Here is a 56,137-nt window from a genome sequence, read left to right as displayed (position 1 = left end):
GACCCGCTTGCGGTAGTGGTGTGCGCCGCCCCGACGCTCGGGACCGGTGCCCGGTGCCGGTGCCCAGCGTCCTCGCGCGAACCACTGCGGACCTACGCGCGGCAGCGCGGCCGGGCGCATCCATACCCCGGCTGCCGGGAACCCGGTTGGTGTGGACTGGGGAGGTGGCTGTGGCCGGTGATGCGGGCTTGGGCCTGGACGAGGTGCTGCGGGCGGCGGAGGATGCCGCGCCGGTGGAGTCGGTGGACGTGGTCGCCCGGAACCTGGAGAAGCGGTTCTCGGCGGCGGAGGTGTCGTTTCTGTTCGTCGACATGCTCGGGCATGAAGCAGTACGGCTACCGAGGGCCGGCACAGCCGCCCAGGCGCGAGGCGAGGCGGAGCGGATCGCGCTGGCGGGCAGCGTCTACGACCGGGTGCTGCGGTCCCAGCGACTGCACCAGGAGGACGTCGAGGGCGGTTGCCGGCTGGTGGCGCCGGTGACGAACCGAGGTGACTGCATCGGCGTCCTGGAGCTGATCGTGCCGTACGCGGACGACGCGGTACATGAGGCGGTGGGCCGGGCGGCGCACGCGCTGGCCTACATAGTGGTGACCGACCGCCGCTTCACGGATCTCTACCACTGGGGCCGGCGCACCACCACGATGAGTCTGGCCGCGGAGATCCAGCACCAGCTGCTGCCGTCGGCGTCCTGCTGCGAGGCGGCCCACTTCACCCTGGCGGGCGGTCTGGCCCCGGCCGACGACATCGGCGGCGACACCTACGACTACGCCCTCGACCAGGACACCCTCCACCTGTCGATCACCGACGCGATGGGCCACGACACGGCCTCCGCGCTGCTGGCCACGCTGACCGTCAACGCCCTGCGCGGAGCCCGCCGCGCAGGGCACAGCATCCTCGATCAGGCCTACACCGCACACCGGGCGCTCTCCCGCCACGCCCGCGGCATGACCACCGGCCAGCTACTGCGAGTTCAGCTGGACACCGGAGCCTGCGAGCTGGTCAACGCCGGCCACCCCTGGCCCCTGCGGCTGCGCGAAGGCCGGGTGGAGGAACTGCCCCTCAAGGTCAACCTGCCATTCGGGGTGCCCGCCCCCGTCAGGTACGAGGTGCAGCGGCTGCGGCTGGAGCCGGACGACCGACTGGTGCTGCTCACCGACGGCATGCGGGAACGCCGCGCGGCCGCGGTCGACCTGCCGTCCCTGGTCCGCGACTCCCGCGACGAGCACCCACGCGAAGTGGTCAGAGCCCTGACCGCAGCGGTACTCGACGCGTGCGGGGGCTCCCTGGCGGACGACGCCACCACCCTGGTGCTGGACTGGCACGGCAGCCGCTCCGGACAACGCCACACCAGCGGCGGCTCCAACACCTGACCGTCGACTTCGAGATGGCCTGGCGACGCCCCCCTGAACTGAAAAGGCGACAGTAACTGGCTCTCGCCAAGCTGGTATTAACGGACCGTCTGTGAAGGAGGAACCTTCCCAGTCTGCTGGCCTCTATTTCAGGCCTTGCCGAAACTGCCGATCATTCACCTGGTCTGACGAATCGCCGGTTAGTTGCTGGAGGGCTGGGCAGAGAGCCCTGTGAAAGGCGGTGATTGTGGTGGACGAGAGGATTCGCAGGTACTTCATCCGTGCCTCGCTGGCGGGCTTGCTGACCGGAGCCGTGCTCGGCTTCGCCTCGGGAGGTGCCTTCGGTGCCTTGGTGGGCGCGGGAATCGGCTTTGCCCTGGCTGCCGGTAGCGTCCTGTACTGGGGTGAACATGGTGGTGCACGCCGCCGTCAGCCGGCGATCGAGGTACCGCCAGGTCGTTCGGACGGCCATCACCTCAGGACGGCGCGCGTCCCCCACCAGAGGGCGGGCAACTCGACCGGGTGGCCTCACCTGAATTACTGACTTCGCGGACGACTCGAGAGGACGTAGGGCGGCGTTCATGGGAACAACCGCCCTCACGTATCTCCCGGAGTAATCCCAGGACGACGCTTCTGACTGTCACGCGGGTGCTACATGTCGGGTCTGTCCGGCGGGCCCAGGGCCTCGCGGGTCGCTCGTGTGGGGTCCTGGACGGGAGCCTGTTCCTGGAGTGAACCGGGAGCGGCCCGTTCCGGGGCGGCGGGGCTGTGAGGGTCCTGCGGTGGGGGCGGCGGACTGTGGTCGTCGCGGGCGCCGGCTCCGGCCGGTGGGAGGCGCAGGGCCAGCAGGGCTGTGTCGTCGCCGTGAGGGGAGAGGCGCCGCAGGAGTTCATCGCAGAAGTCGTCGATGGTCCCGGCGTGCAGTCGCTTGGCCAGGAGGGAGGCGTGGTGGCGGAGTCTGGCCATGCCGGCGTCGATGGGTCGTTCCCGGCTCTCGACCAGACCGTCGGTGTAGAAGAGGACGGTGGCCTCCGCCGGTAGCTCCTCACGCGCGTCCGGCCAGGTCAGGCCCAGGTGCAAGGTGGTGTTCATGCCGATCAGCGGCCCGTGGCCGCCGCTGAGGAATCGTGTCCCTCCGTCGCGCGTGATCAGCAGCGGCGGAGGGTGACCGGCGTTGACCCAGTGCAGCCGCCAAGGCCCTCCTTCCGGGCCTTCGATCCGGGCGAAGATCAGCGTGGCCATGGGTGCGTCGCTGGTGTGGGTCACTGCCTCGTCCAGCCGCTGCATGATCATGCTGGGGGGTTCCACGTGGGTCCAGGCCAGAGCGCGCAGCATGTTCCGTACCTCGGCCATGTGGACCGCGGCCTGCAGATCGTGGCCCACCACGTCGCCGATCACCAGGGCCATGACGCCGTCGGAGAGCAGGAAGGCGTCGTACCAATCGCCGCCGATCTCCAGGGCGCGCTGCGCCGGCAGGTAGCGGGCGGCCATGCGCAGGTGGTCGACCTGCGGCAATGGGGCGAGCAGCTGGCGTTGCATGGTCTCTGCTACATTGCGCTGCTCGTCGTAGAGCTGATGGTTGTCCAGCACCAGCGCGAGACGGCGTCCGATGTCGGCGAGCAGCCGCATCTCGGCCTCGGCCGGCGGAGGGGATTCTTCGGCTCGTGCCACGGTCAGGACGCCGTAGTACCGCCGGCGGGACCGGACGGGTACGGCGGTGGCCCAATGGCCGCCGAGTCGTTCGAACAAGATCCGGTGGGTGGTCGCGAGCGGCACGTCCGCATCCAGCATGTCGGTCGCCTGCAACAGGACCGGACGGTCGCCGCGGATGATCTCCGGCTGATGCTGCGTCGCAGGCAGCGGAAGCGGGCCGGTCAGTTGCCCGGCGAGGCGTGGATCGGCCGGGCTGCGCACGGCGACGCGCTGCAAGGCGCCGGATCGCGCGTCGACGAGGTCGATAGCGGCCCAGTGACCGAGTACCGGTACCAGCAAGGGAAGCAGCTCGCGCACGGCGACGGTGGCGTCCATGTGGGACATGAGCACCGACGAAACCTCCGAGAGGAGATTCAGCCGGTCGGTGAGCGCTTCCAGAGCGGCGGTGTGGGCGGTCGCCCGGTCTTCGGCGTCCCGGTGCAGGCTGAAGTCGCTGAAGACGATCACCAGCCCGCTGGGCGCGCCACTGCGAAGCACCAGCGGCGTCGCCGACCAGATGATCGGCAGCAGGACCCCGTCCCCGCGCAGGAAGTACTCCTCGCTTCCTTCGACCGCGTCCGTGCCGCCCGCGAGCGGAGCCCGCAGCAGGCACCGCTCGGGCGGAACCCGACCGCCGTCCGGGCTGCGGTGGAGCAGATCATGCGCGTCACGCCCCAGCATCTGCGCCGCCGACCGGACCAGCAGACGCTCCGCCCATGGATTGACGTAGGTGATCAGCCCGGCCGCGTCGAGGGTGAAGACACCGGCACCCAGGTCACGCAGAACGGCGTCCCCGAAGCCAGGATTCAGCTCGCCGCACGAACCGGTCATGGGATACCACCCCTCGTCACCAGGTTCTCAGAAGCCGGCGGGGGCACGCACCCGACGCAGAAGCCCTAGCCCACCTGCCGCCTAGTCCGGGCGGACCTCCCGTACGGCCATGATCTCCACCCCGCCGGACAGCACGCAGACCATCGCCGTCAGCGGATACCGCTGCATCGACGAAAGGGAGAGCAGTGACCAGGTACAGACCACCTTCCGCTACCCGGACCGTCCGGCGGCGGTGCACCGATAGTGACCTGGAACTGCGGCGGGCGAGCGCGGACGACTCTGTCAGCCCTCGTAGTCGTCACGCCATTCACGTCATTCCGTTTCCCGGTCCGCAGCGCGCTCGCTCTGACGGGCTCTGCCCTCGTCGCGTGCCTGCTGGTAGGCGCCGAAGACGGTTTCGGCGGCGCCGGAGAGGGCTCCCTTGGTCTTGCCACGGGCGCCGGACTCGGTCAGCGTTTCCGTCAGTTCGGTGAGGCCGGCTGGTTTGCGGGGCCCGGATTCCAGGTCGAGGCGGTTGCATGCCTCGGCGAAGCGGAGGTAGGTGTCGATGCTGGCGACGACGATCCGTACGTCGATGGTGAGGATCTCGATGCCGATGACGGAGACGCGTATGAAAGCGTCGATGACGAGTCCGCGATCGAGGATGAGCTCCAGTACGTCGTACAGGCCGCTGGAGCCGCCCCCACTGCCCTGTTGCCGTGCCACGGTCATCGTGACCAACCCCTAGTCATCTGATTCGGCCTGGTCCCGTCCGCGGAACGTCGTGGGCAGCATGGTGCCGATACCCGCGTCGCCTCGATGCAGGCTGCGAATGCCCCCACCTCCCATGACAAAACACATGGAGGAGGTTGGCGAGGCGGGGAGCCTGTCAGGTGTCCGCTGCGAGGGGGTCGAATGCCATCGACGGAGAATGAGGGGGTTAGAGCACGGCGGCCGGCCCACACGGCGAAAGGTGAGCTGTCGGAGGCCGCACAGCCGATTGACCAGGTGTGCTGCCGGTGATCAGGAGGCTGCGGACACAAGCAGGTGACGGTATTCGGAGGGTCGGCTGTTCCGGAGCACACGAGAAAGAGGGGCCGCCCCAGTTCATCCCGGGACAGCCCCTCTCATGCGCTGAGGGCGGCTCAGTGCTTGAAGGCGTCCTTGGCCTTTTCCTTGGCTTCGCGGGCGTCACCCGTGTTCTTCTTGGCCTGCCCCTCGGCGGCCATGCGGTCGTTCCCCACGGCCTTTCCGACAGCCTGTTCGGCCTTTCCCTGAGCCTGCTCGGTCTTCGCCTTGGCCTTTTCGCCTGCGCTCATGAGGCACGCCTCCTCGTAGGGTCTTCGCCATTGTTGCGGTGAACAGCTCGTGCCCGCGTCCATCCATCACAAACGAGGGTCCTCGGCAAACGATGGTGGGGTCGAACAGGCCCTTGGGTGGCTTTCCGATCAGAGGCAAACGGATCAACAACTTCCGCATATGCAGGCCTACTTGGTGCGTGTGTGCGTAGGGCCCGGGTAGTCGGGAGACCCAGTCCGGCTGAGAGGAGTGACGTTTCGTGGAACCGCGCAAGAGGGCCGAGGTCACTGGACTCGGCACGTTGCAGTCCGGCACCCGTCAGCGCGCTCAACTACGCGTCCGGTTCGCCGACATCGCGTGGACCGCCCTCTGTTTCGTCCTGGCCGTGTGGGCGGTGGCGAGTTCGGTCGGTGCGGCAACGGGGACGACGGCTTGGGCGTACTGCGTGGTGGCCTGGATCCTCTTGGCCGTGGCGTGCGCCATGCGGCTCACGACCGTCCGGGCCAGGAAGCGGATCTAGGGAGGCCGGGCATGGAACGTATCAACGTGTTCCTCGCGAGGCACCTGTGGGCGCAGATCGCTCTGTCCGTCCTTGCTGCCAGTGTCCTGATCACGCTGCTGTACCCGGGGCGGTCGTTTCCCTCCGTGGTGGTGCGCACCGCGGTCATTTCCCTTGGCGGGATCTGCGTGGCGCTGGTCGCGCGCCGCAGGGAGAAGCGGGCCGCGGGCGGTACGACAAACGGCCTCGTGTCACTGGACCGGAAGCTGCGAACCGGTGAGGTGCCGTCGGATCCGCAAGAGCGGACCGCGATGCGCGACCTGGTCGGGCAGCGGCTGCACCGAAGCCGGCACCGCGTGGCGGCGCTGGTCTTCCTGGCGGTGCTCTTCAGTGCCATCACCATGCTGACCGCGCTCACCGCCGGACCACGGCAGACCATCGGCATGGCCGTGCTCACTGTGGTCTTCATCGGATGGATGATCTACAACGGCAACCTGCAGACCCGCCGGCTTCGCACGATGCGCGCGGCGCTGCAGAACGAGCCCCCGGGCGGCGCTACCGGCGATGAGTCCGAGGCGCGTCGTCCGTCGCGGTGACACCGTACGGCGGACCACCAGCGATGGCGGCAACGTCGGCCGCGCGTCAAAGCTGCACATGAGGCTCGACCGAGGGAATGGAAGGGTATGGCCGGCGGAGAGTGGGTCGTGACGGCGGTGGGCGGCCGGGCACCGGATTTCGTCCCTGCGTGGGTGGAGGTACTGATCGTCGTGCTGGGCTTCGTGTTGGCCGCGGTAGCGATTCGTCGGCGAAACAAGCCCTGACCGTCGTTGCGCGCATGAAAGACCGCACACGTCAAGGCGCGTATGTGACTGCACGTTTGCTGAGGAGACGTCAGAGGAGCGGGAAATCATGGAACACAGTGCGATAGTGCGTGTGGCCTCCGGCAGCGGCAGTTCCAGCCCCGCCTTCATCGTGTTCATGTGCCTGTTCCTGCTTCTGGGCCTGGTGCAGGTCATCCGTCCTCAGCTGTTGTGGCGGATGAACAGTCGAATGCAGCGGGGCTGGGTCAAGAATCCTGAGGGGACCGAACCCACGGGGAAGGGGTACGCCATGCAGCGGGTGACGGGGGTGGTCTTCCTGGTGTTCGCCACCTGGATGCTGATGCACAACATTTGACGGCAAGTCAGACTGCTCGGCCGGCCGGCCCCCGCCGGTGTGGACCGTGGCATCCCCGCCTGAGTCACTGCGCTACCAGGGTCGGCGAGCGGCCGTAGGCGGGAGACCAGGAAGCGTTGCAAAGGTCATCCGGGACGAGCTTCCCCTCGCGGTGGACCTCCTGATGTAATAATCACCTGAGGGGTGCACCTGTTACTGGCATGAGGGGGAAGCCTTGCCTTTCGCAAGCACGGACGAGGCTGTACGGGCATGGGTTCACGGTTGGTCAGCCTCGCGCGGTGCCGCCCAACCTGTGCCGTCGCCCTGGGGCTTCACCGTCGACGTGGGCCTACCCGGACATGTCATGCGCCACGTCCTGTCCTCCGCGGTCGAGGCGACCGTCCAAGAGATCACCCAGCGCACCACCACACCCGGCGTCTGGTTGAAGGCCTTCGTCCCACCCGAAACACTCGAACCCTGGCTGGCCCCGGGCTGGCAACTCGCCGGCGGATCCGGCTACCTGATGTCCGCCTCCCTACTCGTCGCCCCCACCCAGGTCCCCGGCCCCATCCCAGCCGGCTATCAGCTGACGACCTGGACACGTGCCGGCGTTACCCGCGCTCTGGTGCGGACGGCCGACGGCGCTTTCGCCGCGCGTGGACAGATCGCTGTCACCGGCCCCACCGCCGTCGTCGACCAGGTGGAGACAGATCCGGCCCACCAGCGCCGCGGCCTGGGCCGCGTGGTGATGCGCGGGCTCGCGGAAGCTGCCGCAGAGCAGGGGGCTACAGCAGGCGTGCTGGGCGCGACGCCAGATGGGCGGGCCCTGTACGAAACGATGGGATGGCGCGTACTGGCCCCACTCACCAGTGTCCTGCGCGTCCCAGGGCCAACAGGCCCATGAGCGAAGAGCAAATGCTTTCCCCAGTCGTACCGGTGGGGGCCCGCCCCGGGGCGGTGGCGTAGGCATGGAGCGGTGAGCTGCTGCACTCCTGTGCTGTCGGCGTTCATCACTGACCATCACGGCGATCCGCTCGACGCGGGATTCCGAGCGCGCCGCTGGTGTCCCAGACGATGCGCCGGACGATTCTGAACCGCAAACTGCATCGACCCAGGCCGCGGACACCTCAGGTGTGGGTCAAATCGCAGGCGTGGATCGCCGATCCAGGGCAAGAAAGCCAAGGGTGATACGCACTGTCTTCGTCGCTCTCACTCTGGCCGCCGGCATAGCGGCGGCCGTGGCCGCGGTCGGGTTCTCGCCCTGGTGGTGGGTGGCCGCTGTCCCACTCACGCTGCTGGGGCTGGTGGGTGGGGTCGACTTGCTGCAGCGCCGGCATTCGGTACTGCGCAACTATCCCGTGCTGGGGCATGCCCGGTTTCTTCTGGAGCGCATCCGCCCGGAACTGCAGCAGTACTTCATTGAGCGGAACTTCGATGGGCGCCCCTTCGACCGGGATGTCCGCACCCTCGTCTACGAGCGGGCAAAGGGTACCGACGCGGAGCAGCCGTACGGCACCGAACGGGACGTCTATCAGCCTGGCTACGAATTCCTCGTGCCGTCGATGGCTCCCTGCCCGGTGCCGGAGACGCCGCCGCGGGTGCGGGTCGGCGGGCCCGACTGCAAGCACCCCTACGACATGGCGCTGCTCAACGTGTCGGCGATGAGCTTCGGCTCGCTGTCGGCCAACGCCGTCCTGGCGCTCAACGGTGGGGCAGCTGCGGGGAATTTCGCGCAGGACACCGGTGAGGGCGGCCTGTCGGAGTACCACCTCAGGCCCGGCGGGGACCTGATCTGGGAGATAGGCACCGGGTACTTCGGATGCCGCACCGGCGACGGTGACTTCGATCCTGCCGAGTTCGCCGACAAGGCCGCGCACGATCACGTCAAGTGCGTCTCCCTGAAACTCTCTCAGGGGGCCAAGCCAGGCATTGGCGGCGTCCTGCCAGGTGCGAAGGTCAACGCCGAGATCGCGAAGGTACGGGACGTGCCCGAGGGTCGGACGGTCATCTCGCCGCCGTACCACAGAACGTTCTCCACCCCCAGGGAACTGGTCCGGTTCATCGCCAGGATGCGGGAGCTGTCCGGCGGCAAGCCGACAGGATTCAAACTGTGCGTGGGATCCCGCCGGCAGTTCCTCGCCGTGTGCAAGGCGATGCTGGCGGAAGGCACGACGCCCGACTTCATCGTCGTAGACGGAGGAGAGGGGGGCACCGGTGCCGCCCCCATGGAGTTCGCCGACCACGTGGGGGCACCGCTCACCGAGGGCCTGCTCACGGTGCACAACGCGCTTGTCGGTGCGGGCTTGCGCGACAGGATCAAAGTCGGGGCGAGTGGCAAGATCGCCACCGGTACTGATCTGGTCAAACGCTTGATACAGGGCGCTGACTACGGCAACGCGGCGCGGGCGATGATGTTCGCCGTCGGCTGCATCCAGGCCCAGCGGTGCCACACGAATACCTGCCCCACCGGTGTGACGACGCAGGATCCACGACGTGCCCGCGCTCTCGACGTCCGCGACAAGGCACCGCGTGTCCAGCGCTTCCAGGAAGCGACCGTATCCAGTGCGCTGCAGATCATGGCGTCCATGGGCGTCACCGATCCTGCCGAGTTGCGCCCGCACATGCTCCGCCGGCGTATAGCCCCCCACACCGAGCGCTCCTACGCAGATGTACACGAGTGGCTCGAGCCGGGACGGCTTCTCGCCGAGCCTCCGCAGTCCTGGGCGGCCGACTGGAAGGCCGCCGACCCCGACCGTTTCACTGTTTGATCTGGAGGACTCACGTGGCTCGTACTGTTGCGCACGTCATCGTGGACGCGCTCAGCGATCTTGGCGTACGCCAGGTCTTCGGCGTCGTGGGAGACGCGCTCAATCCTCTGACCGACGCCATCCGTACCACCGACGACGTGGAGTGGGTGGGATGTCGGCACGAGGAAGCTGCCGCATTCGCCGCGAGCGCCCAGTCGCAGCTCAGCGGCACCCTCGGAGTCTGCATGGGCACGGTCGGACCTGGTTCCGTCCACCTCCTCAACGGCCTGTACGACGCAGCCAAGAGCCATACCCCGGTCCTGGCGATCGCCGGCCAGGTGCCGCTTGCCGAGCTCGGCAGCGACTACTTCCAGGAAGTCGACAACGATGCCCTCTTCAGTGACGTGGCCGTTTTCCGGGCCACCATCACCTCTCCGGAACAACTCCCGCAGATGCTGGAGACCGCGGTTCGCACTGCTCTGGGCCGCAAGGGCGTAGCTGTTCTGACCGTGCCGGGTGACCTCGGGGAACAGGAACTGAGCGGGGACCATCCTGCCAGGTTCTCCTTGAACGCCCCACTCAGCCGACCGGACGAGTCGGCCGTGCGGCGAGCGGCCGAAACCCTCGACCGTGCCCAGCGCATCACGCTGCTTGTGGGAAGGGGCGCCCGGGCCGCTCGTGATGATGTGCTGACCCTGGCCGACCGCCTGGCCGCTCCCATGGTCCTCACCTTGAAGGCCAAGGAAGGCTTCGAGGGCGCAGCCAACCGGTTCCAGGTCGGCCAGACCGGTTTGATCGGCAACCCGGCTGCCGCAGCAGCCCTCGAAGACGCCGACACCCTCCTGCTCCTGGGCACCGACTTTCCTTACCGGGATTGGTATCCGCAGGGTAGGACCGTCATCCAAGTGGACAGCGAGGCAGCACACATCGGGCGGCGGGTACCTGTCGACATCGGCCTCGTCGGTGACACGGGCGCTACCGTTCGTGATCTCCTGCGCCACCTCTCCGCAGCGGCACCGGGGGCTCGGGGGGCACGGGACCGGTCGCACTTGGAAAAGGCGCGTGAGCGCTTCGACCGGTGGCACGAAGGTCAGCTCCGGCTCGCGGATCCCGCGTACGACAAGGGTCTGATCGGCCGTATTCGCTCCTCACTCGACAACCGCACTCAGGACATCCGTCCGGAGGCGCTGGCGGCCACCGTGAATCGGCTTGCGGCAGATGATGCCGTGTTCACGTCCGACACGGGCATGGCGACCGTATGGCTTTCCCGTTTCGTCGAAATGCGACACGAACGCCGCCTCATCGGCTCCTACAACCTCGGGTCGATGGCCAACGCCATGCCACAGGCACTGGGCGCCCAATGCCTGAACCGCGAACAGCAGGTCGTGGCCTTCTGCGGGGACGGTGGTCTGAGCATGCTCTTGGGCGACCTGATGACACTCAAGACCTATCAACTTCCTGTGAAGCTGATCGTCTTCAACAACCGTCGTCTGGGCATGGTGAAACTCGAACAGGAGCAGGCCGGCCTCCCGGAGTTCGGCACAGTACTGGACAACCCGGACTTCGCGGCGGTCGCCACCGCGATGGGGATCACCGGCATCCGGGTGAGTGACCCGGCCGAACTGGAGAAGGCCGTACGCCGCGCTTTCGACAGCCCCGGGCCGGTGCTGCTCGACGTGCTCACCAACCCTGACGAGATCGCCGTGCCCGCCAAGCCGACGGTCGAGCAAGGATGGGGATTCGCGGTCGCCAAAGTGAAGGAGATCGTCCGCAGCCACGGTGACACCAGCAGTCACTGAGACCCTCGGGGCCATCGGGAAGCGGGAATTAGGGGTCTACGGAGTAGCCGCCGCCTCCTCGGAGACGGTGGCTACTCTCGCGAGCCGTGGGTAGGGCATGGCCGGTCCAGCCCTGAGGCGACCTGCCGGCCGTGTCATGGACGGAAGCGGGCTACAGGGCGCGTTCCAGGCGGTCCGCCATCAGTTTGACGAACCGTGCAGGGTCCTTGGGCTGGCCGCCTTCGGCGAGGACCGCCAGGCCGTGCAGGACTTCGGCGGTCTCGCCGAGCTCAGCGTGGTCCTTGCGCTCGTTGTACGCCTGGTTGAGGGCCTGCACCAGCTGGTGATGGGGGTTGAGTTCCAGGATCCGCTTGGCGCGGGGTACTTCCTGCCCCATGGCGCGGTACATGTTCTCCAGGGCCGGGGTCAGAGCGTCGTTGTCGGAGACCATGCACGCGGGGGAGACGGTCAGACGCGAGGACAGACGTACCTCCTTGATGTCCTCGCCGAGCTCCTGCGTCATCCATCCGAGGAGCGCCGCGTACTCCTCGTCCCGCTTCTTCTGCTCCTCGTCGGAGGTGTCGGCGTCCCGGGTGTCGAGGTCGATCTGGCCCTTGGCGACGGAGCGCAGCTTCTTGCCCTCGTACTCGCCGACCGCGTCGGCCCATACCTCGTCGACCGGGTCGGTCAGCAGCAGGACCTCGATGCCGCGGTCCCTGAACGCCTCCATGTGCGGGGAGGCTTCGATGCTCTGACGGGACTCCCCGGTCAGGTAGTAGATGGCGTCCTGCCCGTCCTTCATCCGTTCCAGGTACTGCTTGAGGGTCGTCTGCTCGGTGTCGTGGTGCGTGCCGGCGAACGATGCGACGGCGAGGAGGGCGTCACGGTTCTCGGAGTCGGTGACGAGCCCTTCCTTGAGGACCGTGCCGAACTCCCGCCAGAGAGTGGCGTAGCGGTCGGGGTCCTTGGCCATCATGTCCTTGACCGTGGAGAGAACCTTTTTCGTCAGGCGACGGCGCATCATCTCGATGTGGCGGTCCTGCTGGAGGATCTCGCGGGAGACGTTGAGCGACAGATCTGCCGCGTCGACGACCCCCTTGACGAAGCGCAGGTACGGCGGCAGCAGTGCTTCGCAGTCCTCCATGATGAGGACCCGCCTGACGTAGAGCTGCAAGCCGCGCTTGTAGTCACGGGTGAACAGGTCGAAGGGGGCATGGGCCGGCAGGAACAGCAGGGCCTGGTACTCGAAGGTGCCCTCCGCCTGGAGCCGGATCGTCTCCAGCGGGTCACGCCAGTCGTGGCCGACGTGCTTGTACAGCTCGTGGTACTCCTCCTCGGACACCTCGTCGCGGGACCGCGCCCACAGCGCCTTCATGGAGTTCAACGTCTCGAGCGCCGGTGCGCCGTCTCCCTTGCCGTCGTCATCGCTGTCGGCGGCCGGAGCTTCGGGTGCCATGCGGATGGGCCAGGTGATGAAGTCCGAGTACCGCTTGATGATCTCCCGGACCTTGAACGCCGACGTGTAGTCGTGGAGTTGGTTGTCGGGGTCGGCCGGCTTGAGGTGCAAGGTGACCGAGGTGCCCTGCGGCGCGTCAGCGACCGTCTCCAGGGTGTAGGTGCCCTCACCGCGGGAGGTCCAGCGGGTGCCTTCGCCTTCCCCGGCGCGTCGTGTCAGCAGGGTCATCTCGTCGGCCACCATGAAGCCGGAGTAGAAGCCGACGCCGAACTGGCCGATGAGCCCTTCCTCTGCCCCTTCCTTGGCCTCGCGCAGCTCTTGGAGGAACTGGGCGGTTCCGGAGTGGGCGATGGTGCCGATCAGCTGCCCGACCTCGTCGTAGGACATGCCGATGCCGTTGTCCCGCACCGTGAGGGTGCGGGCGTCCTGGTCGATGTCGATCTCGATGTGCAGGTCGGAGATGTCGGCGTCGAGCGTGTCGTGACGCAGCTTCTCCAGGCGCAGTTTGTCGAGTGCGTCGGAGGCGTTGGAGACAAGTTCGCGGAGGAAGACGTCCTTGTTCGAGTAGACGGAGTGGATCATCAGCTGGAGCAGCTGACGGGCCTCGACCTGGAACTCGAAGGTCTCGGTCGGCATGGTCGCGGATACCTCACAATTCAGTCATCGGAGCAACGTGATCAATTGCAGGAAGAGGGGTCTGGGGCGCCGCTGAGCAGGCAGTTGAAGCGTGGTCGCGAGACGCCGACGGTGCCCATTCCGGGGTGGTGAACGCCTTACCTCGTGGATGCCTGGCCGAGGTCGTTCCGCCAGGCAGCCCACGGGGCGGGGCGCCGACGGCCGCGGGCTGGGGCATCAGTCGGGATTGTTCGCGGTCATGGCGGAGGTCGTGAGGGTGTCGAGTCGGGCGGCGAGGTCGGGGTGGGCCACGAGATGTGGCTGTGCGGCGATGAGGGGTCTCAGGAGAGCGGTGGGGTCGTCCTGGCCGAGGGCCTCGTCGAGCTGGCGCAGGGACCGGCGAGCGGCGACGGGGAGGTCGGTGAGGGCGGTGATCTGGCCGGCGATGCGACGCAGACCGGCTGCGTTGCGGCGGGCCCAGGCGCTGGTGCTGCGCTGGGCCGCGCGGTGGTCGCGGGTGGCCTGGACGCGTTGTTCGCCGGTGCTTCCGGCGGGGCCGGGCCGACCGCGCAGGTAGCGGCGTTCGGCGGCCTGGCGGCTGGCGACGCCGAGGGAAGGTGCAAGGTCGGCCCAGCTGGCCCCCGCCTCGCGGGCGGTCTCGATCAGGCCGGTCTCCCAGCCGGCGAGCTGCTCACGGACCTGCCGCAGCAGGTGCAGCGAGGCCAGGGCTTGCTCCGGGCCCACGTCGGACGCGGGGGTGGGTGTGGGTTGGTGCTGGGCGGCTTGCAGGGCGTCGTCTATGGCCTCCAGGGCTGCCGCGGCCGCGAGGAAGGACGCCGGGCTCGGGGCGCCGGCCCTTGCGGCGAGCGGCCTGTCCGGTTGATCGGCTGACTTCATGAGCACCTCCTTCTCTGGTCGTCGCCTGGATGACGTCGGAGTTGTCATCCATTGGATGACATGTTACAACGGTTTCCGTGAGGCGCATTGGCAGCAACTGCCTGAACCTGCTGGAGGTGTTTTCCGATGTTGATGCGCACTGACCCCTTCCGTGAGCTGGACCGCCTGGCTCAGCAGCTGGCGAGCCCGGGGACGTGGTCGCGGCCGTCGGCGATGGCGATGGACGCCTATCGCGAGGGCGACGCGTACGTCGTGGTCTTCGACCTTCCCGGCGTCAGCGCCGAGGCGATCGACATCGACGTCGAACGCAACATGCTGACCGTGAGGGCCGAGCGCCGGCCGGTGGCGAAGTCCGACGACGTGCAGATGGAACTGTCCGAGCGGCCGCTGGGCGTCTTCTCCCGCCAGATCGTGCTGGCGGACACGCTCGACACCGAGCGGATCAAGGCCGACTACGACGTCGGCGTACTCACCCTGCGTATCCCGATCGCCGAGCGCGCCAAGCCCCGCAAGATCGCCGTCGGCGGGGGATCCGACCGCAGGGAAATCTCCGGCTGAGCCATCGGCGACAGCAGGCCGAGCAGCAGCGGAGGACGGGCGCCGCGCTCTCTTCGCCCGTCCTCCGCGCCCCGGGCTGAGGAAAGGTGGCGGTCGACGTGACCTTGCGCATGGAAGCGTTCCTCGACCGCGTGACCGAACGCGGTGAGTACGCAAACCGGCAGGAAGCGGAGCGCGCAGCCCGTGTGGTGCTCGCGCTGCTGGGCGCGCACCTGGTGGGCGAGGTACGCGCCCAGCTGGCGGCTCGCCTGTCGGACGGCTTCGCCCTGATCCTCCTCAGTCCGCTGCAAGCCATGGAACCCCTTTCTTCGGAGAGGTTCGTCAGGGCGACGGCGGCCTGGATCGAAGGGGCCACCGAGCAGACCGCCGCCTGGGACGTCAGCGCCGTGCTCAGCACGGTTGCCGACGCCGCCGGCGACGACCTCATGTCGAAGATCCTGCTCCAGCTTCCCCCCGGCTATGACCTCCTCTTCGGCCGACCCCAACCTGACTGATCACACCCACCGGACGCCCGCGGACCCGCACGGGAGTGCCGCCGCCCTCGTGCCCTACCGGGCCCACGCGACAGCAACACGAAAGGCAGCCACTGCAGTGACGACCGACCTGCATGCACCGCTGCAGCACAACTCCACCCTTACCTATGAGCAGATGCTGGAGAAGGTCCGCTACGAAGGGGCCTATCCCACCCGCGAGAGAGCCGAAGAAGCCGTACGGCTCGTCCTCGCGGGCCTCGGACGCCAGCTGACGGGCGACGAACGCGTCGAGCTCGCTGCCCGCCTTCCCCTGGAGGCCGCACGCATCCTCTCCGCGCAGCTCCCCACCCTCCAGCCCCTGACCGGCTGGGCCTTCGTCAAGGACCTCGCCACACAAGCCGGCGCTTCCCTGGCCACTACCCGCTGGGACACCGGATCCGTGCTCACAACGGTGGCCGCCCTCGCCGGCCCCGACCTCCTCACCCGAATCCTGCGGCAGCTACCCACCGGCTATGCTCTGCTCTTCGGCCAGGCCCAACTCACCCCAGCCCTGTAGCGGCCGCGGAGTCCTGTACGCCTGGGACGTCGACCGGTTGCGGCATGGCCTGCTACCGGCGTAAGCGACGGAGCGGGGGAGTGGTAGTGGCCAGCGGGTGAGTTCCCTCTATTCGCTGACGCAGACCGTTGGACGGGACGGGACGATGGCTGATGAGATAAGGGATGTGCTGTGCTGGCGAGGTCTGATTATGTAGGCGAGTTCTAGCGACGTTTGTCGTTCAGCGCGGACAACACCGGGAGTTCGCGGGGAATGGTGTTGATGCGTTCCAGCAACACTCGGGCGCTTGCGGTAGGAGCATGGGGATGCTCCATGTCGCTGGGGACCGCCGATGACGCCGAAGTCGAGAGTCGACCTGTACGCGGCGATCCGCCGTGACCACCGTGCAGGGCTGGGGAAACGTGCTCTGATGCGCAAGTACGGGGTCGGTCATCCCACGGTGCGGAGGGCGTTGGAGTCCGCGTGGCCGCAGCCGCGGAAGAAGCTCCCGCCCCGGCCGACCTGTCGTGACCCGTTCAAGTCGCTGGTGGACGAGATGCTGCGGGCGGATCTGGTCGCGCCGCGCAAGCAGCGGCACACCGCCAAGCGTGTCTTCGACCGGTTGGTCGACGAGCATCACGCGGACCAGATTTCCTACGGCACGGTCCGTGCCTATGTCGCGGTGCGCCGGGGCCCCGTCCCGGGCAGGAGGCATTCTTGGAAGGGCACGTCCACGCCCTCAGCGTGCTGGGCGCTACGACAACTTGAAGGCCGCGGTCGCCAAGGTGATCGGGTTCGCCCGGGAACGGCAGGAGAACGCCCGGTGGCTCGCCTTCCGTGAGCACTATGGCGTCGACAGCTCCTACTGCCGCCCCGGCCTGACCGGCGCCCACGAGAAGGGTGGGGTGGAGGGCGACATCGGCCGTTTCCGCCGCAATCACTTCGTTCCCGTCCCGGAGTCGGCTCGCTGGCTGAGCTGAACATGCTGGTGGAACAGTGGGACGAAGAAGACGACGGGCGGCGGATCAGGATGCGTCCGCGCACCGTCGCGGAGTACTTCGCCGTCGAGCAGCCGCTGCCGGCCCCGCTGCCTGGCGAGGTGTTCGACGCCGGGCAGGTCGTCGAGACCCGGGTGGACCGGCACAGCCGTGCCTGGGCCCGTGCCGGCTTCTACTCGGTGCCTGTCCGCTACATCGAGCGCCGGGTCCGCCTCGTGCTGCACGCCAACGAGCTGGCCGTCTACGACGGCACCACCGAGATCGCCCGGCACGAGCGGCTGGTGGCCAAGGCCGGCGAGCGTCTCGAACTCGACCACTACCTGGAGACGCTGCTGCGCAAGCCGGGTGCCCTGCCCGGGGCGACCGCGCTGGAACAGGCCCGCCAGGCGGGCAGGTTCACCCGGATCCACGACGCGTGGAGCCCGCAAGGCCCGCAAGGCCCGCAAGGCCCGCGGGGACAAGGACGGCACGAAGGCCCTGATCGAGGTGCTGCTGTTGCACCGTCGTTTCCCGCACGAGCACCTGGTGGCAGGGCCGCGGCCTTACGGGTGGGCGCGCCCACCGCGGACGCGGTCGCCCTAGAGGCCCGCAGGGCTGCCGAGTCGGACGACGCGCCGCCGCAGGAGCCCGAAAGGCCGTCGTCCGTCGCATCCTTGACCGAGCGTCGGCTCGCCCATCTTCCGCCCGACCGGCGGCCGCTGCCATCGCCAGCCGCCCATGACCAGCTGCTGTACCGCCGCCCCGCCGCCGCCGAGAAGGAGTCGATGCCGCGAGTACTCCCAGCCGTCACCGGATGAGCGAGCAGGCGGCAGAGACCTACCGCCTCGCCCACACCCGGAGCAAAGCCGCGCACTCAGCAGCTACCTGACGGATGTCCTGCCTCTGCGATGTCCGGGCGCTCTCGGAGATTTCCGGGCAAGTGAGCTGCGCATCGAGCGATCCACAGAGGCTGCCTGGCTCAAGGCCGTCGCCCACCACCAGCGCGAGGCAAGTACGCCTTGACAATTCTAAATTGTCAAGGCGTACTTGCCTCATGGCTCTTCCAGACCTGGACGATCTCATCGCGGAAGTGGACCGGCGCTGCGACACCGCACACCACAGCCCCGGCACACAAGAACAGCCCGACTGGCTCGCTCTGCTCACCGTCGCCGCCCAACTCGCAGGCCAGATGCAGGCGCTGGCAGACGACCTGGTCGAGGACTACGTCGAGCACTGCCGGATGCACGGCTCCTCATGGACCGACATCGGCACCGCCCTGGGCGTGACCCGACAGGCGGTCCAGCAGCGCTTCCATGCGCCGCACAAGCGCTACAGCCCCGACACCATGACCGACGACCTCCGACAAGCGATGGTCCACGTCAAGCAAGCAGCGGTGCATCACCGCAACAGCTACATCGGCACCGAGCACCTGCTCTGGGGACTGACCGCGGAGGGCAACAGCGCCACCCGGCTCCTGCAGGCCGCCGGGCTCTCGCCGGAGACGGTCCACCAGTCCGTCGGCACCAGGCTGAGCATGGGCGCCTCCCAGGCGGCCGAGCGCATCGCCTGGACGCCCTACTCCCGCAAGGCCATCGCAATCGCCGAGGCGCGATCTGAACGGAACGGCTCCGACCACATCGACTGCGACGACCTGCTGATCGGCCTCGCCCAGGTCGGCCGAGGAGTCGCCGCCGACGTCCTGACCACGGCTGGCTTCGACCCGGCCGCTCTCGAAGCCTGAGCCCATCGCAGCCCCCGCAAGCGCAACCCGACGGACTGCGAGAACGCGGCTCTCTGCCCAGACTTGAGTGAGGCACACCGACGAATCCCGTCTCACTCAAGGCCGGGATGGTCCCTGACTCCTTCCTGTCTTTTCCCTCTGCTGGGGCAAACCGAAGGCCATCGAGCGACTCGGCTGCAGCGGTCCCGCAGCGGCCGGCTCTCACTCAGGACTCCAGGCTGCGGATCGCCTCGTCCAGCCACGCCCTCTCCTCGGCTCCGGTGGCACGCGCGATGCGCAGCATGCCCTGCCGGAACACGTCCGGTGCTTCCTCGGCTCGAACCGGCTCACCCTCGCGGTAGAAGAAGCTTGACGGGGTGTCGAGGAAGGACTGACGGCGTCGCAGAACGGCGGCCTGCTCGGCGCGGTCCGGCAGGTGACGCAAGAATGCCAGCAGTGTGAAGAAGCGTTGCCCGTCGGTGATTTCCGCGTCTTTGGGGTTCCTCAGACGAGCCAGCAGTTCGGTCCGGCCTGCCTCCGTGAGGGACAGGATCCGGCGATGTGCGGCACCGCTGCCGGGTTCGGTGCGTTGCTCGAGGAGCGCTGCCTTCACCAGCCGTGCGATGGCTGGATAGAGCGCGCCGTCGCTGACCGGGCGGATGTGGCCGCTGAGGGCTTGGATGCGTGCCTTCAACTCGTAGCCGTGCAGGGGCTCCTCGTAGAGGAAGCCGAGAATCGACAGCTCCAGCATGCACCGATCTCCTCGTTCGCTCGTCCGTGGGCTTGTTCGCTCCGCACCGGCATGTTATCTCTTTTCGCTGTACCTCGATTCGAGGTACAGCGAAAAGAGGGGGACCTGCCATGGGTGCAACGGAACACCGTCGGAAGCTGATCTCGCTTGCCTGTCCGGTCTACTTCGAGCTCCTCGCCGGGGTCACAGCCGGGATCATCAACATGCTCTGGGTCGCACGACTCGGCGGGGACGCGGTCGCCGCGGTGGCGGTCGCCACCAACGTCGAGAACCTCCTGCTGGGCGTCATCCTCGTCGCCGGCTCCGGCACGACCGTGCTGGTCGCGCGTGCCAGGGGTGCGCGAGATCCGGCGGCGATACGTTCGGCCGTACGCGGGGGCTGGGCGCTCTGGGCACTTGTCACACCCCCGATCGCCATCGGCGGATACCTGTTCCGCGAGCCGCTGGCCCGACTCGTGTTGGGTGGCGACGGCCCTTCTCTGTCCCTCGCCGGCGGCTACCTCTCGATCGCGTTTCCCGGCGTCGCGGTGTTCTTCGCCACCAACGTCGTCGACGGCATCCTCAAGGGCACCGGCGACACGCGTACCCCGATGAAACTGTCAGTGGTGGCGAACGCGCTGGTACTCGGACTGGATCCCGTCCTTGTTCTCGGTCTGGGACTCGGAGTGCGCGGGGCTGCGATCTCCACCGTGCTGGGGCGGGCAGCCGCACTCACCTGTGGTCTCCTCGTTCTGCACCGCAACGGCACACTGCGGCAGGCCGCGAGCGATGCCTCCCCCCGAGCCGGGAAGCTCATCACCGACCTGCGCAGAACCGCTGCGACCGGTCTGCCGATGTCTGCCGACTTCCTCATCAGGATGGCAGGGTCACTCGCGCTGGTCGCTGTCGTCGCCCACATCGGCGTGAGCGACGTCGCCGCCTACGGGATCGCGACCAAAGCGATGTACGTCGCGACCATGGCCTTCTACTCGGTACGCCAGGCTGCCGCGATCCACACGGCGCATCTGCTCGGTGCCGGGCGGGACGAGCGGCGCGGCATCGGACACCAGGCACTGGTCCTCGCCGGAGGGCTGGGACTCACGGCCGCCCTGGCACTGCTCGCCGCCGGACCGTGGATCATGCGGGCATTCGGTGCCGAGGGCCCGGTGGTCGAAGCCGGAGCGCTCTATCTGCGCGGCATCGGCCCCTACCTCCTCCTGCTGGCGTGCTTCATCGCCCTCGGCGGAGTCTTCGAGGGCAGCGGCAGTAGCCCGGCTCTCGCCCGCATCACGTCTTGCGGGGTGGCGCTGCAACTGGCGCTCGCCTACGGCATGTCGGGATCGGGTCTGGCAGGCATCTGCAGGGCCATGGCGCTGTCAATGGCGCTGCAGTGCACGGCCGTCCTCCGCCTGTACCGGCGCACGCCACCGCCTGGGACCGCAGGGAGCGAGGCAAGCCGACCGAAATCCCCGGTCATGGACAGCACCACGCCCGACACCCGACCCACCCGGTGAACTCCGTTCCGACCTCGGATTCTCAGGGGACGCCGGGACGCGATGCGCTCGCCACGTCTGCCAGTGGCAGAACCCTGGCCCTATCAGGGCCGTCGATCACTACAGTCGCAGCGCATGAGGACGATTACCACGCGCCCGGTCCCCTACCTGGCCGACGGCCTGACAATGATCGGACACCTCGCACTTCCGGCCGGTTCCGACCGTCGGCCCGCGGTCCTGGTCGGGCCCGAAGGGATGGGGCTCAGCGACGTCGAGCGCCGCCGGGCCGAAGCGCTCGCCGAGTTGGGATACGTGGCACTGGCCTTCGATCTCCACGGCGGTCGCTATCTGGAAGACCCCGAGGAGATGCTCGCCCGTTGCATGCCGTTGCTCGCCGACCCCGACCGCATGCGAGACATCGGCCACGCGGCGCTCGACGTGATCCGCGCCGAGCCGCGGACCGACCCCGACCAGATCGCCGCCGTAGGGTACGGCACCGGGGGCGCAATCGCGCTGGAACTCGGACGCGACGGCGTCAATCTGCGCGCGATCGGGACGGTCAATGCCTTGATGACGGGCCGGCCGGGCGAGACGGCGCGCATCCGCTGCCCCGTGTGGGCCGGTGTGGGTTCGGAAGACCCGATCATGCCACGCGCGCAACGGGAGGCATTCGCCGCGGAGATGCAGGCCGCAGCCGTCGACTGGCGCCTCGTCATCTACGGCGGTGCCTTGCACGCCTTCCACCACCCACCGGTCGACCACGCCGTGGTCCCCGGCGTCGGCTACCACCCACAGCACGCGCAGCGAGCCTGGCGTGACGTCCTCGACCTCCTCGCCGAGTGCCTGCCGCGTAATACAGGTTGTCGGGTGGGTACGGTGCGTGGTCCCATCTCGCCATGAGCAGAGCCGCAGACGTCATCGTGCTGGCCCCCTACAGTGACGACGTGATGGAACCGCTGACCCGCGAGGACCCCGGCCGCAGCTGGCGGGGGCGGTTCGAACCCGTGCAGGGCCAGGACGGCGGCTTCGGCTACGGCTGGGCGCTCGAGTTCGACAAAGCCCATGGACGGTCCGGGCTCCTCGCAGATCTGCAGGCGCTGCCCTGGCCGAATCCGCATGGCGTGCAGGTGCTGATCCGCGACCAGGACGACGACTGTTTCGGCCTGTGGATGTTCCACGACGGCAAGCTGGTGGAGGTGGCGTTGCCGCGCACGGAGCGTTTTCACGAGCCTGCACCGCCGACCGACGAGTTCGTGCCGAGCCCCGGAATTCTGCTGCGCACGGACACTCACCAGCGACTGCCCGAGCAGACACCGCCGGAGCTCCGGGACCCCCGCCCGGCCTGGTAAGGCTTGGCGCTTCCGCCCCCTGGTATCCGCCCCCGCAGGCCTACCCCTGGTAGACGCACGTGAAGGGTGATCAGGGACAGTTGTCATGATCCCCCTCACCGAGGTTGAGCTTCAGCCGCAGTATGCCCGGTCCACGGCGAACATCTTCGGGCTGCCCGCCTTCTGCCACTACGGAATCGGGGGACCGGGCTTCGGGGCCTGGCGCGAGTTGGCCGTGCAGACCATGACGACGAACTGGGTGCTCGCCAGCGAGTACGAGGGCTTCCCGATCATGTACCACTGGCGGGTGCTGCCGAACCCCCCACAGTCGCTTCCTGGAGAACTGGCCGACGGTGCCCAGCAGGAGAACCCTCTGCCCGGGGTCACGCTTCGTAGCGGGCGGCTAGGGTTCGTGCCGTCTCGGCGATGCGGCTGCGTAGTTCGGCCGGTGCAAGGACCTCGACATCGGCACCCAGCCGCAGGAAGGCTCGGTGGGCGTGGTCGATCGACTCGATGGGTACGCGGACCTCCGTCCATCCGTCACCCGTGGGTGTCACGCCGAGGCGGCGGGCGCCCTCCGGGGTGAGCCGCACCAAGGCGTCCGCGGCGTGCAGTCGCGCTCGGAAGTCGGCCAGATAGAGCTTCCAGTATCCGGCCAGGTCGAAACCGTCCGGGACGACGAACTCTTCTTCCAGCGACCGGATTTCGAGGATCTGGTCGACTCGGTAGGTGCGGATCCCGGACGGCCCACCGGCGACCAGGTACCAGCGGCCGGCCTTGAGGACGAGCCCGTACGGCTCCACCCGTCGCTCGATCTCCTCCGGCGCCCGCCAGCGCCGGTACCGCACTACCACCGCCCGCCACGCCCACACCGCGGCGGCGACCACGGCCAGGTGAGGCACTTGGTCGACGTCGCCGTACCAGCCGGGGGCGTCGAGCAGGAAGCGTTCCTGGATGCGCTCGGTGTGCTCGCGCAGCTCCGCCGGAAGGGCGGCCCGCAGCTTGAGCCGGGCGGTGACGAGCGCCTCGCCGAGGCCGAGTTCGGCGGCGGCGCCGGGGAGTGCGACGAGGAACGCGGCCCGCGCCTCGTCCACGGTCAGTCCGGTGAGCCGGGTCCGGTAGCCGTCGACCAGCCGGTAGCCGCCGGCGTGGCCGGCGGCGCCATACAGCGGGATACCGGCGGCACCGAGCGCCTCGACGTCCCGGTAGACCGTCCGGACGGAGACCTCCAGTTCGTCGGCTAGCTGCCGGGCCGTCATCCGGCCCCGGTTCTGAAGAAGCAGAAGCAGGGTGACCAGCCGGCTCGCACGCATGCGGCTCAGTATCCACTGACAGTGGATGTCAGCAGACCGGCCCTAACCTGCCGCGCATGGACGACAACTGGACCATGGACCTCACGCGCACCGGGCAGGCCACCGCATGAGCATCGTCGAACTCCGGCAGTACACCCTGCATCCCGGCGTCAGAGAGACGCTGATCGAGCTGTTCGAGCGCGAGTTCGTGACCGGTCAGCAGGCGGTCGGTATCACCGTCGGCGGCCGGTTCCGCGATCTGGACGACCCGGACCGCTTCGTCTGGCTGCGCGCGTTCCCCGACATGGCGCACCGCCGGCGCGCGCTGGAGGCGTTCTACACCGGCCCGGTCTGGCGGGAGCACCGCGACACCGCGAATGCCACCATGATCGACAGCGACGACGTCCTGCTGCTGCGCGGCCCGGGCTTCACGCCGGAGCCGGGGACGAGTGAGGTGCTCGCGACCGTCTGCCATCCCACCGACGCGGCCGACTTCGACACGTACGCCGCCCGGCACCTGGGCCCGGGGCATGCACTGCACCGCACCGAGCACGCCGAGAACGACTTTCCCCGCCTGCCCGTTCGCACCGGGGAGGATGTCCGGATCTGGTTCGGCCCGGCCGAACCGGCACCCTGGCCGACCCAGCGGCTGCGGCTGGAGCCCGTGCAGCCTTGGCCTCGGGCTTCACCTGGAGTCCGTCCAGATCATGGGCGTGAACCCGGAAGTGCCTCCTGAGCTGGGACGATGAACCTTGTCGAGGGATTCTGTCGGTCCAGGTGGAAGGCGCTTTCTGCGTGCGGGGTATCGGTTCGCGTCCCAATCTCCGTGTTACTTGACGGTGCGGGCGTGGTCGGTCACGCCGGTGCGCAGCTACTGGCGGATCTGGCTGATGCCACCGGGCTGACCAGCTCGTACTCCACCGCGCTGAGTCCACTTCGACCACGCGGTACCGGTCATGACCTGGGCCGGATCGCCACCGACCTCGCGGTCATGCTCGCCGACGGCGGCGAGGCGATTGCGGATCTGGCCGTGGTGCGGGGCCAGAGCGAAGTGTTCGGCCCTTCGCCTCTACAGCGACTGCCTGGCGGCTGCTGGCCGCCGTCGACGAACGTGTACGCCGAGCGGCGGGATCAGATGCTCGCCGAGCACGGACCTGCGGGGCTGTACGTGAGCAGCCTGCCGGTCAACGGGGTCGCCATCATGTGGGTGATGCGGGCTGAGCTCGGTATCGACCTGGCGAGTGCCATGGCAGTGGCCCGTCGGGTGGTGAGCCGTGAGTACGCGGGGACGCTTCCGGAGATGGAGCACTTGGCCCGCTAGCTGAGGAAGGCCGGCATCACCGCTGCGGCAACGCGCGAATGATCACGACTCGGACACCACCCGAGGGATTCACGCTTCGGTCACAGCGCGGTCGGGGCGCCTTCCAGGGGGAGGTGATCGCGGTAGTACTCCGACTCCAGCCAGTCCTCTTTCACGAACAGGGGGCGCGACATCCGCACGCCACCGACGTCCTGCGAGCGCAGAAGGACCCCGACATCGGTCAGGGCGAGGGAGCCGTCGGTGGTGTACAGCAAGCAACTGCCGTGCTCGGCGGCGTAGTCCAGGAGGAACCGGTGCGCCTGCTGGGGATCGCGGCCCGCCAGCGCATAGCCTGCCAGCCGGACCTGCGGACCCGTGACCGCGTCCAGCGCAATGCACGCCAGCGTGCCCGCGTCGTAGAAGACACTCACCCCGTCGGCGAAGTCTTCCTGCCCGTAGGGACCGCCCACCCGCTTCAGCGGCTCACCGACGCGTAGCGCGTCAGCGACCTCGGCTGGGCTCATCCCGAACCGCAGTGCCCCCGCCCCGGCTCCAGGCAGCAACTCCCAGTGATTCCGCATCTCGCTCGCGCTCACGTGATCCACCCCTCCAAGGACCATCCTGCCAACCGGCATCCGTACCTTCACGCATCACCTCGCTCGGCAACATCCCTCACGCACTGGACAGTTCCCAATCCCGGGTGAAGATGCCCCAACCGGACAACGGCGGCCTCCTTCCTGACCTCCCGCCGTTCCTCGGCCCCCTGATCCGCGTCCCTACGCTCGTACCGGCCGCTTACCGTCCCCTGCCTCCCAGCACGCCGCACATTCAGCCGGTCCCTCCGGCGACACCTCCCGACCGGCGGTTCCCGCAGCTCACGCCCAGTCAGGGCCAGAACTTCCAGACCTGGCTCGACTCTCTGCGCAAGGGGGATATCTCCGGCGGCAAGCCGGCCGAGCAGGCTTACCAGAGACGCGTGTCGGGCTTCCCGGAGTTCGAGGTACCAATCCCAGCAGGGATCAGTCCGTCCAACACGCTGATGGTGGACGGATTCCGCAACCTCGACGGGATGGCGGTCGAGGCGAAATACGTCAACAAGCCGAACCAACGGTGCTACCGCTCGCTGGAGGACCTCCGCAAGAACCACGCGACCGGGGACAGAGACTTCCTCTACAAGGGTGACCGCTTGGAACTCCGCAAGTACGCGGCAGCGCTCAACGACCCACGCAATTAGGAGATGCGCGGTGTCGAGACGGTCACCAACAATCAGGACGCCGTCCAGTACTGGCGCATCATGATGGCGGCCTACGGCGTCAAAGGCCATGCCCGCTACGTCCCCTGACCATCCCATCCCCAGGAAGTACCGCTATGGAACCGGTAGAGATCGCGGAACTGCGCACCATGTTCGTCTTCACCCCGCCGCGTGGACAGAGCTGGGGTCTGACCTTCGAGGGATTCGAAGCCCGGCTGCGTGAGCGGAATCCGGATACGTTCATCCGCCTCGATGACGAGGGAGACGGCCCGGTCCGCGGATCATCGAAGATCTTCGGAATCACTTTCGACGACGAGACCCTGGAAGGCTTTGCCAGCCTCCAACCCGAGGGCGTGGCCGTCCGGGAGTGCAACGCCCACATGGCGGCCCGGGTCGCCCTCTGGCTTCGGAACAACGTGGCACCGGCCGACGTGCCTGTCATGTTCAACACGGACTGGGGAATCGAGGAAGGTCTGGAACCCACCCTCGTCCCCGATGCCACTCGCCCACACATTGTGACGGCACTCGTGCAGCACGTCGAGGAGACCGGCGGCCTCGACTGATATTTCCCCCAAGGCGATTGCCGCAGCCTGCCCACCCCTGCCAACAGCGCCGGTGTACCGGACGCCGTCGACGGCTACCCCCACATCGGCACGTACATCCTCCAGTCCGGTACGACCTACCTGTCCTCACGCGCCTACACCGACGCCCTCGGCCGGACCCGGCAGACGCAGGTTCCCATCAGGGACGGCGTCACGTCCTCGGGCGAGGAGGTCCCCAACCGCCAGGTGGCGGTCACCCGCTACGACTCGGCCGGCCAGGTCACAGGAACCTCCGCGGTCTTCCGCAGCGAGGGCACCGTAGGGACGGGCGGACCGACCAGCCCCGAGCCTGCCGATCTGCCGTCCTACACGGACCTGGTCCTCGACTGGGCTGGCCGCACCGTGACCTCACAACTGCAGGTCAACGGAGTAGCCCAGGCGGCAGGGCGCATCGACACCGCCTACGACGGCGAGGCGCGGCTGGATTGGGCCGTAGGAGGAACCGGCGCCGGGAGCTCGGCGGCACGTTGCTGTGCCCGGCGCGAGGCCCTCGTGTGACGTCGTGCGGCGGGAGATCCGCGCCCTCGGCTACGCGCACCTGGAACGTCAGGGGGGTCTTGGGCCGCTGCCGAGGCGCCTACGAGCTCTGGGGAGCGCGCCGATGGCGGAGACGGGGCTGAAGCCGTTGCCGCCGGCGCTCTCGTGTCGGCAAGACTCGCACGGGAACGGGCTATTCAGGACTGATCGTCCGTGGCGCGAAGTCAGGTCAGTTGACCGCTGCGATCAGACAGGAGAGGAATCCTCCGAGACACAGAACTTCTGCAGGGCCGAAGACCGTGCGCGTACGGTGCGTACCCTGCACTGTTGCCGGTTTCTCTCTCGCTTCGGAGAGGAAAGCCAGGATTCTGCGTCGCTCTGTGCCGGGCACGACGAGGCCTTTGTAGGCGTCGGAGCGGACCGTGGTGCCTCTCGCCCGCACGCGAAGTACCTGCCCTGCGACGTCCCTTCCCCAGGCGATATCGCTCACCTCGGACCACGGGATCCGGTGCTCGATGAACTCGTTGCGCACCACCAGGGCGTCCGACCCGGTGCCCAGGCCGGGGCTGAGGCGAAACCGCCACACGATGTAGTAGAGGAAGAGGTACGGCGACAGTAGAGCAGCCGTCGAGTCGACCGATTTCAGGGCATCGAACCTGAGCAGCGCGTAGATCAACACAGCGCCGGCGCCCAGGAGCAGCAGCGCAGACGAAGCAACACGCGTCCTGCTCCGGTGCAGAGCAAGGAAGGTCCCCACCCGTCCCGGCTCCACCATCTCGTGCACCATGACGGCCTCCCGTAGGGTTTTTGCTGCTCTGTGCCAACCCGCTCCGCGTCTACCGTCTGGTGGCGCAGGGATTGAGGTACGAGGAAGACCCTTGGAAGACATTCTTGGTTGTACATGGGGACGCCTGATCACTGATCGTTACCGCTTCAGAGGGAAGCCGTGCCCGAACCGTTCTGTGAGCGGAGAGCCGTTCGGCGGGCCCGCACGCCCGAGGGCCACGGCTACCGCATCCCTGGCCCGGGCCGGCGGGGATGCTGCGCAGGGCCTGGCTGGACCGGGGCCGCGGGAGGGACCGGCGCCGGGAGCTCGGCGGAGCGTTGCTGTGCCCGGTGCGCGATGCCGGCGTGCAGGCGGGCCGGCATGGCGTGGATGTCCGCTTCTCGGCCCGTGAACGGCGATGTCGTCTCCTGCCCGGCGCGGGCCCTGCCCGGGCAGGAGGTCGCCGAGGTCACTGTGGCGGGTCCGGTAGGAGGCGCCGGCGTGCCGCTGGTACGCCGGTTTGATCGCGGCGTCCAGCGGCGGGCCGAAGACGGCGCGGTGCGTGTGCCACGGCTGCTGCCCGTGCCGCCAGGACATGCCCGCCGGCTGGACCTCGATGCCGGGGGAGTCGACGAAGGACACCCACGATGCCTTGACGTCGTGCAGCGGCAGCTCCGCGCCCTCGGAAACGCGTACCTGGAACGTCAGGTGAGTCTCGGGCGGCCCCGCGCCGAACTCGATGCCCTGCGGACCGCGTGGCGCGAACATCGAGGTGGCTGGGAAGCTCCCTCGAGACCATCGAACCCGTGAAGGTCCGTCAGCACCTCAGTGGGAGGAACGCTTCGATGGGCGCGCAAAGCTTTGTGGGGCCAGGATGAGCGTGTGACGACCTGGTTCCGTACCTACTACGAGGACGAAGACCTGTGGCTGTATTTCGAGGCCGATGACGAGGGCTGGGCCACACGTCACGTCGATGTCCGGGGAACAGACGCACGGCCGGTGACGGCGGCCTCCCTGGAAGAGGTGCTGCACTTGCGCAACTTGGCAACTCGCAGGTCAGCGGCTCAGCGCACCTTCGGTGCGCGCCGGGAGCGTGGTAAAGCCCGTGGCGCGCTGGAGGTGCCTCCGTCTGCCCTGACGGTCATCTGCAGGGGTGCAGCCTGTCGTCACCGTTCCGTCACAAGTAGTCGCCGCACGGAACCCTGTCGCTCTCCCGCCCCATCTGCACTCACGTACCACGACCACGCGTACCGCGGGGCAACAACCGACGACCGAAACCCGCGGACGAGACGACTCAGGGGGACCACAGCATGCGGCACAGCAACGGCATTCGCAGGGCGGCTCTGGCGACGACGGCGGTCACGGCCGTCGCGGCGGCGGTGACCGGCATCCTGCCCGGCACCGCCATGGCGGCGAGCACCACCACCTCCACCCCGCCGCCCGCCTGCCCGGCCTCCGCCCTCCAAGTCAGCGCCTGGCAGGCCGTCCACCGGCCCGTCGGGACCGGGACCGGGGCGGCGGTCGTGCAGTTCACCAACGTCTCCCGGAAGACGTGCGTCCTGAAGGGCCATCCGACGGTCGCGGGCGCCGGCAACGGCTCCCCCGCCCACAACACCCCGCTCAAGGTCACCCCCACCGGCAGGGCGGCCACCGTGACGGTCCGGCCGCACGGCAAGGCATGGGTGAAACTGACCTTCGTCCAGGTCCAAGGGGAGGCCGACGGCTACTGCGTGTCGGGCAAGGACCCGGTGACGTACCCGACGATGGTCATCGGGCTGCCGCACTCCGGGAAGCACCAGGTCGCCCTGAACGACGGGGTGTGGGCCGAGTGCGACAACAAGGTGACCGTCACCCCGGTCTCGGCGGTCAAGCCTTCCTGACCCACCGTCCCCATGAATCGAGCAGCCTGCACGACGATCGCAACGCTCTGGCCTGCTGTTATTTACGCGTCAGAGGCGGTTACGGTGATCATGCCGATCCGCCGGCGATGGCCCGCTATGAACGGCAGTACGGCGTTCTCGCCGAAGCCCCCTTGGACGGCTGGCAGACCCAGCCCCAGGCGGCAGAGATCTCCGCGGAAGAGTTCGAGCAGCTGTGGGCTGACGCACGGCGAGTCCTGGGCGGACCTGCCTGACCTGACGCGCTGAGGCCCGCCGGAGGTTCCGTCGCCTCGCACGACGCCGGCCCGGCGTCGTGCGAGGCAGAGCAGCGCATGGGTGTGATGGCTCGCGGCTACCGGATCCCTGGCCCGGGCCGACGGGGATGCTGCTGAGGGCCCGGCTGGATTGCGGCCGCGGATCGAACCCGCGCCGGGAGCTCGGCGGCACGTCGCTCCGCCCGGTGGGCGACGCCCTCGTGCAGGCGGGCCGCCATGGCCTGGATGTCCGCCTCCCGGCCCTCGAACGGCGACGCCGTCTCCGCACGGCGCGGGCCCTGCCCGGGCAGCAGGTCACCGAGGTCGCTGTAGCGGGCCCGGTAGGAGACGCCGGCATGAGACGGAAACCGAGACGGTCCGTGCCTGGGCGCCAGCTCTTCGGCGCAGGTCATGCGGTCACCTGGGCCGCTGCCCGTTCGTGCTGGGCCTGGCCGTCGGTGAGCTGGCGCACGGCCGGTAGGGTCCGAGGAGACCGAGCGGGAGGGGCCGTGTCCGTGGACCTGGGCATCGTCGGACAGGCGGCCGGCCTGTTCGCTGTCACCAACATCGACGACATCCTGATCTTGTCGTTGTTCTTCGCCCAGGGGGCGGGGCACCCCGGCGCCACACGCCGGATCGTGCTGGGGCAGTACCTCGGCTTCGCCGCCATCCTCGCCGTGGCCGTCGCCGCAGCGTTCGGCGCGACCTTCCTGCCCGAGTCGGCCGTCCCTTACCTCGGCCTGCTGCCGCTGGCGCTGGGACTCAAGGCGGCCTGGCAGGCCTGGAAGCATGGGGGCGACGAGGACGACGAGGAGGAGGCGAAGGAGGGCGGCCCGAAAGCGCTGGAGGTCGCCGCGGTCACCTTCGCCAACGGTGGGGACAACATCGGCGTCTACGTCCCCGTCTTCGCCACAGCCGGTGTGGGCGGCATGAGCGTGTACGCCGTCGTGTTCCTGATCCTCGTCGCCGTGTGGTGCTTCGCGGGTCGCTTCTTCGCCACGCGCCCCCTGGTCGCCAAGGCGCTCAGCCGGTGGGGTCACGTCCTGCTGCCGGCCGTCCTGATCGCCATCGGCTTGCTCATCCTCATCAAGGGAGGCGCCTTCGGCCTGTGACGCCAGAGCTGGGCCGTCACACGCATCGTCGGTCGCACCTGAGCTCCGTCGCTTCCTCACCCGGACCGTGCACGCCGGACGCTGCGCGCGTCTGCCCAGGTGATGCGCCCACATGCCCCCTGTGGCTGCCCGCCGCCGGCCATCCGCTCGCCCCCGCCCCCGCGAACGGAGCGCTACACGTGCGCAGACTGCGGTAGTTCCGTACGGTTTTCCTGCCCGGCTTCGACAGGACGATCGGGGCTTGGTGGTCCCGCGACCCGTTCGCACGTCGCGCTGGACCGCCCCCTTTTCCCGCCGGCCGCACGAGGCGGCCAGGGCACGGGGCCGTAGGCTGGAGGCGCCAATGCGCCAGGCCCGCCTGGCACCGTAAGGCTCAGGCCCCTAAAGCGGCCCGGGGCCCACAACCCTCCGCCCCCGGCCCGGCGATGCGCGCCCACGGCATGAAGGAGCCCCGCGCACAGGCCGCGTCCTCGGTAGGCTTCCGGGTGAAGACCTCGTCGGACTCCCCCTCTTGGGCCTCGCGGTGGCGGGGATGCAGCCCTTTTCCGACCGAGCCGATCGCGCGCGCCCGACTCCTCGGCCGCGCCCGTCCCAACGCTGATGAGGAGATCCGCCGACGCCCACCCCAACGCACGGCTTTGCTGCGCTCAGCGGAAGGGGCGGGGAGTTCGTCTGTGTCTCGATGTCACCGCGCCTTCCGGTCCCGGTGGTCCCGTGCTCTGTGCGTACGTCACACAGGACTGGGCCCGCTGCTGCCAGGCCTGCTCGCATCGGCGCACATCCGGAGTGCACTGAGGCCGGCGGCGATTGCGGGTTCGTTCGCTGTGCCGTGGCGGACGGCGGTCTCGATTGTGCGAGTGAGCGTGCGGTCCGTCACTGGTCGTGCTGTCAGCACGGACGGGAGATGGGCGGCGGCCATGTGTGGGATGAGGACGGTGTGGCCCCCGGTCGCGGCGAGAGCGATCATCGCGGAGAAGTCGGTACAGGTGTGGCGGACCTGTGGGCTGAAGCCGGCCGCCCGGCAGGCCTGGAGGATGGCGTCCCCGCACGCCGTTTGGGCCGGGGCGGTGATCCACGGAGCGTCTGCGAGTTCCCGCAGGTCGATCGCGGACCGCTCGGGGCGGGCAGCGGGATGGTCGTTTCGCAGGACGGCGACGAGTGGATCGGTGCGCAGGGTTCGGATCTCGACGCCGGGATGCGCGGGTGTGGCGAGGTTGGCGTAGCGGTAGAGCAGCGCGATGTCGACGCGTCGCTGAAGCAGGAGCCGCACGGCGGTTTCGGGCTCAGCCTCGGTGATGTGCAGCCGCAGGTTCCGGTGGGTGCTCTCCAGAACCTCTCCGAAGGGGGCGGCTATCGGTGCGAGCGCGCTGGGGAAGCAGGCGAGGTGAACGGGCCCGGTCGGCTCTCCGGTGCCGGTGCGGAGCCGGCTTTGGGCATGTTCGAGAGCGGCGAGCACGTTCTCGGTGTCGCCGACCAGTTGGTGGCCGGCGGCGGTGAGGTAGACGGAGCGGCCAGTGCGTTCCAGCAGGCGGGTTTCGGTCTCCTCCTCCAGCAGCCGTAGTTGCTGCGAGACGGCGGATGGTGTGACGCGGTGGAGCTCGGCCACAGCCGTCACCGTGCCGTGAACGGCCAGGTCGCGCAGGAGGATGAGTCGTCGAACATCGAGCATCAGTTCATCTTAAGCAAATGCTGTAGGGGATGTAGCTGGACAAGGCGATGTGTGTCCGGCGACTCTGACTGCTTCAGCCCATGCCCCGAGCAGTACCCAGGAGAGTTCCGTGCGTGCCACCGTGATTCACGGCCCCAACGACATCCGAATAGAGGAGGTGCCCGACCCGGCGGTTCGGAATCCGACCGATGCCGTGGTGCGGGTAGTGAACGCTTGTATCTGCGGGAGCGATCTGTGGGCGTACCGGGGCGTGGCGTCCCGGGTGGCCGGGCAGCGGATCGGCCACGAGTTCCTCGGCATCGTCGAGGAGGTCGGCTCCGAGGTGATCGGCTTTACGCGGGGCGACTTCGTCGTTGCCCCGTTCGTCTGGTCCGACGGTACTTGCGACTACTGCCGCGAGGGTCTGCACACGTCCTGCCCGCGGGGCGGCTTCTGGGGCGAGGTCGGCTCGGACGGCGGCCAGGGCGAAGCCGTCCGCGTCCCGTTCGCCGACGGCACCCTGGTCAAGCTGCCCAAGGAGGCCGCTGGCGAGGAGAAGCTGCTGCCGGGCCTGCTCGCTCTCTCCGACGTGATGAGCACCGGCCACCATGCCGCGGTCACCGCCGGCGTCCGGCCGGGTGTCACCGTCGCGGTGGTCGGCGACGGCGCGGTCGGTTTGTGCGGCGTCCTCGCCGCACGGCGCCTGGGAGCCGACCGGATCATCGCCCTTGGCCGGCACGAGCAGCGCACCGCGATCGCCCGGAGTTTCGGCGCCACCGATGTGGTCGCCGAGCGCGGTGAGGCCGCGATCGAGGCGGTCAAGGAACTGACCGGCGGTCTCGGCGCGCACGCCGTGCTGGAGGCTGTCGGGACCGAGGAGTCGATGCGCACCGCGATCTCCATCGCCCGGGACGGCGGCGCCGTCGGCTACGTCGGCGTGCCGCACGGCGGCAGCGCCGGTGTCGACATCACCCAGATGTTCGGCCGGAACGTGGCGCTTGCCGGCGGCGTCGCCCCCGCCCGCGCCTACATCCCCGAGCTGCTGCCGGACGTACTGTCCGGCGCGATCGATCCGGGCCTGGTCTTCGACCGCACCGTCGACCTGGATGGCGTGCCCGACGGCTACCGCGCCATGCACGACCGCGAGGCACTGAAAGTCCGCATCGCCTTCTGAGGGATGGTCCGCCGTGCCGGCCACCACGAGGTCCGCCGCAGCGCCGGTGGGGCCGCATCATCCTTTCCGTCCGAGGAGAGTTTCATGAAGATCGTGATCGCGGGCGGCCACGGCCAGATCGCCCGGCGCCTGGGCCGACTGCTCGCGGCTCGCGGCGACAGCGTCGTGGGGATCGTCCGTAACCCTGCCCACAGCAGCGACCTGCGAGCAGACGGAATGCACCCCGTCGTCTGTGACCTGGAGAAGGCATCGTGCGACGACGTTGCCGCGATCCTGTCCGAGACCGACGCGGTGGTCTTCGCCGCCGGCGCCGGACCGGGCAGCGGCACGGCCCGCAAACACACCGTCGACCACCAGGCCGCGGCCGTCCTCGCCGACGCTGCTCTGCAGGCAGGGGTCCGACGGTATGTGATGGTCTCCACCCGCGGCGCGGGCAGCCCGCCCCCGGCTCACGCCGACGAAGTCTGGGCGGCCTACGTGCATGCCAAGACCGCCGCGGACGAGTACCTCATGGCCCAGGACCTCAGATGGACGGTTTTGCGGCCGGCCGCCCTCACGAACGAGCCTGGCGCCGGCACCGTTCGCCTCACTGCCGAGCGAAGCGTCGGCGAAGTCACCCGCGACGATGTCGCTCAGGTTTTGGCGTCTCTGCTCGACACTCCCGCTACCGCCGGACTCGTCCTGGAGCTTGCCGAAGGACCCGATCCCATCCGCGCAGCGGTGGCACATGCCGCAGAGACCCGCACGGGACAGCCCGAGTTGCCCCGATAGAACAGACGCTGTGCCGGCGGACAACCGTCTGCCGGCCACCGTCCCCGGGCGGGTCGAGTCGTGGGGACCTCCCAGGGCGCTAACGCCTACGCCTTGGCCTGGGTCGGTGAGGACGACGATCCCCTTCGATGGATGGCCGCCCGGGCGCCCGCTGTCGGCAGGACGGGTGTTGACCAGCCCGGTGCCGACCCGTCCCGGCTGGTTGGTGGTGTGCTCGTGCCGGGTCCTGGCGGCTGCCGGGTGAAGGAGACGCGGAAGCAGGGCGCAGGCATGTCCCACCAGACCCCTCTCAGCTGCATCCGCCGGTGCCTCCGGCCACGGCGAGCTGCGAGTGCGTCGCAGAGTGGACCACGGGGCTCGGGGCTCGGCTGTGATCGTCAGCCGGGCCCCTGCGTCAGTCGGCCGGCATCGCGAGTGAGGGGCTTTGGACCTGCCCACAGCACAGTTTGTTCGATATATATCGGGAGCCGAGATATCTTGTCTTCATGACGTTGAGGAGCATGACCCAGGCTGCGTTCTTCGTCCTCACAGCCCTCGCCGATCAGCCGCGGCACGGTTACGGGATCCTGCACGAGGTCGAGGAGCTGTCCGAGGGACAGGTGCAGTTGCGTGTCGGCACCCTGTACGGGGTGCTTGACCGGCTCACCGCGGACGGATTGATCGTCCTCGACCGCGAGGAAGTGCAGCAGGGCCGACTCAGGCGCTACTACCGGATCACCAATGAAGGGGTGACGGCCCTGGACGCGGAGGCGGAGCAGATGGCGGCCGGTGCCAGGGCCGCGAAACGACGGATCGCCGAGGGCTCCCGCGCCGACGCCCCGACCGGTGCGGTCCGCCCTCCCACCGCACCCGGACTCGCGGGAGGCTACGCATGACCACCCTCCTCGAGGCGCGTTACCGCGCCGTCCTGCGGCTGCTCCCCGCCCACTACCGGCGCGAACGGGAGGAGGAGATGGTCGAGACGTACCTGTGGGATATCGATCGGGAAACCCAGGACCAGAGCCGACCTACGCTCGGTGAGGTGGCGAGCATCGCCGCCCTGGCGCTGCGCACCCGGTTCGGCGTGGCTGGAGCACCCAGGCCCTACGCCCTGCTCGGATCGTCCGCCCGCCTCTTCGCCCTGGTCGCGGTCCTGCTGCAGGCGGCTTCCGCGGTCGTCGACCACGTACTGGAACTGACCCAGGCGTTCAGCCGGGGAGCCACCCAAAGGCACCTGTTCCTGTCGGAGTTCACCGACCACGGACTCCTCGCCGGAGCGGCCGCAGCTGCTCAGTGGATCCTTCCGCTGCTGTGGACGGCCGCCTACTTCGCACTCCTGCACGATCGCCGCCGCCTCGCTCGGATCTGTGCGCTGCTGGCAGCACTGCCCACCCTCCAACCGCTGTTCGCCCCTCTGGTGAGCGAGACGGCAGTGCCGGACCCGGCGTTCGCCACCGCGTTCGCGCTCCTCGCCTGGCTGCCGGCCCTCGCACTCTGTGCCGCCCACCACCGCGACGCACCCCCGGCCCGGCTGCCTGCGGGATCACCCGGGCTGGCCTTCATGGCGAGCTGTGTAGTGATGGGTGCATCCCTCGTGCTGCTACCCGCCTTCCCCGACCCGGCCTGGGCGCCCGCCTCCTGCTTCGTTGTGGGCGCTGTCGGCTGGCTGCTGTGGCGCAGCCGGCGGACGGACCGTGGCATGCCCGGTGGCGCCCTCGCCCTCGCCGTGCTCGGCCTGCTGCTCCTGGCGGTCCGCGTCACCGCCCTGTACCTGTGGCTCGGGGTGCACCTGCCCGCCGAGTACGTCGGCGGCAGCCTCGGCCAGAGCCGAGTACGTCGGCGGCAGCCTCGGCCAGACGGCCGCGCTCGCCGTGCTGACCGCGACGCTGGCGGTCGTGGGGCGACGCGACCTTACCGTTCGCTGACGGGCCGAGCAGGGCCAGCGGGGAAAGGACCTCGGCCGACGCCGGCGTGGCCACTCGCCGCTGAGCTCCGGCGCCGCAGTCGGCCACGGGCGGCGCGCCCAGGGCGCCGCCCGTGGCCAGCTGCGGTTATCGAGAAAATTGTCTACGTTACGGTGTCACCTGCAGCCGCCTGTTTTCGTGCCACTATCGGGACGACCGGTGAGGATGCCGGCTTTAAGGGCACGCGCCCCGGGCGATGATTTGCCGTGGGTACCGCTTAAGACTGCGGGGTGTGGCTCCTGGCCGCCGATGTCATCAAGCGCTCGATACCAATGAGCAGACGCCCGATGTCGAGCACGTCGACTCAAGGCAGAGGGGGTGGGTCGCCGGAAGAGAAGGAATTTCTTCCTCAACGTGGTGACAGAGGCGCACGGTTGTGGTTGTCCCTGGCTGGCGTTGACCCGGCTTGTGGCGTCGCTGGCGATAGCGGCTGACTCGTCGGCCGCCTCGGGGCTGCGGAACGGGGACGGCAGGTGTTTCACTCCGCCCGCGCCAGTCTCCAGTCCCGTACGTCGACCGTCGCTCTCTGGTCCTCGACGAGGTGCGACGTCCGGGTTCGGCTGACCGCCGCCGTGCCTGGTGTCAGCGACGCGGGCGGCGGGCTGAGGCTTTGCCCGCCGCCGGCAGTCGCTCCCCTACACGGGGACCGTGACCATCCCGAGCACAGCTATCTGCAATCGGAGATTGATGTTCACGGGCACGTTGTCCACCCATGTACGCACGCGTACCGAGCCGTCCGCAGGAGTGATCTGCTGCACAGTGACGTGAGCGCCCCCGAAAAGCGGGCTGCTGAATGTACTGTCCATTTCGGTGGCCGAGGCCAGAACGACGGAGCCCTTCCTGATCCGGCCGTCGGGGATGAACCAGTCCACATGCCCCCTTCCGTTCTTGACGAAACCGGCAGTGAACACGATGCCCAGCATCGTTGGCGCATCGGTCCCCGGCTCCCCCTCTTCTTTTTGTGCCGGGATCATGTCGGTCACGTCGAGGCTTGCGTATTCGCTTTCCATAATGTTTTCCATGGGAAATCTCCTGTCGGGGGCGGGACTGCCGGACAGCGGTCCTGCGGATTCACGGAATGTGGATAAGCTGCTGCGGTTGGGTCGCTGCAGCTTTTCCGTCTGCGGGAGGGGTATCTGACCTCCGTCCCGTGCCACCAGTACGCCCCACGCGGAGTCCTCCGGTCACGCCCCGGAATGTCGTAGCTTGACAGCGGAGCCGCGCATGGTCGCCGCCGGACACTGAATCGCGGGCGCCGCACGCGAAGGCAACCCGGCCGGTCGCGGGGGCTGCCTGTGACCGGTGTCGGGACAGCCTGCCGGAGCCCGGACCAGCGAACCGACGCTGGGGTGGTTGGGGGCGTAGGTCAGTAGACGTCGCGTACGTAGCGTTTGTCGGCGGCCAGGCGTCGGATGTAGGCGGCGGCTTCGTCGGTGTCCATGTTGCCGTGGGTGGCGATGATCTCCGTGAGGGCTTGGTCGACGTCTTTGGCCATGCGTCCGGCGTCGCCGCAGACGTAGAAGTGGGCGCCGTCCTGGAGCCACTGCCACAGGCGGGGGGCGTGTTCGCGCATGCGGTCCTGGACGTAGATCTTGTTGCGCTGGTCGCGGGAGAAGGCGAGGTCGAGGCGGTCGAGGTGGCCGGATGCCTGGTGGGCCTCGAGGTCGTCGCGGTAGTAGAAGTCGGTTGCCTGGCGTTGTTCGCCGAAGAGGAGCCAGTTGGGGCCGGTGTGGCCGCGGGCCTGGCGGTCTTCGAGGAAGCCGATGAAGGGGGCCACACCGGTGCCGGGCCCGACCATGATCATGGGGGTGGTGGGGTCGGTGGGCGGGCGGAAGTGCGGTGAGCGCTGGACGAAGACCTGGACCGGGCCGTCGTCGGCGCGGTCGGCGAGGTAGGTGGAGCAGACGCCCTTGCGGTCGCGGCCGAGGTCGTTGCTGTAGCGGACGACGGAGACCGTCAGGCGGACCTCGCTCGGGTGTGCGAGTGGGCTGGAGGATATGGAGTACAGGCGGGGCTGGAGGCGTTTGAGTACGGCGGTCCAGTCCGCGGCCGAGGCGTGGACGGGGAACTCGGCGACGACGTCTGCGGCTTGGCGGCCCCAGCTCCACTTGGCGAGCGCATCCTTGTTGTCCGCGCGCAGCAGTCGTTTCAGGTCGTGACTGCCGGTGCGGTCCGTCACGAACTTGAGCAGGTCCGTGGTGATGCGGGAGGTGTCCAGCCGGGTGCGCAGTGCTTCTTCGAGGGGGAGGGGTGCGCTGTCGCCAAGGTCGACCGGCTCGTCGGGGTCGAGGCCGGTGAGGGCGAGCCATTCGGCGACGAGTCCCGCGCTGTTGACCGGCCAGACACCGAGGGCGTCACCGGCTTCGTAGGCGAGTTCGCCGTCGCGGGTGTCGAAGGCGAACTGCCGCACCTCCTTCTCGGAACCGGGCAGGCTCAGCAGTCTGTTTCCGACGAGCAGGGTGGCGAACGGTGACGTCTTGGTGTGACCCGCACCCGCTGGTGAGGGAGCGGACGCCGGGGTAGTGGCCAGCGGTGTGGCGGCGGGCTCGGGGGAGGCCGGCACCTCTCGGACCGTGGCGACGGCCTGACGGTCGTCAGCGGTGGCCAGGGCGGTGGTCACCTGCCCGAGCCACTGCCCGGCGGCTTCCTCGAAGTCGGGTTCGCAGTCGGTGCGAGGCATGAGGCGGGTGGCGCCGAGGGCCTCGAGGCGTTCGTCGAGGCGGCGGCCGTGGCCGCAGAAGTCGTCGTAGCTGGAGTCGCCGAAGGCGAGAACGGCGTAGCGGATGCCTTCCAGGCGTGGCGCATCGGGGGCGGCCAGGGCCTGCCAGAAGCCGGCGCCGTTGTCCGGAGCTTCGCCGTCGCCGAATGTGCTGGTGATGATCAGCACGTCGGTGTCTTCGCCGAGGTGGGCCGGGCTCGTATCGGCCATGGGCAGCAGCTCGGCGGTGCGGCCCGCCTGAGTGAGGTGTGCGGGCGGCGCCGGCGGCGAACTCTTCGGCGTTGCCGGTCTGTGAGGCCCACAAAGTGATCAGACGGCGGGCCGGTACGACCGTGCCAGTGTCCGGTGCGCCGGTCTGCACGGGTATGGGGGTGGCCGCCGCGGTGGCGGGGGTGGTGCGGGAGAACATGCCGGCGAGGACGCCGTCGACCCACAGGGCGTGGCCGGGGTCGAAGGGGGCGCCCGGCGGCAGGACGGGGACGCGGCTGTCGGGCGGGGTGGTGGCGAGTGCGGAGAGGTATCCGGAGAGGTAGTGGCGTTCCGGTTCGGTCAGGGGGGCGGGGGCGAGGTCGGTGACGCCGAACAGTGTGGCGAGGGCGTGGATGGGGGAGTCCGGCGCGGTGGCCGCTGCCGCGGCCGGTATAGGCGCCGGGGCTGGGGCCGGGGCCGCGGGCGCGGCTTCCGGCTGGTTGCTCGGGCGGGCTGCCGGGATGGGGGCGGCGGTCTTGGCGAGGGTGACGGCGCAGACCTTGAACTCGGGCTGGAAGGAGAGGGGGTCGACGGCGTCGTTGGTGACGGCGTTGATGCTGAGGTATTCGCCGAACAGGTCGTTCCAGTGGAACGGGGCGAAGCAGGTGCCGGGCCGGACGCGGTCGGTGACAACGGCGGGCAGAACGGCACGTCCGCGGCGTGAGGCGACTTCCAGGTGGTCGCCGTCGACGACGCCGAGGGCCTGGGCGTCGTCGGGGTGGATTTCCACGAACGGCCCGGGGTTGAGTTTGTTGAGCTTGGCGACCTTGCCGGTCTTGGTCATGGTGTGCCACTGGTGCTGCAGGCGGCCGGTGTTGAGGACGAACGGGTAGTCGTCGTCGGGGAGCTCAGCTGCCGGCAGATGGGGGCGGGCGAAGAACTGGGCGCGTCCGCTCGCGGTGGGGAAGACCAGGCGGGGGCGGCTGCCGTCCTCTCGTACGTGGAGGGTCTGGCTGACTCCGTCGTTGAGGTAGCGGATCGGGTTGCGGTCCGGGCCGTCGGCGGTGGGTGCCGGCCACTGGACCGGTGTGGAGCGCAGCCGGTCGTAGGTCACGCCCCGCAAGTCCCAGCCGGTCTTGGGGTTCCACGCCTGCTTGAGCTCCTCGAACACCTCTTCGGCGGAGGCGTACGTGAAGGCGTCGGCGTAGCCCATCGCGCACGCCACGCGGGCGATCAGCTGCCAGTCGGGCAGCGCCTGTCCGGGCGTATCGACGACCCCTTGGACGAGGGTGAGGTTCCGCTCGGAGTTGATCATGATGCCGTCGGACTCCGCCCACAGCGTCGCGGGCAGGACGACATCGGCGTACGCATTGGTCTCGGTCTCGGTGAACACGTCCTGCGTGATGACGAGTTCGGCGGCCTCCAGACCGGCGATGACGGTCTTGCGGTTGGCGACCGAGGCGACCGGGTTGGTGCAGATGATCCAGCACGCCTTGATGGCTCCCGCGGCCAGCTGCTCGAACATCTCGACCGTGCCGCGCCCCACCTCGGTGCGCAGGGAACCCTCGGAGATCTGCCACAGGTTCTCGATGAACGCGCGCTCACTCTCGACCAGGACGGAGCGCTGGCCGGGCAGGCCGGGACCCATGTAGCCCATCTCGCGGCCGCCCATGGCGTTGGGCTGGCCGGTCAGCGAGAACGGGCCGGAACCGGGTCGGCAGATGGCACCGGTCGCGAGGTGCAGGTTGACCAGGGCATTGGTGTTCCACGTGCCGTGGGTGGACTGGTTCAGGCCCATGGTCCAGCAGCTCATCCACTCACCCGCCTCGCCGATCCACTGGGCGGCCTGCCGGATGTCGGCCTCGGGGATGCCGGTGATCTCCGCGACCTTCTCCGGCGGGTAGTCCGCGAGGAAGGCGGGCATCTCCTCCCAGCCGTCGGTGAACTCGGCGATGAACTCCCCGTCCGTGTGGCCGTTCGCGACCAGCAGGTGCAGCAGGCCGTTCAGCAGAGCCAGGTCGGTGCCGGGCTTGATCTGGAGGAAGAGGTCGGCCTTGTCGGCGGTGGCGTTGCGCCGTGGGTCGACGACGATCAGCTTGGCGCCCGCCGACTTCATCCGGTCCATCATGCGCAGGAACAGGATGGGGTGGCAGTCGGCCATGTTGGCGCCGATGACGAAGAACGCGTCCGCGTGATCGAAGTCCTGGTAGGAACCGGGCGGGCCGTCCGCCCCCAGCGACAGCTTGTAACCCGTGCCGGCGCTCGCCATGCACAACCGCGAGTTCGACTCGATCTGATTCGTCCGCACGTAGCCCTTGGCCAGCTTGTTCGCCAGGTACTGCGCCTCCAGAGACATCTGCCCGGAGACGTAGAAAGACAGGGCGTCCGGGCCGTGCTCGTCCAGGATCGCCCGCAGCCGGACGGCGACGGCCGTGGCGGCCTCATCCACATCCGTCTCAGCTGGCTCCGCCCCCCGCTCGGCGCGCACCAGCGCTGTGCCCAGCCGGCCGGGCGCGGCCATCATGTCGGCGCTCGTCGCCCCCTTGGTGCACAGGCGACCGAAGTTGGTGGGGTGCGCCTTGTCCCCGGACGCCTTCGCCGCACGGCGACGGCCGTCAGCGGGGTCCCGCGTCAGGTCCAGCACGATCCCGCAGCCGACCCCGCAGTACGAGCAGACCGTACGGACACTGCCGTCCTTCGAGCCAGATGCCACCTAACCCCACCCCGTCGTGTCTACCTTCCCGATCCCAGGCCGCCCCGCCCACGGCGGGCAGCCCCACGACAGCACCGTAGGAAGATCGAATTTCCGGTCCGTCACGCGGCGTGAGCGTGTGCGGTTACACCAGTCGCACACCCCACCGCAGCGCTCTGTGAGGCGAAGACGTCAGTCGGCGGTCACGGTCACTCTGTCCGTGGCCGCGGAACTTCCAGCCGGTGTCGGTTCGGAGGACTTCGCCGAAGACCACGGCGCGCGCCCCTGGCGCGTTTTCGGCCAGGTCGTAGCGTGTGATTTCTCTGTCGTCGGCTTGGTCCACGAGGCGCATGAAACGAGTTCACCGGTCACCGCTTCGACATCGCCTCCGACGAATGCACCTCCGTCCAGATGGCGCAGAACCTCGCGACCGCCATCGGTCTCCCGGTCACCCACCGGGAAGTACCCCTCGACTACGTCCGGACGTCGGCCGACCTGGCAGCGATGCTCCCCATCGACACCGTTCTCACCGACGGCTGGGCAGACCGTCCCGCACCGGGACTGCTCACCCTCACACCTGGTGGCCGCCGGCGCCTGACCGACGTGGCTGCGCGCGTCGACGCGTTCCGCGAGCTGTCCATGGCCGGCATCTCCCTGGAGGAGTACCGCACAACCGTCCGCACCCTGGAACGCATGAGCCACAAGCTCGAAATGGCGACAAGCCCCAGCCATTGACCGCAACACCACGCAGTTCGGTGACGGCGTAGTGCAGCACGTCCTCCCCGCCGATGCGAGGGAGGTCCCGGTGTTCCCCTCTGAGTACAGGTCGTCCCCGCGCCCGGGGGTAGCTCGATTTGCCACGCGGCGAAGGCTTCCTCCCGGTCGTCCCCTCGCCCGCGACGGCGTCGAGGAAGTGGAGGCCGTTCCTCCTCATCGGGCATGGCAACCGGGGACGGTCAGCGCGGTCCACGGCGGTCGAGCGAGGCACGGACCAGGGCGAGTCCCTCCGCCCTCCAGTGGTCCCGGTCGGGCATCTGGTCCGTGCGGCGCCAGCGCCAGGCTGAGAACATGGCCCAGTCCACGGCGCGGCACCGGTGCAGGAGATCCGGGTTTGCCCCCGCGTAGTGCTCCGCCACACCGTCGGGAGCGTGTGCGAGGTCGAACTCGACCGGCCCGCGGCAGCACGTGGCGAGGTCCACGAAGAGCGGTCCCCGCTCCGTGGCGAGGAGGTTGCCCTCGTGTGGCTCGCCGTGCAGCAACTGGTCGCCGGACCGGTCCGCGCCGATCACGGCGCTCACCTCGCCCAGGGTGCGGGCGAGGAGTTCCCGGTCGGCGTCGGACAGGTCGGGCGTCTGCTCCCGGTCGGTCACCTCCCGCAGCGCGCGGGCGGCCCGTTCCGTGAAGTGGGGCGCGTCCAGCTCGATGCGGCGCAGGGCGGCGTGCTGCCGCATGAGCACGTTCGCGTACGCGGCCGGCGCGATCTCCGCCGCCACCGGTGCGTAATAGGTCCACAGTGAGACGGCGAAGCCGTCCCGCTCGTACAGGCGGGGCTCGACCCGGGGGTCCAGCCCGGCCACCGGGGCGTCGACGGCCGCGAGCCGGCGGGCCACCTCGACCTCGAACGCGGAGTCGGTCAGTTGCCCCGGCGGCGCGATCCGGGCCAGCACGTCGCACGGGAGCAGGCGCAGCGCGACGCGGTCCGAGTCGTGGACGACGACCACGTCATCCACTCGCAGGCCCAGCTGCGTGACGGTCGCCCGTGCCGCCTCGACCGCGCGACGCAGTTCCGCAGGCTCCACGTCATGCTCCTCATCGTCGGCTACCCATACACATCCGCGGACGGCGACGACACCCCGCACGTCGTCGGGGACATCATCCGGCACCCGAACCCCGGAAAGATCCACTTGCGGTCGGCCGAGGGCTCCGGCGGTTCAGCCGGCCGCATAGCTGCCTCCGCCTGGGGGTGCTCGTCAGCGCGGTGGGCCGGCGCCCAGGGTGTGCGGGGCCTCGGCCAGCCGCGCGGCGGTCTTGTCGCTCGCACACCACACGGGTCGCACGCCCGGTCCTCCCGAGATGGACACCGATGAGCCGCTGACCGGCAGCAACCGGATGCAGGCCCGGCAGAGCTCTTTCGGAGCCGCCTGCGGTTCGGCTTCCTTCGCGCCTCGTGCCAAGACCTCGATCACCCTCAGCCGCACCCGGTACTCGGACAGCCCGCCGTCCTGGCAGGGATGCTCGGAGCCAGAGGAAGGCATGCTCATGGACTTCCCCTCCTCGTGCGCGCCTCCCTGCCATGCTCCACCCGTATCTCCATTCACCAACCGGGCCAGACACCTGGGCGAGTTCCCTGACCCGCAGCAAGGCACGTCGGCCACTTGCGGTGCACCCGCGCGAGCACGACGGCGTCGGCCGCCCCTCGAGCCTCCCCCCTCCGCGGTCCGGCGGATCCGTCGGAGGGGACTGGTTCCCATCCGAGTTCCTTCCGGGGGAGCTATTGGGCGCTTGCGGCGGGGCGGACGACGATCTCGTTGACGTCGACCTGTGAAGGCTGGGAAATGGCGTAGGCAATGGCCTCCGCGATGGCGGAGGCGGGCAGCGCCACGGCGCGGTAGGTCTTCATGGCCTCCCGCGCCGCAGCGTCGGAGATGCTGTCGGCGAGTTCGGACTCGGTCACGCCCGGGGAGACGAGGGTGACCCGGATGCTCCCGGAGGACTCCTGCCGCAGTCCCTCGGAGATCGCCCGGACGGCGAATTTGGTGGCGCAGTAGACGGCGGCGGTGGGAGAGACCTCGTACGCCCCGACCGAGGCGACGTTCACGAAGTGCCCACCGCCCTGGGCGCGCATCGCGGGCAGGGCGGCGGCGATACCGTGCAGAACTCCCCGCACGTTGACGTCGATCATCCGGTCCCACTCGTCGGTCTTCAGCGCTTCCAGCGGCGAAAGCGGCATCACTCCGGCGTTGTTGACGATCACGTCCAATCGGCCGTAAGTCGCGCCGGCGGCGGACACGAAGGCCCGGAGATCGGCGGCATCTGTGACGTCCAGCCGCTGGAAGGCCGCAGTGCCCCCTGCGGTGATGATCTCCTTGGTCAGTGCTTCGAGACGATCGATGCGTCGCGCTCCTAGAAGCAGGCGGTGCCCGTCGGCGGCAAGCCGGCGGGCGGTCGCCTCTCCGATCCCGCTGCTCGCTCCGGTGACCGCCACGACCTTGGCCGAGTGTGTCATGCCTGCTCTTCCTCTCGGCGGAGCACGAGGTGCTCGTGGTAGAGCACTCCGTCGCGGATGTCGCCCGTCGCGGTGAACCCCGAGTCGTCGACGTAGTCGATGTGACTGCCGGTCACCGTGTAGCGGCCGGTGTAGGCGCTGCGCCGGCCACCGCGGGCCTCGTCGTACCGTCCGTCCGCCCGCAACTCCTGACGGATGTGACCATCTGCGGTCACCCACATACCGACCACGTCGGCATGGCCCTTCACCCTCTGCCCTGGCATGACGGATTCTCCTCGTCCATCGGTGCGGATCTGTCCTGTCCGGCCGAGTGTGGACCGGCCGCAGAGCGCCGACCAGGACGTGTGCTGCCTGGGTGCACCACACCCAGGCAGCACACCGCCTCTACGGCCTAGCCTGAGGACATGACCGACAACCACCTGGGAGAGTTCCTGCGCGCACGCAGGGCGGCCTTGCGGCCGCAGGACGTCGGCATGGTGAGCCACGGCATGCGCAGAGTCGCCGGACTGCGTCGTGAAGAAGTAGCCGTCCTGGCCGGGGTGAACGCGGACTACTACACCCGCCTGGAACAGGGGCGCGAACGCCACCCCTCGGCCCAGGTACTCGATGCGCTCGGCCGCTCCCTGCGACTGGACGTCGACGCCCACGCGCACCTGCACCAGCTTGCCGGGACAGCGCCGAGTAACCAGTTCACGCACACCACGGACCGGGTCAGTCCTGCCCTGCGCCAGCTGATGGACGGCAGTTCGGGCGCCGCGGCGTTCGTCATCAACCGGACCTTGGACCTCTTGGCCGCCAACACCCTGGCCGAGGCCCTCCATTCACCCTTCGAAAAGGCCGACAATCTGGCCCGCATGGTTTTCCTCGACCCGGTAGGCCGACAGTTCTACACCCGGTGGAGTCACACAGCGCAGGCCACCGTGAGCCACCTTCGTCAGGCGGCCGGCCTCGACCCGGACAACCCACGGCTGCGGGAACTCGTCCGCGCACTCACCGAGCACTGCACGGATTTCACCCGCCTGTGGAACACCCACACGGTGCGCGGCAAGACCCAGGACGCCAAGCACGTCCTCCACCCCGACGTGGGGGCCTTGACGCTCACTTACCAGACCTTCGACGTACGCGATGCCGCGGGCCAGCAACTTCTTGTCTACCAGGCCGAACCCGGCAGCCCCAGCGCCCAGGCCCTTGGGCTGCTCGGCTCTGTTCAAGTCACTTCACATCAGACCGTCATGTAGCCAAGTGGGATGGCCAGGGTGTGCCGCACAGTCTTACTCGGCCGGCAAGCAGCGCGTTCTTTGGCTTCTGCCCTCCCGCTCGAGTAGGAGGGGCTCGCAAGACGCCGTCCAGGTAGTGGCGGCCGTTGACGGCGACAGGGGGCTGGCGGAGTCGGGTGGGCCGGGCCGTATGAGGCCGGGATGCAGGGTGATCTGGTCGGACGGCGGATGGTTGGCACCCAGGGCGGTGTGCGTACTCCCACCCGAAGGAGGCTCTCGCGGACACGGACGAGAGCCAAGTGCGGGGCCTGCAGCAGCGCCGCGCGCATCGTCCCTCAGTGTGGACGATCGTTCCGTGGGCCGCCGAACCGTGACCGTGACCGGTAACCGCGGCCCCGGCGTCCGCCCGTTTTCCGAACCGTGATGACCGGAATTCTCAGCTCCCTCACCTGCACAGTTGTTCATCCCGCCACGACGTAGACACACCGTGTATACACACCAGGTATACACGGTGTGTAGAGTGGTCCTCATGTCCATCGGTCACACCCTTCTAGGGCTCCTGGAGTCCGGTCCGCGCCACGGCTACGACCTCAAGCGGGCCTTCGACGAGAAGTTCGGTCACGACCGGCCGCTGCACTACGGCCAGGTCTACTCCACGATGTCCCGGCTGCTGAAGCACGGGCTCGTCGAGGTCGACGGGATCGAGGCCGGCGGCGGCCCCGAGCGCAAGCGGTACGCCATCACCGACGCCGGCATCACCGACGTACAGCGGTGGCTGGCCACCCCGGAGAAGCCGGAGGAGTACCTCCAGTCGACCCTCTACACCAAGGTCGTCCTCGCCCTGCTCACCCACCGGGACGCGGCCGACATCCTCGACAGGCAGCGCTCCGAGCACCTGCGCAGCATGCGGCTCCTGACCGACCGCAAGCGCAAGGGCGACCTCGCGGACCAACTGATCTGCGACCACGCGCTGTTCCACCTGGAGGCCGACCTGCGCTGGCTGGAGCTGACCGCCGCGCGACTCGACAAACTCAGTGAGGCTGTGACCCGATGACGACTTCTCCCCCCGGTTCCCTGCTCACCGCGCGCGACCTGCGCAAGGCGTACGGCCCGACCCACGCGCTGGACGGCGCCGAGTTCTCCATCCACCCGGGCGAGGTCGTCGCCATCATGGGCCCCTCCGGGTCCGGCAAGTCCACGCTGCTGCACTGTCTCGCGGGGATCGTGCCGCCCGACTCCGGGTCGATCACCTACAACGGGCGTGAACTGACGAAGATGAGCGATGCCCAGCGCAGCGCGCTGCGCCGCTCCGAGTTCGGGTTCGTGTTCCAGTTCGGCCAGCTGGTGCCCGAGCTGACCTGTGTGGAGAACGTGGCCCTGCCACTGCGGCTGAACGGCCGTCCCCGCAAGGACGCCGAGCGGGCCGCGCTCGGCTGGATGGAGCGTCTGGAGGTCGACGACCTCAGGGCCAAGCGGCCCGGCGAGGTCTCCGGCGGCCAGGGCCAGCGCGTCGCCGTGGCCCGCGCGCTGGTCACCGGACCGCGCCTGCTGTTCGCCGACGAACCCACCGGCGCGCTCGACTCCTTCAACGGCGAGCGCGTGATGGAGCTGCTGACCGAAGCGGCCCGCTCCACCAACGCGGCCGTCGTGCTCGTCACCCACGAGGCACGCGTGGCCGCCTACTCCGACCGGGAGATCGTCGTACGCGACGGCAAGTCCCGCGACATGGAGCACGCCATATGAACACCAGACAGTGGGCCAGGGACCTGGCCATGGGGGCCCGCTTCGCCGTCACCGGCGGACGCGAGGGCTGGGTCCGGATGACGCTGACCGCCGTCGGCGTCGGCCTCGGCGTGGCACTGCTCCTGCTGTGCACCGCCCTGCCCAACGTGTTCGCCGCGCGCCACAAGGTGGAGGACGCCCGCTTCGACTACACGTACTCCGACAAAGCCCCGCCGAAGGCCGACAACACCTTCCTGATCGCCGCCACCGACACCGTCTGGCACGACGTCGACGTCCGCGGCCGGCTCGTCGAGCCCGAGGGCAAGCGGGCGCCGCTGCCCCCGGGGGTCGACAGCTTCCCGGGCAAGGGCGAGATGGTGGTCTCCCCCGCGCTGGGGGATCTGCTCGCCTCGGACGGCGCCAAGCTGCTGCGGGAGCGGCTGCCCTACAAGATCACCGGCACCATCGGCGAGAGCGGGCTCATCGGCTCCCACGAACTGGCCTACTACGCGGGCGCCTCGGGGCTGAAACTCACGGACCTCTCTTCGGTGCATCGGCTGACCCGGTACGGCAGGCCGGACGCGGCACCCGAGAAGACCGACCCGGTGCTGCTGCTCATGGTCCTGGTCGTGTTCGTGGTGCTGCTGACCCCGGTCGCCGTGTTCATCGCCGCCGCCGTCCGCTTCGGCGGCGAGCGCCGCGACCGCCGGCTGGCCGCGCTGCGCCTGGTCGGCTCGGACAGCCACATGACCCGGCGGATCGCGGCGGGCGAAGCACTCGCCGGAGCACTGCTGGGCCTGGTCGTCGGCACCGGCTTCTTCCTCCTCGGCCGTCAGACGCTGGGCTCCACCGAGTTGCTGGGCGTGAGCGTCTGGCCCAGCTACCTCGATCCCTCTCCCGTGCTCGCCGCCCTGGTCGCGGTGTCGATCCCGGTCGCCGCCGTACTCGTCACGCTGCTCGCGATGCGCGGCGTGGTGGTGGAACCGCTCGGCGTCGTGCGCGCGGCCAAGCAGCGCCGCCGCCGGCTGTGGTGGCGGCTCCTGCCGCCGCTTGCCGGCCTCGCGATGCTCTACCCGATGATCGACAAAGGCCGCAAGAACGGCGACTTCAACCAGTACCTCGTCATCGGCGGCGTGCTGCTGCTGCTGATCGGCATCACCGCGCTGCTCCCCTGGGCGGTGGAGGCGGTCGTCGTCCGCCTCGGCAAGGGCGCGCTGTCCTGGCAGCTCGCGGTACGGCGGCTGCAGCTGAGCAGCGGAACCGCCGCACGCATGGTCAACGGCATCGCCGTCGCCGTGGCCGGAGCCATCGCCCTGCAGATGCTGTTCACGGGAACGCAGAGCCAGTACACCAAGGCCACCGGCAAGGACCCCGGCCGGGTCCAGATGCAGGTCGACTTCAGCGACCGCAAGCCGCTGTCCGGCGTCGAACGCGAATTCACCGGCACCAAGGGGGTACGGGCCGCAGTCGCCCTGGCCATCTCGGAGTACGGAGACGCGCGGCGCAACCCGAAGAACAGCAACGGCCTGACCGTGGGCGACTGCTCCGCCCTGCGCGAACTGGCCACGCTGCCCTCCTGCAAGGACGGCGACGTGTTCATCACGCGAACGAGGAGCCACTACACCTCGCCCAGCAACGCCGACGAAATCGCCGTGGTGAAGCCCGGTCGGCAGCTCTACATCGCCCCGTCCTACGACGGCAACGAACGCGGCATCGAGGTGCCCTGGACCGTTCCGGCGAACGTGCGGGTGGTGGACGCGCGCAAGGACTCACTGCAGGACGCCAACAGTCTGCTGGTCACCCCCGCCGCCCTGCCCGCCAAGGCCGCTCCCGCGTTGTACTCGGACGGGGCCTACCTGCGTCTGGACCCGTCGGTGCCGGACTCACGAGAGTACATACGCAACGTCGTTGCCCGGATCGACCCCCTGGCACGCGCCAACAGCTGGTCGGCGAACGAGGAGGACGTCAAGTACACCTCCATCCGCACCGGCCTGTTCGTCGGCTCCGCCTTCGTGCTGGCACTGATCGGTGCGAGTCTGCTCGTCTCCCAGCTGGAGCAGCTGCGCGAGCGCAGGAAGCTGCTCTCCGCGCTGGTCGCCTTCGGCACCCGGCGCCGCACGCTGAGCCTGTCGGTGCTGTGGCAGACGGCCCTCCCGGTCGGACTCGGCCTCGTACTGGCCACCATGGTGGGTGTCACCCTCGGCTCGGTGCTGCTGAGGATGACCCGTACACCGGTGGCCATGGACTGGGCGAGCGTCCTGACCATGACCGGCGTGGGCGCGGCCGTGGTCGGCGTGGTGACGCTGCTCAGCCTGCCGCCGCTGCTGCGGATGATGCGCCCGGAAGGCCTGCGCACGGAATAACCCCATCACACATCCCCTAGCGTGGGCTCCTCCTGTCGGGAGGAGCCCACACCTGCACGCCCGAGCGGTCCCAGTAAGGCGTTTGAACGCCAGGTCGGTGACCTGCTTGCGGAGCCTGCGTGTGGTTCCGCCCGCAGGCCGCTGGAGGAAGCGACCTGTGAGCCGGGCGGGGATGACGCGCGCGGTGACGGCCCGCTCGAGAGCAGCAGGCGCCGTGTGGAGCGGGCCTCAGTCAGGGCGGTGTTGATGGCCGGGGTTCGGGCGCGGCGGCGGGGGTCATGCTTGCCCGGCCTCGGTGGTGATCTGCAGGGTGATGAATTCGGCGGGGCGCACTGCGGCCAGGCCGATGTTGAGGATCATCCGGCCGGCGGTGACGTCGGTGTCCGTCATCGTGATGCCGTTGCCGATCTGGACGAAGTACGCCTCCTGGGGCGCCGATCCCATGAGTCCGCCCTGCTTCCAGATGTGGTTCAGGTAGTTCTCCGTGGCTGCCCGGCACTTGTCCCAGGTGGCTTGGGTGTTGGGCTCGAAGATGGTGAATTGCAGGGCGCGCGTGAGGTCGCGTTCGACGGTGCTGACCAGACGCCGGACGGGGATGTAGCGCCAGGTGCCCGCCTCCCCGTCGGCGGCGACGGTGCGCGCGCCCCAGACGAGGATGCCGGTGCCTTTGAAGGTCCGCAGGAAGTTGATGTTGACGAACTGGCGCTGTTCGTCGTCGGTGGCCGTGTGCTGCAGGCCGGTGATGCCTCGCACGGCTGCGTTGGCGGGCGCCTTCCACACCCCGCGTTCCTGGTCGCTTCGGGCCCAGATGCCCGCGACGATGGCGGACGGCGCGACGGCGTCGCTGCTGCGGGGCATCTGCGCCCAGGGGTAGTAGACCGCCGCGAACGACGCGTGGGCGGCGGGGATGCCCCAGGCCTTGACCGCCGAGCCGGCCTGCTCGGGCGTGTGGTCGCGGTCCGCGTGCAGGATCGCCATCGCCTTGCGTTCCGCGGCGAACGCGGCCAGTTCCCGCGCCCACTGTCCGGCCGTCTGCGCACCCTGCTCCCACAGATGCGGGGCGACCACGATGGTGACGTCGTCGGGCACCTCGGCAAGGGCGTCCTTGAGGCCGCGGCCCGCGGTGGTGACGACGTAGCCGGCGCCGCCGCCATTGGCGAAGTAGCCGTACAGCGCCGCCTGCGCCGCATTCAGCGCCTCGGAGTCATCGCTGCCCAGGAGGCTCTGCGCGTCACGCCAGCCGTTCACCCGTGTCATCGCCGCCGGCACGTTGCCGAAGTCTCCGACGAACACCGGCACCGCCGTGGCCCCCATACTCACCGAGAAATCGGCATCGAGCGTTTCCGCCACATAGACCCCGGGCTGACTGACGTTCGTTGCCACCCTGCCGCTCCTTTTGTAGCCGTACGAGCACAGAAAGTGATTCCTGCTGGTCACCGTATGCGGTAGGAGACAAACCGGCCCAGTCGCGCGCCGGAGAGCAGGAGGATTTCAGCGACGGGCGGTGCGCGAGGGCGGTGAGCTGGTCTGCCGGGATGACGCTGTCGCGGCCGTGGTCGGTGCGGACGGCAACGCGGAACGTTTCGCCCCGGCTGTCCCGGCCGGCCAGGTAGGCGGCCAGGAGTAGGCCGGAGCCACCCCTACTCGGTCATGCGCCGGGTGTTCGGGGCTTGACACCCTCGTTGACGCCGCCGAGTTGTCCACGGCTTGTCGACCCCTGTCGCGTCTTGAGCCCCAGCAGACGACGTGCCAGCGCTGCCGCTGGAGCCATCGCCCCACGTCGACTCCGTCCGCGACTCCTGCATGTCGGCAGGGCGGCTGTCAAGTGCCGAGTTCTCGGGGAGTGACTGCGTTTCGCCGGCGGGGCCTACTTGATGTGCGGGGCTCGCCGGACATGCCCTCCGTAGGTCAGGCGGAAACCCGCATTGAGGGATCCTTCTTACCGCCACCGCCGGATGCCCCGGGATGACGGCCATCCGCACATCGATCCGCCGACCGTCGAACCCGAAATCCGAACCACGTCGCAATCCCCCTCTGGAAGGACAAGACCATGCCCTGTGACGTCCACACCCACCCCGAAGGGCGCATCCGCCGCTTCACGCACGGAGCGGTGCGCCGAGCGGTACTGGAGTACGCGATCAACCTCTGTGCCTGGCAACGCACCGCCCTGACCACGCGTCACCGCACCGACGAGAGCTACGTACAACGCCGCCCGTTCGCCCTGCGCGGGCCGGACGACGTGGCGAGCTTGCGCACACGAGTCGAGGAAGTTGTGGCGGGGCTGCTGGAGGACTATCCCGGTGAGGCAGGTGAATTCGCCGATCAGATGGCAGCGATCCTGCCCATTGTCGCGGACCGGCAGCAGGGGATCGACACGCTGAAGGAGCAGTGCCGCCGGCTGTACGTCATCGAGCACGGGACGAGCGGGACCGAGCCGCCGGACGACGGAGATTTCCGCATCGTCGCAACCGAGGACGCGGCGGAAGTCCATGTCCGCTCGCGGGCGCAGGACCAGGTGTCCGCGCACCGGCCTGAGCAAACGGACCTGGACAGTGATGACTATCTGACCGCTGTGTCCAGGTGTCTCGTCTCGGCCCGCGAACGCGGCAGGGCACTCAGCGAGGACGAGGTCCTGGCCATACACCTCGCCTACACACTGACCTCGGACGGTGAGCGAGTGCCGTTGCCCGTCCGTCCCTGGAGCAGCCCCGGCTTCCGAGACACACAAAGCTACATGTCGATCACCGACCCTGGCGAAGGGCACCTCCTCGGCACCACACGGCGCAGCGAGAACCTCCGAGGGGTGATCGTGCACATCGAACACCTCGAGCGGGGCAACACTCAGGACCGTGAGGCCGTGGAGCCCTACCGGATCCCGGCACCGCAGTCGATCTCCCGGGTTCGCCTGCACACCGGCACGCAGGCACCGGTCTCCTCATACGTGGGCCGCCCCATGTTCGAGGGCAATGTCGCCGACTCCCTGCTGAAGACCGTGCACACCGTGTCCGCCGCGTGCTCCGCGCTGTTCATGGACGGCCTGACCGAGTGCAAGCTGGCCATGGAGCGGATGACCGCCACCGAGGCGATCGACTTCATGCGCGCCATCGCCGGGAATGTGCGGCGCAACCGCCACACCCAGGCCCTGTCCGCCGCTTTCAACCTCAACACCCCCATCGTTGACGACCGGCCCGCGACGATGCGGTCCCACGCGGGACGTCCCCGTACCATCAGCGACCGCTTCGAGGTGGGGCTGCTCGGCATCGAGCTGGTCGCCGAAGCCGGGTTCGACAAGGTGACCTGGGACGGTACGGCCGACACCTACCCCAGCCGCTGTGTCATCGAGCAGCTCACCTTCGAGCAGGCGGTCACCCTGGTGCACCGCGCGCACGAGGCCGGTCTCCTCACCTATTTCTCCGCCGGCTTCCGTTTCCACCACCTCGCCGACGTCACGTACACCGGTACCGACGGAGTTGGGGTCGGCGGTGCCCAGATTCTGCGGTACATGGACCAGCAGACGGGGCATCACGGACCGTTCAAGGAGGAGAACATCGCAACGATCCTTCAGATCCGTGACGAGGCCGCCGCGTCTGTTCTTGGGCAGGGCGCGGCACTGCTGGCCGGGCTGGACCAGATGTTCTTCGAGAAGAGCATCACGGCGGGGCAGAACCAGGCGCGAGAGTCCCTCTACCCGGCTCTGGCACAGCGCGACGAGGCGCGCGTGGCCGCCCTCTTGCCGTCGGTGCGCCATGCGAGGGTCATCCCCGACTCGGCCATCGAACCTCCCGTACTCGGCTCCGCACGCAGGCTCATTGCCGCAGATCACGCGAGTCTGGCGGCCACCGCGTACACCCCGCTGGAATTCTCGCGGCTGCTGGTGCGGCTGGAGCGCGCCGTACTCCAGCACGACGCGGAGCACGCCGCCGAACTGCTCTCCGCGGCCAGAGCCCAAGTCGACGAGTCCGACGGGGACTTCTCGTCCGAGCAGCTCCAATCCGTCGCCTGAACCACCCTGAAAGAGATACCGAGGCATCGTCAACTGGAGTGAGGCCTCGGGCCTGGGATGATCGCCGGGTTTGCTGATCTTCTCGGGGAGGGGCCGTTCGTGGAGTCCGCGGGGCCGTCGTACAAGGGGTTCCGGTTCCCGGCAGAGGTCATCTCCCACGCGATGTGGCTGTATGAACCAGGGCGCACCAAGTTGACGACGCCCCATGGAGCCGCCCCGCAACGCCGTGACGCCCGGCTGGTCACTCGCGGACGGTCCTCGCGTACCCGTCCGCCGCTGTGCACGTCTCGTGGGTGAACGTGAGGCCAGATCTGCAGCGGCCTGTCGGGCGGATGCCTGCGCGTCGTCCATGGCCTTGGCGAACTCCTCCGTTCATTTTGCGCACACCGAAGGTCCGGTGCCCGATACGTCGGCGAGGTCGCCGGCGGGAACCATATGCGCGTCGACGCGGTGCACTGCTCTGCCAGAAGGGCGTCACCGCAGGCTCCGGAGACATCTGCCCCGCCGCCGTTCCGGACCCGGCGGTCTGTATCACGGCTGCGGCGAGTGTTGAGAGCGCGGAGGTGAACCCAGCGCTCTCAATGTTGGTGAGGAGCGAGAGCGGCTGACGTAGTAGTCGTGTTGGCTGCCTGCCCGGCGAGGGCGGGGTCTGGCGCTTCGATCAGTCATGCAGGAGGTCGAGCTGCTCGGTTGCCTGCTTCCATCCGCGAGCATCCGCCTCGGCACGAGCCCGTAGGTCAGCCACCACGGGGCCGCGCTCAGTGCTGCTGGAGGCCCTGACGAGCTCGAGATCCTCATGTTGCCGCTGCAGCTCCACGCCTGGGCCGGGAAGCCGAGGATCGCCCTGCCTTGCAGCCATCGCGGCCGTCTGCAGAGAGCGAAGCGCACCATCCCACTGTCCACCGGTGCATGAAGTCCTCCAGGTCATCAGCATCCTCGTCCTCTTCGCTGCCGCCCTCACCGATCGGTGTCCCATACGAACGGAACAGATCGGCCAGCGACAGCTCCGTGTACTCGCGGGACCAATCAGCCAATTGATCAACCAGCTCCTGGATCTCAGCTGGGGACGACTCCTCGCCGTTGGCGGCGTCAGTCCAGCACCTCCGCAGTAGCTCCGTGACGATCTCGGACCCCGAACTGCCGTGTCGACGGAAACGCTCATCGCCAAGACACCCGGAGATCCGTTCAGCGGCTGCCAGACCCACCAGCGCCGCTCCGCGGCCGTCAAGACCGCCGAGCGCTGCCTGCCACTCGCGAAAGTCCCAGTTCTCCATGCCCGTCCTCAGCTCGACCTGTGGTGATCAACCTAGGTCGTGTCCGCAAAGTCGGTTGCTCGTTGGTCGGTTCGTGGTGCGTCGTCATGAGCTGACCGATGAGTCGTGGGCAGTGATCGAGCCGTTGCTGGCCCCTCCCCGGATGGGCCG

Annotated in this window: 48 protein-coding genes and 5 pseudogenes; 34 read left to right on the top strand and 19 right to left on the bottom strand. The window is 68.8% G+C overall.

Annotated features, from left to right (window positions below; genetic code table 11):
• Positions 1-170 precede the first annotated feature (170 nt).
• On the top strand, positions 171-1,370 hold the full coding sequence (locus tag ACF08B_RS38810; RefSeq protein WP_392321747.1) for a PP2C family protein-serine/threonine phosphatase: 1,200 nt from the start codon (positions 171-173) through the stop codon (positions 1,368-1,370).
• A 630-nt stretch (positions 1,371-2,000) separates the two neighbouring features.
• On the opposite strand, the gene ACF08B_RS38805 is transcribed toward ACF08B_RS38810, so the two are convergent.
• On the bottom strand, positions 2,001-3,872 hold the full coding sequence (locus ACF08B_RS38805) for a SpoIIE family protein phosphatase (RefSeq protein ID WP_392321746.1): 1,872 nt from the start codon (positions 3,870-3,872) through the stop codon (positions 2,001-2,003).
• Positions 3,873-3,981: 109 nt separating this feature from the next.
• On the opposite strand from ACF08B_RS38805, the gene ACF08B_RS38800 reads away from it, so the two are divergent.
• Positions 3,982-4,116, top strand: a complete 135-nt coding sequence (locus ACF08B_RS38800) for a hypothetical protein (protein ID WP_392321745.1) — start codon at positions 3,982-3,984, stop codon at positions 4,114-4,116.
• Between the two features lie 68 nt (positions 4,117-4,184).
• Here ACF08B_RS38800 and gvpJ read toward each other — a convergent pair whose 3' ends face one another.
• Both gvpJ and ACF08B_RS38790 read right to left on the bottom strand, forming a co-directional pair.
• On the bottom strand, positions 4,185-4,583 hold the full coding sequence (gene gvpJ, locus ACF08B_RS38795) for a gas vesicle protein GvpJ (RefSeq protein WP_392321744.1): 399 nt from the start codon (positions 4,581-4,583) through the stop codon (positions 4,185-4,187).
• 413 nt (positions 4,584-4,996) lie between these two features.
• Positions 4,997-5,170, bottom strand: a complete 174-nt coding sequence (locus ACF08B_RS38790; protein ID WP_093471622.1) for a CsbD family protein — start codon at positions 5,168-5,170, stop codon at positions 4,997-4,999.
• A gap of 239 nt (positions 5,171-5,409) precedes the next feature.
• Here ACF08B_RS38790 and ACF08B_RS38785 point away from each other — a divergent pair, with 239 nt between their 5' ends.
• From ACF08B_RS38785 to ACF08B_RS38760, 6 genes are all read left to right on the top strand, one after another.
• Complete coding sequence (locus ACF08B_RS38785; protein WP_392321743.1) at positions 5,410-5,670, top strand: hypothetical protein; 261 nt, start codon at positions 5,410-5,412, stop codon at positions 5,668-5,670.
• 11 nt (positions 5,671-5,681) lie between these two features.
• Positions 5,682-6,245: a hypothetical protein gene (locus tag ACF08B_RS38780; RefSeq protein WP_392321742.1), complete on the top strand. Its 564-nt coding sequence runs from the start codon at positions 5,682-5,684 to the stop codon at positions 6,243-6,245.
• 313 nt (positions 6,246-6,558) lie between these two features.
• On the top strand, positions 6,559-6,825 hold the full coding sequence (locus ACF08B_RS38775; protein WP_392321741.1) for a DUF6199 family natural product biosynthesis protein: 267 nt from the start codon (positions 6,559-6,561) through the stop codon (positions 6,823-6,825).
• A 343-nt stretch (positions 6,826-7,168) separates the two neighbouring features.
• On the top strand, positions 7,169-7,708 hold the full coding sequence (locus ACF08B_RS38770; protein WP_392321740.1) for a GNAT family N-acetyltransferase: 540 nt from the start codon (positions 7,169-7,171) through the stop codon (positions 7,706-7,708).
• Between the two features lie 283 nt (positions 7,709-7,991).
• Positions 7,992-9,572, top strand: a complete 1,581-nt coding sequence (locus tag ACF08B_RS38765; protein ID WP_392321753.1) for an FMN-binding glutamate synthase family protein — start codon at positions 7,992-7,994, stop codon at positions 9,570-9,572.
• Positions 9,573-9,586: 14 nt separating this feature from the next.
• Positions 9,587-11,350, top strand: coding sequence for a thiamine pyrophosphate-dependent enzyme (locus ACF08B_RS38760; protein WP_392321739.1), 1,764 nt, complete (start codon positions 9,587-9,589; stop codon positions 11,348-11,350).
• Between the two features lie 151 nt (positions 11,351-11,501).
• Here the strand turns inward: ACF08B_RS38760 and htpG are convergent, their stop codons facing one another.
• Together htpG and ACF08B_RS38750 are read right to left on the bottom strand one after the other, a co-directional pair.
• Entirely contained in the window at positions 11,502-13,421 is a 1,920-nt protein-coding gene (htpG, locus tag ACF08B_RS38755) for a molecular chaperone HtpG (protein ID WP_392321738.1), read from the bottom strand.
• A 216-nt stretch (positions 13,422-13,637) separates the two neighbouring features.
• Positions 13,638-14,297, bottom strand: a complete 660-nt coding sequence (locus ACF08B_RS38750; RefSeq protein WP_392321737.1) for a type III effector protein — start codon at positions 14,295-14,297, stop codon at positions 13,638-13,640.
• Between the two features lie 126 nt (positions 14,298-14,423).
• Between ACF08B_RS38750 and ACF08B_RS38745 the strand changes: the two genes are divergently transcribed.
• The 5 genes and pseudogenes from ACF08B_RS38745 (at position 14,424) to ACF08B_RS38725 (ending at position 18,581) form a co-directional block, all read left to right on the top strand.
• The gene (locus tag ACF08B_RS38745) at positions 14,424-14,855 is read left to right on the top strand and encodes an Hsp20/alpha crystallin family protein (protein ID WP_392321736.1); all 432 of its coding nucleotides are present in this window, start codon (positions 14,424-14,426) and stop codon (positions 14,853-14,855) included.
• Positions 14,856-14,953: 98 nt separating this feature from the next.
• Entirely contained in the window at positions 14,954-15,349 is a 396-nt protein-coding gene (locus ACF08B_RS38740) for a DUF2267 domain-containing protein (RefSeq protein WP_392321752.1), read from the top strand.
• Positions 15,350-15,446: 97 nt separating this feature from the next.
• Complete coding sequence (locus tag ACF08B_RS38735) at positions 15,447-15,884, top strand: DUF2267 domain-containing protein (RefSeq protein ID WP_392321735.1); 438 nt, start codon at positions 15,447-15,449, stop codon at positions 15,882-15,884.
• A gap of 331 nt (positions 15,885-16,215) precedes the next feature.
• Positions 16,216-17,658 (top strand): annotated as a pseudogene (locus tag ACF08B_RS38730) (IS21 family transposase).
• Between the two features lie 236 nt (positions 17,659-17,894).
• Positions 17,895-18,581, top strand: coding sequence for a Clp protease N-terminal domain-containing protein (locus ACF08B_RS38725; RefSeq protein ID WP_392321734.1), 687 nt, complete (start codon positions 17,895-17,897; stop codon positions 18,579-18,581).
• Between the two features lie 205 nt (positions 18,582-18,786).
• Here the strand turns inward: ACF08B_RS38725 and ACF08B_RS38720 are convergent, their stop codons facing one another.
• Positions 18,787-19,311, bottom strand: a complete 525-nt coding sequence (locus ACF08B_RS38720; protein ID WP_392321733.1) for a PadR family transcriptional regulator — start codon at positions 19,309-19,311, stop codon at positions 18,787-18,789.
• 110 nt (positions 19,312-19,421) lie between these two features.
• Between ACF08B_RS38720 and ACF08B_RS38715 the strand changes: the two genes are divergently transcribed.
• The 3 genes from ACF08B_RS38715 (at position 19,422) to ACF08B_RS38705 (ending at position 22,132) form a co-directional block, all read left to right on the top strand.
• On the top strand, positions 19,422-20,804 hold the full coding sequence (locus ACF08B_RS38715; RefSeq protein ID WP_392321732.1) for an MATE family efflux transporter: 1,383 nt from the start codon (positions 19,422-19,424) through the stop codon (positions 20,802-20,804).
• Positions 20,805-20,918: 114 nt separating this feature from the next.
• The gene (locus ACF08B_RS38710; RefSeq protein ID WP_392321731.1) at positions 20,919-21,683 is read left to right on the top strand and encodes a dienelactone hydrolase family protein; all 765 of its coding nucleotides are present in this window, start codon (positions 20,919-20,921) and stop codon (positions 21,681-21,683) included.
• Complete coding sequence (locus ACF08B_RS38705) at positions 21,680-22,132, top strand: hypothetical protein (RefSeq protein ID WP_392321730.1); 453 nt, start codon at positions 21,680-21,682, stop codon at positions 22,130-22,132. The genes ACF08B_RS38710 and ACF08B_RS38705 overlap by 4 nt, the downstream gene beginning before the upstream one ends.
• Positions 22,133-22,494: 362 nt before the next feature.
• Here ACF08B_RS38705 and ACF08B_RS38700 read toward each other — a convergent pair whose 3' ends face one another.
• Positions 22,495-23,424 carry a helix-turn-helix transcriptional regulator gene (locus ACF08B_RS38700; RefSeq protein ID WP_392321729.1) on the bottom strand — a complete coding sequence of 310 codons (930 nt, stop codon included), beginning with the start codon at positions 23,422-23,424 and terminating at the stop codon, positions 22,495-22,497.
• A 106-nt stretch (positions 23,425-23,530) separates the two neighbouring features.
• On the opposite strand from ACF08B_RS38700, the gene ACF08B_RS38695 reads away from it, so the two are divergent.
• Positions 23,531-24,139, top strand: a complete 609-nt coding sequence (locus ACF08B_RS38695; protein WP_392321728.1) for an NIPSNAP family protein — start codon at positions 23,531-23,533, stop codon at positions 24,137-24,139.
• Between the two features lie 41 nt (positions 24,140-24,180).
• Positions 24,181-24,555, top strand: a pseudogene (locus tag ACF08B_RS38690) (IS1380 family transposase); the annotation flags it as partial.
• 249 nt (positions 24,556-24,804) lie between these two features.
• Here ACF08B_RS38690 and ACF08B_RS38685 read toward each other — a convergent pair.
• Positions 24,805-25,299 (bottom strand): hypothetical protein, encoded by a 495-nt coding sequence (locus ACF08B_RS38685; RefSeq protein WP_392321727.1) that lies wholly within the window; start codon positions 25,297-25,299, stop codon positions 24,805-24,807.
• Positions 25,300-25,409: 110 nt separating this feature from the next.
• On the opposite strand from ACF08B_RS38685, the pseudogene ACF08B_RS38680 reads away from it, so the two are divergent.
• From ACF08B_RS38680 to ACF08B_RS38670, 3 genes and pseudogenes are all read left to right on the top strand, one after another.
• Positions 25,410-26,045: pseudogene (locus ACF08B_RS38680) on the top strand (restriction endonuclease fold toxin-2 domain-containing protein).
• 26 nt (positions 26,046-26,071) lie between these two features.
• Complete coding sequence (locus tag ACF08B_RS38675) at positions 26,072-26,518, top strand: hypothetical protein (protein ID WP_392321726.1); 447 nt, start codon at positions 26,072-26,074, stop codon at positions 26,516-26,518.
• A gap of 225 nt (positions 26,519-26,743) precedes the next feature.
• A complete protein-coding gene (locus tag ACF08B_RS38670; protein ID WP_392321725.1) occupies positions 26,744-27,055 on the top strand; it encodes a hypothetical protein in 312 nt (103 codons plus the stop codon).
• 208 nt (positions 27,056-27,263) lie between these two features.
• On the opposite strand, the gene ACF08B_RS38665 is transcribed toward ACF08B_RS38670, so the two are convergent.
• Complete coding sequence (locus tag ACF08B_RS38665; protein WP_392321724.1) at positions 27,264-27,821, bottom strand: hypothetical protein; 558 nt, start codon at positions 27,819-27,821, stop codon at positions 27,264-27,266.
• Between the two features lie 1,289 nt (positions 27,822-29,110).
• On the opposite strand from ACF08B_RS38665, the gene ACF08B_RS38660 reads away from it, so the two are divergent.
• Both ACF08B_RS38660 and ACF08B_RS38655 read left to right on the top strand, forming a co-directional pair.
• Complete coding sequence (locus ACF08B_RS38660) at positions 29,111-29,680, top strand: DUF4232 domain-containing protein (RefSeq protein WP_392321723.1); 570 nt, start codon at positions 29,111-29,113, stop codon at positions 29,678-29,680.
• Between the two features lie 769 nt (positions 29,681-30,449).
• On the top strand, positions 30,450-31,046 hold the full coding sequence (locus ACF08B_RS38655) for a cadmium resistance transporter (protein ID WP_392321751.1): 597 nt from the start codon (positions 30,450-30,452) through the stop codon (positions 31,044-31,046).
• Between the two features lie 730 nt (positions 31,047-31,776).
• On the opposite strand, the gene ACF08B_RS38650 is transcribed toward ACF08B_RS38655, so the two are convergent.
• Entirely contained in the window at positions 31,777-32,715 is a 939-nt protein-coding gene (locus ACF08B_RS38650) for a LysR substrate-binding domain-containing protein (RefSeq protein WP_392321722.1), read from the bottom strand.
• Between the two features lie 109 nt (positions 32,716-32,824).
• Between ACF08B_RS38650 and ACF08B_RS38645 the strand changes: the two genes are divergently transcribed.
• From ACF08B_RS38645 to ACF08B_RS38630, 4 genes are all read left to right on the top strand, one after another.
• Positions 32,825-33,868, top strand: a complete 1,044-nt coding sequence (locus tag ACF08B_RS38645) for a zinc-dependent alcohol dehydrogenase family protein (RefSeq protein WP_392321721.1) — start codon at positions 32,825-32,827, stop codon at positions 33,866-33,868.
• 84 nt (positions 33,869-33,952) lie between these two features.
• A complete protein-coding gene (locus ACF08B_RS38640) occupies positions 33,953-34,639 on the top strand; it encodes an SDR family oxidoreductase (RefSeq protein ID WP_392321720.1) in 687 nt (228 codons plus the stop codon).
• A 500-nt stretch (positions 34,640-35,139) separates the two neighbouring features.
• Positions 35,140-35,514 carry a PadR family transcriptional regulator gene (locus ACF08B_RS38635; RefSeq protein WP_392321750.1) on the top strand — a complete coding sequence of 125 codons (375 nt, stop codon included), beginning with the start codon at positions 35,140-35,142 and terminating at the stop codon, positions 35,512-35,514.
• Complete coding sequence (locus ACF08B_RS38630) at positions 35,511-36,782, top strand: hypothetical protein (protein ID WP_392321719.1); 1,272 nt, start codon at positions 35,511-35,513, stop codon at positions 36,780-36,782. Before ACF08B_RS38635 ends, ACF08B_RS38630 begins: the two co-directional genes overlap by 4 nt.
• A gap of 435 nt (positions 36,783-37,217) precedes the next feature.
• On the opposite strand, the gene ACF08B_RS38625 is transcribed toward ACF08B_RS38630, so the two are convergent.
• From ACF08B_RS38625 to ACF08B_RS38615, 3 genes and pseudogenes are all read right to left on the bottom strand, one after another.
• Positions 37,218-37,604 (bottom strand): hypothetical protein, encoded by a 387-nt coding sequence (locus ACF08B_RS38625; protein WP_392321718.1) that lies wholly within the window; start codon positions 37,602-37,604, stop codon positions 37,218-37,220.
• Between the two features lie 344 nt (positions 37,605-37,948).
• Positions 37,949-42,203 (bottom strand): annotated as a pseudogene (locus ACF08B_RS38620) (molybdopterin-dependent oxidoreductase).
• Positions 42,204-42,327: 124 nt separating this feature from the next.
• The gene (locus ACF08B_RS38615) at positions 42,328-42,534 is read right to left on the bottom strand and encodes a TerD family protein (protein ID WP_392321717.1); all 207 of its coding nucleotides are present in this window, start codon (positions 42,532-42,534) and stop codon (positions 42,328-42,330) included.
• A 59-nt stretch (positions 42,535-42,593) separates the two neighbouring features.
• Between ACF08B_RS38615 and ACF08B_RS38610 the strand changes: the two genes are divergently transcribed.
• A complete protein-coding gene (locus ACF08B_RS38610) occupies positions 42,594-42,917 on the top strand; it encodes a hypothetical protein (protein ID WP_392321716.1) in 324 nt (107 codons plus the stop codon).
• A 221-nt stretch (positions 42,918-43,138) separates the two neighbouring features.
• Here the strand turns inward: ACF08B_RS38610 and ACF08B_RS38605 are convergent, their stop codons facing one another.
• From ACF08B_RS38605 to ACF08B_RS38590, 4 genes are all read right to left on the bottom strand, one after another.
• Entirely contained in the window at positions 43,139-43,981 is an 843-nt protein-coding gene (locus ACF08B_RS38605; RefSeq protein WP_392321715.1) for a phosphotransferase family protein, read from the bottom strand.
• A gap of 171 nt (positions 43,982-44,152) precedes the next feature.
• The gene (locus ACF08B_RS38600; protein WP_392321714.1) at positions 44,153-44,443 is read right to left on the bottom strand and encodes a hypothetical protein; all 291 of its coding nucleotides are present in this window, start codon (positions 44,441-44,443) and stop codon (positions 44,153-44,155) included.
• Between the two features lie 230 nt (positions 44,444-44,673).
• Entirely contained in the window at positions 44,674-45,408 is a 735-nt protein-coding gene (locus tag ACF08B_RS38595; RefSeq protein ID WP_392321713.1) for an SDR family oxidoreductase, read from the bottom strand.
• Positions 45,405-45,671: an Atu4866 domain-containing protein gene (locus ACF08B_RS38590; RefSeq protein WP_392321712.1), complete on the bottom strand. Its 267-nt coding sequence runs from the start codon at positions 45,669-45,671 to the stop codon at positions 45,405-45,407. The genes ACF08B_RS38595 and ACF08B_RS38590 overlap by 4 nt, the downstream gene beginning before the upstream one ends.
• A gap of 141 nt (positions 45,672-45,812) precedes the next feature.
• On the opposite strand from ACF08B_RS38590, the gene ACF08B_RS38585 reads away from it, so the two are divergent.
• The 4 genes from ACF08B_RS38585 (at position 45,813) to ACF08B_RS38570 (ending at position 50,710) form a co-directional block, all read left to right on the top strand.
• Entirely contained in the window at positions 45,813-46,646 is an 834-nt protein-coding gene (locus ACF08B_RS38585) for a helix-turn-helix transcriptional regulator (protein ID WP_392321711.1), read from the top strand.
• 508 nt (positions 46,647-47,154) lie between these two features.
• Positions 47,155-47,679: a PadR family transcriptional regulator gene (locus tag ACF08B_RS38580; protein ID WP_392321710.1), complete on the top strand. Its 525-nt coding sequence runs from the start codon at positions 47,155-47,157 to the stop codon at positions 47,677-47,679.
• Positions 47,676-48,368, top strand: a complete 693-nt coding sequence (locus ACF08B_RS38575) for an ABC transporter ATP-binding protein (protein ID WP_392321709.1) — start codon at positions 47,676-47,678, stop codon at positions 48,366-48,368. The genes ACF08B_RS38580 and ACF08B_RS38575 overlap by 4 nt, the downstream gene beginning before the upstream one ends.
• Positions 48,365-50,710, top strand: coding sequence for an ABC transporter permease (locus ACF08B_RS38570; RefSeq protein ID WP_392321708.1), 2,346 nt, complete (start codon positions 48,365-48,367; stop codon positions 50,708-50,710). The genes ACF08B_RS38575 and ACF08B_RS38570 overlap by 4 nt, the downstream gene beginning before the upstream one ends.
• A 276-nt stretch (positions 50,711-50,986) precedes the next feature.
• Here ACF08B_RS38570 and ACF08B_RS38565 read toward each other — a convergent pair whose 3' ends face one another.
• Positions 50,987-52,093, bottom strand: coding sequence for a phage tail sheath family protein (locus tag ACF08B_RS38565; RefSeq protein ID WP_392321707.1), 1,107 nt, complete (start codon positions 52,091-52,093; stop codon positions 50,987-50,989).
• A gap of 667 nt (positions 52,094-52,760) precedes the next feature.
• Here ACF08B_RS38565 and ACF08B_RS38560 point away from each other — a divergent pair.
• A complete protein-coding gene (locus tag ACF08B_RS38560; protein WP_392321706.1) occupies positions 52,761-54,713 on the top strand; it encodes a hypothetical protein in 1,953 nt (650 codons plus the stop codon).
• Positions 54,714-55,507: 794 nt separating this feature from the next.
• On the opposite strand, the gene ACF08B_RS38555 is transcribed toward ACF08B_RS38560, so the two are convergent.
• Positions 55,508-55,987 (bottom strand): hypothetical protein, encoded by a 480-nt coding sequence (locus tag ACF08B_RS38555; RefSeq protein ID WP_392321705.1) that lies wholly within the window; start codon positions 55,985-55,987, stop codon positions 55,508-55,510.
• A 55-nt stretch (positions 55,988-56,042) separates the two neighbouring features.
• On the opposite strand from ACF08B_RS38555, the pseudogene ACF08B_RS38550 reads away from it, so the two are divergent.
• Positions 56,043-56,137 (top strand): annotated as a pseudogene (locus ACF08B_RS38550) (IS5/IS1182 family transposase); the annotation flags it as partial.

Origin of the sequence: Streptomyces sp. NPDC015139, assembly GCF_043079785.1 — a bacterium.
Classification (GTDB): Bacteria; Actinomycetota; Actinomycetes; order Streptomycetales; family Streptomycetaceae; genus Streptomyces; species Streptomyces albidocamelliae.
Note: the sequence above shows the minus strand (reverse complement) of the source record. Positions and strands in the feature narration are given on the sequence as shown.

What these genes read in the sequence shown, in the direction of transcription:
- ACF08B_RS38595 (WP_392321713.1), bottom strand. Translation starts at nt 45,408, where the DNA reads ATGACACACTCGGCCAAGGTCGTGGCGGTCACCGGAGCGAGCAGCGGG.
- ACF08B_RS38560 (WP_392321706.1), top strand. Translation starts at nt 52,761, where the DNA reads ATGCCCTGTGACGTCCACACCCACCCCGAAGGGCGCATCCGCCGCTTC.
- ACF08B_RS38715 (WP_392321732.1), top strand. Translation starts at nt 19,422, where the DNA reads ATGGGTGCAACGGAACACCGTCGGAAGCTGATCTCGCTTGCCTGTCCG.
- ACF08B_RS38775 (WP_392321741.1), top strand. Translation starts at nt 6,559, where the DNA reads ATGGAACACAGTGCGATAGTGCGTGTGGCCTCCGGCAGCGGCAGTTCC.
- gvpJ (WP_392321744.1), bottom strand. Translation starts at nt 4,583, where the DNA reads ATGACCGTGGCACGGCAACAGGGCAGTGGGGGCGGCTCCAGCGGCCTG.
- ACF08B_RS38580 (WP_392321710.1), top strand. Translation starts at nt 47,155, where the DNA reads ATGTCCATCGGTCACACCCTTCTAGGGCTCCTGGAGTCCGGTCCGCGC.
- ACF08B_RS38590 (WP_392321712.1), bottom strand. Translation starts at nt 45,671, where the DNA reads ATGCCAGGGCAGAGGGTGAAGGGCCATGCCGACGTGGTCGGTATGTGG.
- ACF08B_RS38800 (WP_392321745.1), top strand. Translation starts at nt 3,982, where the DNA reads ATGATCTCCACCCCGCCGGACAGCACGCAGACCATCGCCGTCAGCGGA.
- ACF08B_RS38650 (WP_392321722.1), bottom strand. Translation starts at nt 32,715, where the DNA reads ATGCTCGATGTTCGACGACTCATCCTCCTGCGCGACCTGGCCGTTCAC.
- ACF08B_RS38630 (WP_392321719.1), top strand. Translation starts at nt 35,511, where the DNA reads ATGACCACCCTCCTCGAGGCGCGTTACCGCGCCGTCCTGCGGCTGCTC.
- ACF08B_RS38805 (WP_392321746.1), bottom strand. Translation starts at nt 3,872, where the DNA reads ATGACCGGTTCGTGCGGCGAGCTGAATCCTGGCTTCGGGGACGCCGTT.
- ACF08B_RS38635 (WP_392321750.1), top strand. Translation starts at nt 35,140, where the DNA reads ATGACCCAGGCTGCGTTCTTCGTCCTCACAGCCCTCGCCGATCAGCCG.
- ACF08B_RS38750 (WP_392321737.1), bottom strand. Translation starts at nt 14,297, where the DNA reads ATGAAGTCAGCCGATCAACCGGACAGGCCGCTCGCCGCAAGGGCCGGC.
- ACF08B_RS38700 (WP_392321729.1), bottom strand. Translation starts at nt 23,424, where the DNA reads ATGCGTGCGAGCCGGCTGGTCACCCTGCTTCTGCTTCTTCAGAACCGG.
- ACF08B_RS38725 (WP_392321734.1), top strand. Translation starts at nt 17,895, where the DNA reads ATGGCTCTTCCAGACCTGGACGATCTCATCGCGGAAGTGGACCGGCGC.
- ACF08B_RS38705 (WP_392321730.1), top strand. Translation starts at nt 21,680, where the DNA reads ATGAGCAGAGCCGCAGACGTCATCGTGCTGGCCCCCTACAGTGACGAC.
- ACF08B_RS38790 (WP_093471622.1), bottom strand. Translation starts at nt 5,170, where the DNA reads ATGAGCGCAGGCGAAAAGGCCAAGGCGAAGACCGAGCAGGCTCAGGGA.
- ACF08B_RS38675 (WP_392321726.1), top strand. Translation starts at nt 26,072, where the DNA reads ATGGAACCGGTAGAGATCGCGGAACTGCGCACCATGTTCGTCTTCACC.
- ACF08B_RS38695 (WP_392321728.1), top strand. Translation starts at nt 23,531, where the DNA reads ATGAGCATCGTCGAACTCCGGCAGTACACCCTGCATCCCGGCGTCAGA.
- ACF08B_RS38745 (WP_392321736.1), top strand. Translation starts at nt 14,424, where the DNA reads ATGTTGATGCGCACTGACCCCTTCCGTGAGCTGGACCGCCTGGCTCAG.
- ACF08B_RS38665 (WP_392321724.1), bottom strand. Translation starts at nt 27,821, where the DNA reads ATGGTGCACGAGATGGTGGAGCCGGGACGGGTGGGGACCTTCCTTGCT.
- ACF08B_RS38570 (WP_392321708.1), top strand. Translation starts at nt 48,365, where the DNA reads ATGAACACCAGACAGTGGGCCAGGGACCTGGCCATGGGGGCCCGCTTC.
- ACF08B_RS38610 (WP_392321716.1), top strand. Translation starts at nt 42,594, where the DNA reads ATGGCGCAGAACCTCGCGACCGCCATCGGTCTCCCGGTCACCCACCGG.
- ACF08B_RS38555 (WP_392321705.1), bottom strand. Translation starts at nt 55,987, where the DNA reads ATGGAGAACTGGGACTTTCGCGAGTGGCAGGCAGCGCTCGGCGGTCTT.
- ACF08B_RS38575 (WP_392321709.1), top strand. Translation starts at nt 47,676, where the DNA reads ATGACGACTTCTCCCCCCGGTTCCCTGCTCACCGCGCGCGACCTGCGC.
- ACF08B_RS38640 (WP_392321720.1), top strand. Translation starts at nt 33,953, where the DNA reads ATGAAGATCGTGATCGCGGGCGGCCACGGCCAGATCGCCCGGCGCCTG.
- ACF08B_RS38720 (WP_392321733.1), bottom strand. Translation starts at nt 19,311, where the DNA reads ATGCTGGAGCTGTCGATTCTCGGCTTCCTCTACGAGGAGCCCCTGCAC.
- ACF08B_RS38780 (WP_392321742.1), top strand. Translation starts at nt 5,682, where the DNA reads ATGGAACGTATCAACGTGTTCCTCGCGAGGCACCTGTGGGCGCAGATC.
- ACF08B_RS38615 (WP_392321717.1), bottom strand. Translation starts at nt 42,534, where the DNA reads ATGCGCCTCGTGGACCAAGCCGACGACAGAGAAATCACACGCTACGAC.
- ACF08B_RS38600 (WP_392321714.1), bottom strand. Translation starts at nt 44,443, where the DNA reads ATGAGCATGCCTTCCTCTGGCTCCGAGCATCCCTGCCAGGACGGCGGG.
- ACF08B_RS38585 (WP_392321711.1), top strand. Translation starts at nt 45,813, where the DNA reads ATGACCGACAACCACCTGGGAGAGTTCCTGCGCGCACGCAGGGCGGCC.
- ACF08B_RS38770 (WP_392321740.1), top strand. Translation starts at nt 7,169, where the DNA reads ATGCGCCACGTCCTGTCCTCCGCGGTCGAGGCGACCGTCCAAGAGATC.
- ACF08B_RS38660 (WP_392321723.1), top strand. Translation starts at nt 29,111, where the DNA reads ATGCGGCACAGCAACGGCATTCGCAGGGCGGCTCTGGCGACGACGGCG.
- ACF08B_RS38710 (WP_392321731.1), top strand. Translation starts at nt 20,919, where the DNA reads ATGAGGACGATTACCACGCGCCCGGTCCCCTACCTGGCCGACGGCCTG.
- ACF08B_RS38625 (WP_392321718.1), bottom strand. Translation starts at nt 37,604, where the DNA reads ATGGAAAACATTATGGAAAGCGAATACGCAAGCCTCGACGTGACCGAC.
- htpG (WP_392321738.1), bottom strand. Translation starts at nt 13,421, where the DNA reads ATGCCGACCGAGACCTTCGAGTTCCAGGTCGAGGCCCGTCAGCTGCTC.